Origin of the sequence: Tessaracoccus caeni (assembly GCF_029211185.1) — a bacterium.
GTDB classification, from domain to species: domain Bacteria; phylum Actinomycetota; class Actinomycetes; order Propionibacteriales; family Propionibacteriaceae; genus Arachnia; species Arachnia caeni.
This window is the reverse complement of sequence record NZ_JARGDO010000021.1, coordinates 1-57,671: the sequence shown is the minus strand read 5'-3', so window position 1 is coordinate 57,671 and position 57,671 is coordinate 1. Positions and strand designations below refer to the sequence as shown.

Genomic DNA, 57,671 nt, shown 5'->3' with positions numbered 1-57,671 from the left:
TGCGATGTCTCCTGTGTCGAGGTCGATGCTGATGTAGGTTCGGGAGTCGCCGGTGCGTTCGTTGCGCAGTGCGCGCCCGGCGAGCCAGGTGTTGAGGGCATCGATACCGCAGTCGAATGCCGCGACGGGGTCTCCCGGAAGGACTGGGCGCGGTCGGGCCGGCCTCACGGCCGGGGCTCGTCCCACGACGGTCGGTGTTCGCGCAGGGCCGTCAACTCCGGGTTGTCGGGCCGATCGAGGATGTCGAGGAAGTCGTCCCAAGCGCTCTTGGATACGCGGATGGTCTTCGATTCAATGACGTCGCGACGGGCGGCCGGAACAACAACGCTGAGCACGTAGTCGGTCAGGCTGGTCCCGGTGAGAGAGGCTGCTTCAGCGATCAGGGCCCGGCTGTCCTGGGATAGCCGCAAGTCGAGGCGGGCGTCCTTGGGGGACTCGGTGGGTGCGCTCATGAGTAAAGTGTACGGAGTTGGTCCGTACGGCGCAATCGGGGCCGTCCCTCTTCGGTCTGTCTGCGACCCGCCCCACCCAGGTTTAGCACTGGCCCGAAGCAGGAGCAGATAGTCCGAGTCCAGAGAGAAGGCATCCCCGCGTACGGGAACTCCTTATTCATGCGAAGGAGCGTGAACTGCAATGTTGCCGAAGAACAGCGAGGGGTATCTCCTGATCCGAACGGACTTTCAGCATCCCGACGAATGGCAGGACTTGATACGTGTCATCCAGACGCCGTCCGAGGACGGGTTCCTTTCGGATCTGTATCCCGTGTCGGATAGAGATCACGACGGGGCGATGCCCGAGCAGCTAAGCGCACTGATCTCCTCTGAGTTCACGCTTGTGGCGATCGCCGATTCGACCACTCTGCTCGGCGATGGTTATCCGGTGCTGATCGTCAGTGTTTCCGAGCCGGACTTGGAGCCGTTTCGGTGCGCTGCTGCAAATCTCTGGAGCCCGGTATGCAACCTCCAGGATCGAGGCTTAGGTGCTCGTTGTTCCACCGAAGTTGGTGGAACAACGAGCACTCAAGACGCGGTGACTTCGAACCGGATGAGCGACGTGTTGCCCGTTTGCCGCGAGGTGTTGTCCGTCTGGCTGGGAACCTTCATGTCTGGCGACAGTCGCTCCAGGCTGGGGGTATGCCTCTTCAGTACCCGTTACCGCGAGAAGTCGGGCGACTACTCAGGGATCAGAGCGGTGTCATCACCGTCTCGCAGCTTCTCGACGCCGGCCTCACGCGGCGCGTGTGTGAGCGTGTGACCTCGGCGTGGGCCAGGGTGACCCCCGGGCTATACCTGTCGACGCCACCGACATTTGAATCCGCGATCTGGGCTGCGTCGCTCTATAGCGGGCCGAACGGGGTGATCGGCTCGTCGGCTGCCGCCTACCTGGCCGGCGCGCTGCGCGACCCTCCCTCGGAGATCGTTGTGTGGGACCACACCCGCCACCAACCGATCCAGGTGGGGCGATGGGCGACGCGCTACCGACGGGGAGCCCGGAGCGGTCGTGGGGCACCCGCTCGGCTGCCTGTCGAACAGAGTCTGATCGATGTCGCCCGCGACAGTGGTCTCGTCGACACCATGGACGCCGTTTCCAGAGCACTCGCGCGCAGGATCACGACGCCCGAACGGCTGCTTGCCGAGTTGGAGCGACACCAACGCGTGCGGCACAGCACGCACATCCGGGCTATGTGCTCCGTAGGGAAAGCCGGAATCGAGAGCGCGCTGGAATGGCTCTTCGACGAAAGCGTGATCATCGCGCACCAGTTGCCGACTCCCCGCCGGCAGGCTATGTCCGAAGAAGGCCGCATCGACTGTCACTTCGACGCATTCCGCGTGATCGCCGAGCTCGACGGGATGCGCGACCACTGCGAGTGGTCCAAGGACATGCTGCGAGACAACGCCCACGCCCTCCGTCTCGACGCGACCACGCTGCGCTACGGCTGGCATGCGGTGCTGCGGCAGCCATGCCTCGTCGCCAGCCAACTCGCCGAAGCGCTCGTCCGTCGCGGGTGGCAAGGAGATCCCGGCCGCTGCCGTCGATGCCCGTAGTGCTTAGGTGCTCGTTGTTCCACCGTCTTCGGTGGAACAACGAGCACCTAAGCGAAGGTGGCGGCCCATTCGGCGACGCGGCGCGCGCTCTCTTCCTCGGTGATGTCCTCCACACGGGACATCACCGACCAGCGCACGCCGAACGGGTCGCGGATAGACGCGTAGCGGTCGCCGGAGACGAAGGTGCTCACCGGCTCGCGGATGGTGGCACCCGCCTCCACGGCGCGTGCGACGGTGCCGTCGACGTCGGCGCAGTAGAGCCCGATCGAGTAGCAGTCGTTCTCGCCCTCCGGGGCGGGAATCAGACCGTAGTCGGGGTTGGGCTCGCCGAGTTGCAGCTGGCCGTTGCCGAAGTCCAGGTCCGCGTGCCAGACGATGCCGCCCGTCTCGGTGACGTCGACCACCCGCGCGCCGAACACGGATCGATAGAATTCGATAGCGCCGGCGGCATCCGGGATGGCCAGGAACGGGGTCAGACTGGTGGAGCCGTGCGGGACGCCGTCGGTGGTGTGGGCGCCGGTGACGCCCAGCTGGGGTTCGTTGTCAGTGCTCATGGCAGCAACCTACGGGCGCCCCGCCCCGGACGGCTTGAAGATTCGCGACGGATCCACGAAGGAGGTTGACCGTGGCCGAACTCGGCGACCCACGAGGTGTGCTCTACCCCGCCAGGCTTCCGACCTTTCACCGGATTCTCGCGCCCGCCGAGCTGGCCGACCTGATCCGCTGGTTCTGGATCCCACGCTGGAGGCTTGCACCTGGCCGCACCTCTCGGCAGAGCCTGCTGCCCTTTCCCGCATCCAATCTGGTCGTCGAGCGGGCGGGCGTGACGCTCTCCGGCCCGAGCACGGGCGCCTCCTTCCGCGACCTCAGCGGCACGGGCTGGGCGGTCGGCGCGCTGCTTCGCCCGGCCGGCATCGCCTCGCTGCGTTCCGATCCCGGCGCGATCCGCGACCAGGAGGTGCCGTTCGACGCACCCGATCTGCATCGAGCGATCTGCTCTGCCATGGAGGACGACGACGAGGCAGCGGCCAGGGAGGCTGCGGCCGACGCCTACGCGCAGTGGGCGACGCGCACCCTGGCGGCCCCCGATGAGGGCGGATTGCTGGCCAACGCGATGGAGGATCTGATCTCCTCGGACCGCACGATCGTGCGCGTCGATCAGGTGGCCGAACGCCTGCATCTCAGCGTGCGCGCGGTGCAGCGGCTCGCCCAGCGCTACGTCGGCGTCGCCCCGCTGGCGATGATCCGGCGCTATCGGCTCCAGGAGGCGGCGCAGCGGCTGAGGGACGATCCGACGCTGACCGTCGCCCGTGTGGCCGTGGATCTCGGCTATGCGGATCACGCCCACCTGACCAGCGATTTCCGGAGGGTTCTCGGCTTGGCGCCGACGTCGTACCGCCGGGGATCGGCCGAGGACCGACCGGAGGCGACGCCGTCGTCGCAGTGAGCCGAGCGGCGACGTAGGGTCGCGGTATGTGCCGCAACATCCGTACCCTTCACAACTTCGAGCCCACCGCCACCTCCGACGAGGTGCATGCGGCGGCTTTGCAGTACGTCCGCAAGATCGCCGGAACCACCAAGCCGTCGAAGGCCAACCAGGAGGCGTTCGACCGCGCCGTCGAGGCGATCGCCCACGCCACCCAGCACCTGCTGGAAGACCTGGTGACGACAATGCCGCCCAAGAATCGCGACGAAGAGGCCGCCAAGGCCCGCGCTCGCGCCGAGCGTTCTGGTCGCTACGCGACGAAGTCAGCCTGATTCCTCAGCGACCGCCGTCCAGGAAGTACTCGAGGTTATCGAGCACCTTCTCTGCCGTGTGCTGCTTGATGAGTCCTTCGAAGGCGTGGACGGTCAGGTGCACGCCGTTCTCATGCCAGATCGCCTGAACCAGCGCGGGGTTCATCGCCATGGCGCCACCTCGCACCAAGCCGACCATCTGTTCACCGCCCGGCGACGTCGCGAGAATCTGCTGGATCGAGTCTCGGACCAGGTCGTACGACCACTGGGTGAGCGGGACTTCGATGAAGCGGCTCGCGCCTCGGATCGGAGTGATCTTGGCACCCAACCGGGCGCCGCTTCCCCCTCCGGTGACCGCCGCCAGGGCTTTGGTCAGAACATCTCTCACGTCGTCGTCGGGAAGGATCGGCGACGGTGGGTCGAGCGGCTTCGGCGACATCATGGGTTCAGTATCGCCGCCGGAAGGTTCATCGGCTGATCAGAAGAGCTGGAGGTGCTCCAGGAGGATCCGCACGCCGATCGCGACGAGCATCAATCCGCCGATCGCCTCTGCCGGGGCGCGGAAGCGTACGCCGACGCGATGGCCGATCAGCACGGCGAGGAACGACAAGGTCAGAGTGATGTAGCCGATGATGAGCATGGCCTGCACTATCGACACCGCCATCACGGCCAGCGAGACGCCGACCGCGGCGGCGTCGATGCTCGTCGCGACGCCCAGCAGCAGGAGTCGGCGCACGTTCAGCTTGTCGTCGTGGGCCTCCTCGTCCTCGTCTGGGGTGAACGCATCCCAGACCATCTTGGCGCCGATGGCGGTGAGGATGCCGAATGCGATCCAATGATCGACGGGGCCGAGCACCTGGGCGAACTGCGACGCGAGCAGCCAGCCGAGCAGCGGCATCAGGGCCTGGAACACCGCAAAGGTCACCGCGATGACCACGGCGTGCCGGTAGTTCAGCCGGCGCATCTTCAGCCCGCTGGTCAGCGCCACCGCGAAGGCGTCGGCGGAGACCCCGAACCCGATCAGCACCACGGCCCACACAGACATCGATTTCGCCTTTCCTGGCGCCCGGTCGGCGCCTGCACTTCGTCTTCCGCGTCCCAGCCTTGGTGCCGACCAGTGGGTGTGTCTACGCATAACTGGATGTGTGACGAGCCACACAATCGACTGTGAAGCGCGACGCGCGGAGCGACGGCTGGGAAGTGCCCGCCGGCTAGGCGTGTGTCCTGAACAGGCGCGCGCTGACAAGGCACAACGGCGTTCAAAGTTCGTCCCGCGGAACATTCGGATGACGGATGGACACACCCGATGGCAGCGCGGAAAGCTGGCGTGGTGAAGCATCGAAGGACGGTCGAAGATGGGGTGATCCGGTGCCGGTGAACCCCGATGTCACGCGCGTCACCGAGGACTACCTCACCCTGATCTGGAAGGCGAGCGAGTGGCCCGAGGAGGGTCGGCGCCCGCGAACCAGCGACCTGGCGGCGGCGCTGGGCGTCACCCTGTCGACGGTGTCGGCGAACCTGAAGAAGCTGGCGCGGGATAACCTGATCCGCTACGAGCCCTATGGGGCGATCGAGCTCACCGACGAAGGCGAGCGCATCGCGATCGACGTGGTGCGGCGGCATCGGATCATCGAGAGCTTCCTCGTCGAGCAGATGGGCATCCCGTGGGACGAGGTGCACGACGAGGCCGATCTGCTCGAGCACGCGGCCTCCGACCGTCTGATCGAGCGGATGGACGAGATGCTGGGCCACCCGGACGTGGATCCGCACGGCGATCCGATACCTCGCCCGGGCGCCCGACGCGACGCGAACGCCGTCGTCCTTGCGAGTTGCCAGGTCGCTCAGGTGGTGCGTGTGGTACGCGTCTCAGACACCAACCCGGACATCCTGAGGTTCCTCGCGGACCACGGCGTCGGCATCGGATCTGAGCTGCGCGTCGAACGGGAACTCGCGACGACGGGCCTGATGGGAGTGCGCCACGGTGACGAAGCGCTGGAGCTGAGCGCGCCGATTGCCGCAGCGGTGCACGTCGTAGTGGTCAGTCTGTAAGCCTCGCGATGAGGGCGCCGGGACCGGGGAGGTCGAAGGTACCGGGGCCGGTCGGGCGCGGCTCGTCCCAGGCGGCCAGCACGTCCGCGTCGGCGCGGAAGTCGACGGGAACCAACCGCTCGGTCGCCCGCGTGATAGCCACCGCGATCCGTCCGCACCGCAGGATCAGGGAGTCGTCGTCGAGGATCTCGACGAGGGCGGATCCCAGATGCGGGTCGCGGATGCCTGGATGGGTGCGCCGGATCTCGATGAGCCGGCGGTACCAGGCGAGCATCCGTGCGTGCTCCCCGGTGGCGGCCTCGTCCCAGTGGAGGACGGCACTGCGGAAGGTGGCTTCGGCCTGTGGGTCGGGCGTCGGCTCGTCCCAGCCCATGGCCGCGAACTCCCTCGCGCGGCCCTCGGTGATGAGCGGCCCGAGGTCGGGTCCGAGGTCGGAGAAGTAGGGGAACGGCGTGGAGGCGGCCCACTCCTCGCCCATGAAGAGCAGGGGCGCGTAGGCGCTGAGCAGCAGGAGAGCCGCTCCGGCTGCCTGTCGACCGGGTGCCATGTCGCGTCCGATCCGGTCGCCGGTGGCCCGATTGCCCACCTGGTCGTGGTTCTGCAGCGATGCGACGAAGGAGTGCCCGTCGTACAGCGGTGACGTGGGATCGACGGGGGCACCCCAGTCGCGGCCGCGGAAGGTGGAGAAGCAGCCGTCGTGGACGAAAACCCTGGTCAGCGCCTTCTGGAGCACCTCGACGGGACCGAAGTCGACGTAGTAGCCCTGGGTCTCGCCGGTGAGGAAGCTGTGCAGCGCGTGGTGCACGTCGTCGGCCCACTGCGCGTCCATACCCCGCGCCTCAGGGGAGGATCCAGTGGGGGAGACCATCGACGGCTGGTTCAGGTCGGACTCCGCGACGAGCAGCAGCGGCCGCCCGGTCTCCCGTTCGATCCCGGCGACGACGTCGGACAGCTCGGCGAGGAAGTGGCGCGGCGAGTCGTCCATCAGCGCGTGCACGGCGTCGAGGCGCAGTCCATCGAGCTGGAAGTCGACCAGCCATTGGCGCACGCTGCCCAGCAGAAACGCCCGCACCTCGTGACTGCCGTCGCCGTCGAGATTGACGGCGTCGCCCCAGGGCGTGTGGTGACGGTCGGTGAAGTACGGCCCGAACTGGCCCAGATAGTTGCCCTCGGGGCCCAGATGATTGTGCACGACGTCGAGCACCACGCCCAGCCCTCGCGCGTGGGCCGCGTCGATGAACCGGCCGAAGGCCTCCGGCCCGCCGTAGGCCTCGTGCACCGAGTACAGTCCGACGCCGTCGTAGCCCCACCCGCGATCGCCGGGGAAGGTGGCCACGGGCATCACCTCGACGTAGTCGACGCCGAGCGCCGCGAGGTGATCGAGCCGTTCGATGGTGGTGTCGAAGGTGCCGCCGGGCGTGAAAGTGCCGACATGCAGCTCGTAGCCGACGCCACCCCGCAGGTTCTTTCCCACCCACGCGGGGCGGTCGCAGAACAGGGCCGAATCGACGACGGCGCTGGCCGCATGCACGCCGTCGGGCTGCCGGAGGCTGCGAGGATCGGGCAGCGGCGCACCGCCGTCGAGGCTGAACGCGTAGCGCGTGCCTGGGGGAAGCCTGCGCCCGGCGCCCCACCAGCCGGGCCGGCCGTCGAGGGGCGCCATCGGCTCACGGACGCCGTCGACGATCAACTCGACGGAGGCGGCGCGGGGCGCCCATACCTCCGGGACCACGAGATTCCGGGAAACCATCACTCGGTGTAGGGGACGAGGAGGGCGACGGGCATGTCGGTGAGGATCTCCGCCAAAGGCGTCTCTCCTCCGGGCACGATGCAGCCGGTGAGCAGGTCGCGGAAGTCGCCGTCGGGCAGCAGCAGGCGATGTTCGGTCCAGCCGTCGTGCAGCCTGGAGACCAGCCGGCTGACCACCGTGATCGCCGTGGGCAGTTCGGCTCCGACGATGCCTCTCGCGAAGGCGACGGCGTGGCCGGTGGTGGTGGCGACCGGCCGGTAGTCGGCATCCGGACCGCGGAAGGCCCCCGCGTGGTCGCGGCGCAGGCGCAGCGCTCGGCTCATCACCAACAGCAGCTCATGGTCGAGCGACGAGACCACGCCGGCGTCCACCTCGCCGAGCTGCCAGCGTCGCAGATCGTGGTCGACGGGACGGCGGTTGTCCGGATCGACCAAGGACAGGTCGACGATCTCGCAGCCCTGATAGGTGTCAGGCACCCCCGGCATGGTGAGTTGCAACAGCTTCTGGCCCAGTAGATTGGCCCGCACCGCCTCCGCCGTGACGGTCGTGAACTCGTCGAGTGCCTCCGCGCAGGCCGGATCAGCCAGGGCGGCGCAGGCCAGCGCGATGACCGCCTCCTCGTAGCCGGCGTTGGGTTCGGTCCAGGTGGTGTGCGTCTTCGCCTCGCGCATCGCCTTGGTGAGGTAACCGCGCAGGCGTTCCTCCGTGATGGGCTCGGCGCTGGCACCGGGCAGCCGCCACGTGCCGGCGAGGGTCTGCCAGACGAACAGCTCGGTAGCGCCGTCGACGGCGTCGGTGCGCAGGTCGGCGGTGGCGGCCCGCAGGTCGTTGACGCAGGCCTCCCACTCCTTCGGGAACTCGGTCAGCGCCGACAGCCGCGCCCGCACGGCCTCGGAGCGTTTGGTGTCATGTGTGGAGAGCGTCGTCATGGTGGTGGGCCAATCGCGGCTCAGCTGCTCGGAGAACGCGTGGAAGGCGTCCGGATCGATGCCGACGATGGTGGGCTCGCTGCCCACCTCGTTGACGCCGATGAAGCGGTTCCACCGGTAGAAGGCGGTGTCCTCCTTGGACTTGGCCATCACCGGACCGCAGGTCTGGGCGAAGCGCACCATGAACTCGGCGCGCAGCTCCGGGATGGACTGCTGCTTGCCGGGCAGCTCGGTGGTGACCTGGCCGGAGCCGGGCTCGGGTAGCGTCTCGGCGCCGCGGCCCTCATCGCCGGTGCCGGGATCGCCGCATGCCAGGGCGACGATCAGGTCCAGGGTGTCCAGTTCGTCGGGGGCCAGCGTGGGCCGGGCGCGGTCGGCGGCCTCGACGATCACGTGCCGCTCGGCGTCGTCGGCCAGCAGCCCCGGCTCGACGTAGGCGCGGTAACGATCCATCTGCACCAGCAGGTTGCGGATGGCGTTGCGGAGCTGGCGACGGGTGTGGTCGCGCAGCCGGATGTCCCCGTCGCAGATGGCCACGGCGATGGAGGTGAGCCGGTCCACCTCGGCGAGCTGGGTGGAGCGCACCACCTCCTGCTTGGCTTGGGCCAGCGTCGAGGCGAACCACTCGACCGACCCAGAAACCCGCTCCCACAAGGCATTCAACCGGGGCAGCCCGGCCGAGTCCTGGAACAATCCGCAGATCCTGAGCAGCGCGTCGTAGCCGGTGGTGCCCGCGCACTGGACGGCCGTGGGCAGGGTCTCCTCGGCCTCGAGGATCTTCTCCACCACCACCCAGCAGCCTCCGGTGAGCTCCTGCAGGTCGGCGATGTACTGGCGCGGGTTGGCCAGGCCGTCGGGGTGGTCGATGCGGAAGCCGTCGATCAGGCCCTCAGCGTGCAGGTCGGCGAGCAGCCGGTGCGTGGCCTCGAACACCTCGTCGTCCTCGACGCGCACCGCGGCCAGCGTGTCGACGTCGAAGAAGCGACGATAGTTCAGCTCCTCGCTGCCCACTTTCCAATGCGCCAGCCGGTAGTACTGGCGCTCCAGCAGCTCGGGCAAGGGGAGATGGTCGGTGCCGGGACGCACGGGGAAGACGTGGTCGTAGTGCACCACCACGGGCTCCTTGACCAGCGACCCGTCGGGCCGGGGGATCTCGCGTTCCTCCAGCACGATGGTGCCGGCCTCCAGCTCCTGGCCGATCCGGTTGCCCAGCACCGGCATCAGGATCTCGCGGGAGCCGGTGAGGTCGATGTCGAACCAGCGCCCGTAGCGCGACTCGGGTCCGAGTTTCAGCACCTCCCACAACGCATGGTTGTGCAGCAGCGGGGTGGGCACGGCCATGTGGTTGGGCACCACGTCGACGATGATCCCCAGACCGCGGGAATGCGCCGCGTCGGCGAGCCGTCGGAAGGCATCGACGCCGCCAAGATCCTCGGAGATCCGGGAGTGATCCACCACGTCGTAGCCGTGCATGGAGCCCGGCGCCGCCTGCAGGATGGGCGAGCAGAAGAGGTGGGTGATGCCGAGGTCGGCGAGGTAGTCGACCAGCGCCGCCGCGTCGTCGAAGGTGAACCCGGCGTGCAGCTGCAGCCGATAGGTGGATGCCGGAAGCTTGCGTTCGTTCATCACCCATCACCCTACGCGACGCCGTCATGGGCACGACGGGTATCACGGCCGAGCGCACCGTCTCTTTCCAGTAAAGCCGCCTGCGATCCTGCGGGCGCTATCCCAGGAGGTGCACACCCATGTCCGATCTCTCAGCCCACCAGACCCGTTGCCCGGACGCCGAGCTGTCGCCGGGCGTCGTCACCGTCGCCCCACACCGCATGGAGGACATCTGCCTCGTGGCGCCTTCCCCGGAGCTGCGCGACGAGCTGCGCGACCAGTTCGAGAAGTTGAAGGCGGGCGCGTCCCAGCTGGTCCGGGAGAGCCTGACGATGCGGGAAACCACCCACGTCGGCCTGAACGACGGTCTGATCTATCCCGGAACCTACTACCCGGTGGGTACGACGGCGTCCGTGGCGCAGCGTGGCGCGCTGGAGCGGGCGCCACTGCGCGGCACTGTGCGCGTGGCGGTGGTCCTGGTGGACTTCAACGACAAGCGGATGCCGGCAGGCTCCGTCGAACGCTTCGAGGATCTGTTCTTCTCGACGGGCAAACTGACGCATGGCAGCGTCAAGGAGTACTTCGCCGAGGTCTCTGGCGGCCTGATCGACATTCAGGGCAGCGTCGTCGGACCGTATCGGATGCCGCGCAACGTGGCGACCTATGCGGGGACGGAAAACGGCATGCAGGTCGCCGCGCCGAACGCCCGCACGATGGCCAACGACGCCGTGAGTGCGGCGGATCCTGACATCGACTTCGGGCCGTACGACAACGACGGCGACGGCTTCGTGGACGCCTTCATCGTCGTGCACGCTGGTCGCGGCGCCGAGCAGACGGGCGCGGCCAGCGACATCTGGTCGCACAAGTGGGTGCTGCCCTCGCAGCGCTCGGTCGACGGCACCAAGATCTACGCCTACCTGACCATTCCGGAGGACGCCCAGATCGGCGTCAGCGCCCACGAGCTGGGCCACCTGCTGTTCGGCTGGCCAGACCTCTATGACTCCGACCGTAGCTCTGAGGGCATCGGCAACTGGTGCCTGATGGCGGGCGGTTCGTGGGGCCTCGGCGGCCAGCGGCCGGTGCATCCGTCGGCGTGGTGCAAGGCCAACCAGGGATGGATCAACGTGATCACCCAGACCACCAACGCGGACGTCACGATCACCGACGTGAAGTCGAGTCGCAGGGCCTACCGGCTGTGGAAGGACGGCGCAGGCGGCAATGAGTACTTCCTGGTGGAGAACCGTCAGCAGACCGGCTACGACGCGTCGATGCCGGGCCAGGGCCTGTTGATCTGGCATATCGACGACGCGATCTCGACCAACACCAACGAGGCCCACTACAAGGTGGCGCTCGAGCAGGCGGACGGGCTGCGGCACCTGGAGGCCGGGACGAACCGCGGCGACGCGGGCGATCCTTTCCCTGGCTCGGCTGGCAACGCATCGTTCAGCAACGGCTCGACGCCCAACAGCAAGTCCTATGCGGGGGCCAACACCGAAGTGTCCGTGACCTCGATCCCTCCGTCGGCGCCGTCGATGCCCGTCCGGCTCACCGTGCGCGCCACCGTCCCGAAGCCGCTGAAGGAGTCGGTCAAGGACACCGTCAAGGACATCAAGGATCTGCGCAAGGAGAGCGGTAAGGAACTGGTCAAGGAGCACATCAAGGAACACTTCAAGGAACTGCGTAAAGAGACCGTCAAGGACATCAAGGATCTGCGCGAGGTGAAGCTGCCCGACCACAAGTTCCGCGACCTGAGCGCACTTCCTGCTGCATCTTCGGGCGGTGCGGGTGCTGCGGGCGGCGACCTGGAGATCCGACTCAGCGCGGTCGAACAGACCTTGAGCGCACTGGCCGGCGCGATGCTCGGCCAGGACGAACAGTGGGGCTACGCAGGCGAGCCGTTCATCGGGAGCGACGAGCGTCCGGCGCTGGGCGAAGACCTTGGTCGACCGGATCTGGGCGAGTTGAGGGCCCAGATGGAGCGCGGCTCGGCTCAGGCCAAGGCGGCCTACGACAGCCTCCCGCCGAGCTGAGCAGAGAGCCCGGATCATGTTCACCGGACGCGGCACCGGTCGCCGTATCGTCGTGGTCGCGAGCCACGACGATGCGGTGGCCGCCACCACCGCGGATCTGCTTCGCACCCATGCCTCGCAACCCGCGCTGCTCGTCGACGAGTCGACGCTCAGCCGGGCCCGCGTGGTGCATCGTCCCGCCAGCGGGCCGGCCGCGTCGAAAGGCGATGTGCGAGCGGTCGCGGGGGATGCACTGACGCTGCCCGACGGAACCGTGCTGGATGCGGCCTCCTGCCTCATCTGGTGGCGCCTTCCGGGCTACCCGGCTCCGCTGGTGGCGGCCGATCATCGTGACTACGCTGCCGCCGAAACGCACGCGCTGGGCCTCAGCTGGCTGGCCGGATTGGGGCAGGCCGTCGTCAATGCGCCGCATCCGACCTGCCTCGCGGGGCTTCAGCCGTCGCTGCTCCAACTCGGCATGTTCGCCCGCCAGGCGGGTCTGCGGATGGCGAGGTTCGCGCTGGCGTCGAGCGCCACTCACTACCGTCGTGGGCCTGGCCTGGCCGCCGCGTGCTGGGATGGCCTGGTGGTGCCGACCGGCGTCGGTCATGCCGACAAGCCGCGCGGCGGGCCGCCGCTGCCGCAACCGCTGTTCCTCGTCGAGGAACTGGAATGGCGCACGACGATGCTCGTGGTCGGCAACGAGGTGGCGGGTCCGCGGCTCGACCTTCGTGAGCAGCTCGTTCAGTTGGCCCGCCTGGCCGACCTCGCCTGCGCGGAGGTCTCGCTGGGGGAGGATCCCGGGACGGGGGAGGCTGTCGTCACCGGCCTCTCACCGATCCCCGAGCTCACCCAGGTCAGTCAGCTCACTGCGATGGTTCGCTACCTCGAGCGCCGCGCCGAGGCTCCGGCCATGGGGGTGGTGGCGTCATGATCGTTATCGCGGGGACGCCGTCGGAGCCGCCGGTCCGTCTGGTGCGCGAGGCGGCGGAGGCCGCCGGCACGCCGGTGCTGATGCTCGATGAGACCGCGGCGGAGTCGTGGCACCTCGCCACGTGGGGCGACGCCGACGGGGTGCATGCGACCGTGCACGGGCCGGAGGGGACGGTCGATCTGGCCTCGGCCACGGGGATCTATGTGCGGCTCACCGCTCCGCGCCAACATGGCCGGGTGATCGACGCTCTCGAGAGCGCTCGCGCGGCTGCGGCGGTGGGATTGCTGGCCGCGTGGGCCGACGTGGCCGAGATCCGCGTCGCCAACCGGCCGGCGTCCATGGCGTCGAACCTGTCCAAGCCGTACCAAGCCGGCCTCATCCGAGCGCATGGCTTCCACGTGCCGCACACCCTGGTGAGCAACGATCCGGACGCAGTGCGTACGTTCTGGCGTCAGCACGGCAGGGTGATCTTCAAGTCGACCAGCGGAGTGCGTTCGATCGTCCACGAACTGACCCCGGAGCGCGCCAAGACACTCGACCGGGTGCGGCACCTTCCCACCCAGTTCCAGCAGCTGCTGGAGGGGACCAACGTGAGGGTGCATGTGATCGGAGACGAGGTGTTCCCCGTCGAGATCACCTCGGACAACATCGACTACCGGTACCGGGAGGGTGGCGAGGCGTCCGGGATGACCCCCACCGAGTTGCCCGACGAGCTGCGGCAACGCTGCCTGGAGCTGTCCCGTGCACTGGACCTGCCGCTGGCCGGCATCGACCTGTTTCGCGATCAGGACGGGCTGTGGTGGTGCTTCGAGGTGAATCCCTCGCCCGCCTACTCGTGCTTCGAGGAGCCGACGGGTCTGCCGATGTCGGCAGCCCTGGCGCGGTGGCTGGCCGGAGAGGCAGACTGAGGTCATGTCGCAGGTGATGGAGAACCGAGCCGAGGTGACGGTGGTGCCTCGGACAGAGCCGGTCGACGGCCCCGGCGAGCGCTGGTGTTCGTGCCGGGTGGAGGTACTGGAGTCGGTGGACGTCGAGGGCTACCCGAACCTGCTCGGAGCAGACCTGCCCCGCGAGTTCGACGCGCTGATACCAGCGGAACTCCGCGATGCCTTCGCGCTGGGCGCCCCGCCGCTGCGGGTGACCGCATCTCTCGCCGGCCCCGGAACCCTCCGAGTGCAACCCCACGCTCTTTGAGGTGCGACGAGCTCTGCGAGGAGCCTCGAAAAGGGCGTGCTGGGGCCTAGCTTCAACGGGCGTCGGTGGGCAGGCTCTCGGAGGAGCGAGCTAAATAGCGACCCGCTGTGTCTCCAGCTCGATGTTTAACGTAACGTATGCATTGCGTATATAGGCGCTGTCCTTGTCGGGGTGTACAACCCGGGTCGGCGCACGGAGAGTGAGACGAGCGATGACTGCAGCGGGAGAGCAAGCAACCGTCCTCGACAGGCCGGGTGCCACGTCGTCCGGGCCGACTCCGTCGCAGGCGTTGGCCAGGCTGATAGCCCCCATCAAGGCGAGATTGGTGCTGTCGGTGCTGCTCGGCAGCCTCGGCGCGGTGCTGCGGGTGACCGCCCTCGTGCTGAGCGGGCTCCTCGTCACGCGGCTGATCCAGGGCAGCAGCGCCCCGGAAGCGACCGGATGGGTGGCGGCGATCATCGGCGCGATGGTCGGCTCGGCCGTCTTGTCGACGCTGGGCAGCGTCGTCTCGCACCAAGCGGCGTTCGACCACGAGTCGATGATGCGGCGCGACATCACGACGCACCTCGGCCGACTGCCACTCGGCACCGTCCAGCGGCTCGGCGCGGGCGGAGTGAAGAAGATCGTGCACGGCGACGTGCGCGGCATGCACTCGGCGATCGCGGACTCGCCGTCGATGCTCGGCGGCGCTCTCGGCGGGATGCTCGCGGCGCTCCTGGCCATCGGACTCATCGAGTGGCGGCTTCTGCTGGTGGTGCTCGCGATCCTGCCGCTGTTCGCCATCACCATGGGCCTGTCTATGCGTGACTACGCGTCCGAACGCGAGGCCTATGACCGTTCCCTCGAGGCCATCGACGCCGCCAGCGTCGAATACGTGCAGGGCATGCAGGAGGTGCGCACCTTCGACGGCGGGTCAGAGTCGTTCAGCCGGTTCGCAGAGCGGGTGCAGGCGTTCACCGCGCACATGAGGGCCTGGAACGACCGCACTCGGGGGGCGGCCCTGGCGTCACGGATCCTGATCGCCCCGCTGCCCGTGACCATCCTCCTGGCCATCGCGGGCTACGCCATGGCCGGCGCGGGCTGGATCCAGCCGATGTCCGTGGTGGTGGTTCTCCTGCTCGCCTCGCTGCCGGTGGACGCGTTCTCACCGCTGATGTTCCTCACCGATCACAACATGCGCGCCATGGCCGCCGCGCTGCGGATCACCCAGGTGCTCGACCTGCCGGCGCTCCCGGAGGCAGCCCAGCCTCAGCGCCCCGCCGACGGCTCCGTCCGGCTGGACCGCGTCTGCTTCTCCTACGACGCCGACCGCGCCCCCGCACTGACCGACGTCTCGATCGACATCCCCGCCGGCTCCGTCTGCGCGTTGGTGGGGCCCTCTGGCTCGGGCAAGTCCACCGTCGCCCGGCTCGTGCCGCGGTTCTTCGACGTCACCGCCGGCAGCATCCAGGTGGGTGGTGTGGACGTGCGCGAAATCGCGCCCGACGAGCTGCTCCGGCACATCGCGCTGGTGTTCCAGGACCCGTTCCTGCTGCACGCCAGCATCCGCGAGAACCTCACACTGGGGGTGCCGGGGGCCACCGACGAGCAGATCCAGCGCGCCTGCCGCGCGGCCCGGATCCACGACGAGATCCTGGCCCTGCCCGCCGGCTATGACACCGTCGTCGGGGAGCGCGGCGCCTCGCTCTCGGGCGGGCAGCGGCAGCGGGTCACCGTGGCCCGAGCTCTGCTGTCCGACGCTCAGGTGGTGATCCTCGACGAGGCCACTGCCTTCGCCGACCCGGAGAACGAAGCGGCCATCCAGGACGCCGTCGCCGAACTCACCAAGGGCCGCACCGTGATCGTGATCGCGCATCGGCTCAGCACCATCGTCGACGCCGACCAGATCGTGGTGCTCGACCACGGCCGTGTCGTCGAGACCGGCACCCACGAGCAGCTGGCGACGGCGGGCGGCCGGTACGCGCGGCTATGGGACCGACATCTGCGCGCCCAGGGCTGGGGCCTACGGCGCGAGGCAGAGGAGGCACTGTCATGAGGCGGATCCTGCAGCTGATGCACGCTGCGGCCGGCCCATACCTTCCGCAGTGGCAGCGGTCGTTGCGGCTGACGGAGCTCGGGGCCGTGGCCAACGGTATCGCGGTGGTGCTGCTCCTGCCGCTCGTCGTGACCCTGCTGGAGGGCAACCACCAGACCGGTCTCGTGGTGCTCATCGCTCTCGGCGTACTGCTGGTGGTGGAGTCGTTGCTCCGCGTCGGCGAGCTGAACTTCTCCTACACCCTGTTCCCGGAGCTGATGTCCGATATCCGGCTGCGGCTGGGCGAGAAGCTCCGCCGCATCCCTGCGGAAGAGCTGGCGCGGCGACGCTCCGGCGGGCTCTCGACGGTGATCAACCAGGACGTCACGATGAGCCTGCTCTCGGTCAGCGAGGTCGCCTCGCTGATGCTGCGTCTCATCGTGATCCCGCTCGCCTTCGTCGTCTCGCTCGCGGCCATCGACATGCGCCTCCTGCTCGGGGCGCTCGTCGGCGCCGCCGTGGCCGCGTTCTTCATCGCCCGAACCAACGCCGCTCAGGCGCGCGCTCAGCGCGTGGTGGGCGAGGCCGACGCGGAGACGGCCGACCGCATCGTCGAGTACGTGCAGGGGTTGCCCGTGCTCAAGGCCTCCGGGCAGGCGGGCGAGCGCTCCGAGCGGCTGGTTGCGGCCCTTCGGCACCAGGGCGCCGCGCTGCGCAGCTCCATCGACCAGAGCATCTTCGGCCTCACCGGCGGTGCCATCGGGGCCAACCTCGCCGTCGCCGGCGTCGTGGCGATGGGTGCCGCGCTGGTCCTGCGCGGCGAGCTATCCGCCGTCATGGCCGCCGCGGTGGTCGTCGCCGCCGCCGGGCTCGCCGAGCCGCTGGCGCGCGCCGCGACCATGACCTCGGTGTTCGAGGTGGCGGAGGGCGCCATGACCAGGATCGACGAGGTGCTGAGCATCCCGGCGCTGCCCGAGCCCGACGAGCCGGCCGTCATCGAGGGCCATGACATCGCCTTCGACGACGTCACCTTCACCTACCGCGACGCCGCCGCGCCTGCCGTGCAGGGCGTCACGCTCGAACTCCGGGCGGGTACGCTCACCGCTTTCGTCGGGCCTTCGGGCAGCGGCAAGACCACCATGACGCGGCTCATCTCCCGGTTCGCGGACCCGCAGCAGGGGCGCGTGCTGATCGGCGGCACGGACATCCGCGAGGTCACCGGGCGCGAGCTGATGCGCCACATCGCCGTCGTCTTCCAGGACGTGCACCTGTTCGACACCACGATCTTCGACAACGTCGCCATGGCTCGGCCGGAGGCCACCAAAGACGAGGTGCATGCCGCGCTGGAAGCCGCCAACTGCGGCGAACTGATCGCCCGCCTGCCCAATGGCGCCGCCACGCGCGTCGGCGAGATCGGCAACCAGCTGTCCGGGGGAGAGCGCCAGCGCGTCGCGATCGCCCGCGCACTGCTGAAGGACGCCCCCATCGTGCTGCTCGACGAGCCCACTTCGGCGCTGGACACCGAGTCGGAGGTGATGGTGCAGGAGGCCATCGACCGCCTGGTGGCGAACAAGACCGTCGTCGTGATCGCCCACCGGCTCTCCACCGTCGTCGCGGCCGACCAGATCGTGGTGCTGGAGGACGGCGAGGTGCGTGAGGTCGGCGACCACACGTCGCTGCTCGCCGCTGACGGCCGCTACTCCCGCATGTGGGCCGCCCAGACCCGAGCCCGCGGCTGGACCCTGACCTGACGACCCACCCGACGCTCCGTCATCGCACCTCGAAGACCCTGGAGGAGCCTCGAAGAGAAATCAGCGTGACCTTTGGCTGGGACTGCTTTTCGGCCGTCGGCTGGCTCTTTTCGAGGCTCGGCCGCGGGCGGCCTCGCACCTCAAAGAGCGTGGGGGATTCCCACCCACACGGGCTTCTGGTTTCGGATGACGAAGGTGCCATGCCGCGAGGCTCGGTCGGCCAGGGACTGCGCAGATGCCGTGGGTGGGGTCCACGTCTCGGAGATGCCGAAGGCGGATGCGATGTCACGTGAAGCGACCGGCGGAACCTGCGCCACGGCGCCTTGACCCAACGCGTCCCCGACGACGATCGCCCGCTTGGCCCTCCAGATGGCGCCGACGGCGTGGGACGGCTCCACCCGACCGCCGTCGTCGACGAACACCCACCCGAGCGCCTCCGGCCCGGCCTTGCCGAACAGGCTCCTCACGCACCCGAAGGTGGTCGAGATCACCGGCACGGCGAGGAAGAGCAGCTGCCAGGCGGCCGTGAGCTTGTCGGCCGGGACAGCGGGCGGCTGCGCGCCGGTGACGATGTCGCCGGCGGCGCGGAGCCCGTCGAGCATGGTGCCGGCGGTGTTGGCGAGGAAATCCTCATGCAGCTGCAGCGCGGCGAAGAACAGTTCGGAGCGGGCCTCCTCCAACTCGGCGTCCAGCCAAGGTGAATGCTGCTCCCGGCGTTCGCCCACCCAGTCCTCGTCGGGATAGCCGTCGCCGTAACGCGTCTTGTCGAGCGCGGCTTGGGCCTGGAGCGCGGCGAGCGTGGCTTGCGCATCGGAAAGATCTGCCGCCGCGGCGTCGGTGTCCGCTCGCAGCTTGTCGAGGCCCGCCCTCAGCTGACGATCATTCTCCGCGGCCTCACTCTGCCGTTGCTCGGCGCTCCGGAGATCGGCGGTTCGGGCGTCGAGGCCGTTCTGCCAGTCACGGGTAGCCCGACCGAAGCTGAGAAGCGCATCCATCCCACCCGGTCGCGCGGCGAGCTGCTGCTCGTGTCGGACCTTCGCCTCGGCCACCTTGGCATCGGCGCGCTCGACGACGGCGCGATGTTCGGCAACCTCGTGCTCGGCCGTGCCGAGCGTCTCTTCGAGATGAGCCGTGAACTCCTGCAACTGCTCCACCTTGCGAGCCGACTGCGGGATGCTCAGCAGGCGCCGGTGGGCGCGTCGTCGCTCGTCGAGGAGATCATCGACGCGCTGTTCGGCCCGCATGAAGTCGTCGCGGGCCTGATGCCAGTCTTTGACCGGGGCTTCACCGCTGCTCCGCCGCTCGAGACGCGACGCCATTCCCGGCTGGCCGAGGGGTTCGTCGTCGCCCCAGAACCGGTGCCAGAACGACTCCCGGTGGCGCTTGTCGCCCAACGTCGCGGCGACCAACACCCACGGCTGGTCGACCGCGGAGGCGTCCTGCCGAGCGCGACCGCTCACGGCTGCGGCGATATCCGGGAGGTAGCCACAGCCGTCGCGCCACCGCTCGTCGATCTGTTCCGAGTCCACGAGCTGGGCGGCCGTATGGCGAGCGTCGCGGTCGGTGGCCGAGACGGCCAGCATCTCGAAACCCGTGAGTTCCGGTCGCAGCGCGCGCACCACATGCTGCCGTCCGTCCCGAGCGTTCCAGCGGTGAACGGTGGAGGTGAACGCGTCGTCGGGAACAAGAAGCGAGGCCAGGCGCCGTGCGCGTTCGACGATGTTGCCGGCCAGGATGTCGCGCAGCAGGGCGGTTCCGCCGGCCGGTTCGGAAGTGTGCACGCCGATCAGTCCGGGCAGCTCATCCAGGTGGTCCAGCGCCTTGTTGACGACGAACTGCTCGCTCAGCACTGCCGCGCAGGTGGGATCGGAGGGCCAGCGACCCTTGGGCAGCCGTTCGATGGTGACCCCCGCGTCCACGGTTCGCGGCGATGCGACGACATCCACCCGGTCATGAGCCTCGAGCGCGGCATCGTCGACGAGATAGGCGCCGAGTGCCGCACCGGGCGCGCCACGCACCACGATGTGGCGCCGGACGGCGGACAGGTCGTCGAGGTAGGGGCTGTTGAGAAAGTCGGTGGCGGGCACGTCGGCCTGAAGCGCCGGGATCGCGACCGACTTGATAACGATCCGGGTGGTGGCGAGCGTCGCCATTCCCGCGACGCCGGCGCTCTCATGCGCGATGCGCACCAGCTCGCGCATCGACACCGGATCTTGAGCGGGCTGCCGAGGCTGAGCCGTGCCCGCCACCGCGCGGCGAAACCCCTGATACCGGTCGACGGCGTCGGCGAAGTCTTGCGTCGCCCGCGGGAAGGCCTCTTGCCACCGGGGATCGGGCTGCGTGGGATGGGTGATGCGAGTGAGCGCCCACAGCTCGGAGGACAACACGGCCGATCCGGCCACCAACCGGCCTTCGTGATCGACCAGCACGCCGGCGCACGCGCTCTCGCCACCGCGACGCCCATCGCGCGCGTCGGCGCCGAAGATCTCGCGCAGCCGTCGGCGGGCATCGTCTTGTCGGTAGGCCCCGAGGTAGACGGTGTGCCGCCACACCCGACGCGCCCCACCCAGGGGCTTGGGCGCGGCCAGCGACTGCCACGGCAAGAGCTGCCCAGGCCGCCATTCGATGATCCGCTCGTCCGCTGACGACGAGCCCTCCTTCGTCCGCGGGGGCAAGGGCTGCGGGTTGAGCAGTTCCAGCATCCACCAGAACCTCAGCACTCGCTGCTGTTCGAGCCCACCCCGCGATTCACTCATGCCTATATTCTGCCGGTCCTCACCGACAAGCGCTCACCACGTCCCAAGCTCCGCGTAGAGGAGGCCCGTCTCTAGATCTGGCGCGTCGGCAGTGGAGACGAGGGACTCCAGCGGGAGATGTTCCACCGTCTGAGGTGGAACATCTCCCACTGGAGCGCAAAGCCTGACCCGGGTATGCGCGCAGGCGCCCTCAGATGAGGCCGTCGCTCAGGTGGTTCGGGGTGCCGAAACGGTGAGCGGTGATCGCGACGGCCTGCTCGCGCAGGTGCGGGAGCATCTCGACGCGGCCCGCCGAGACCACCTCGCCGCCGTACACCGCTACATCGGGCTTGCCGTCCGTCGCCTCGTAGACCGCGGCGACGACGCGCTCCCGCGACTCCCCGGCCACGACGCGCACCCGCGCGCCGGCGTTGGGGCCTTGCTTGGCGGCGAGCCGGCCGAGCTTTGCCCGCCAGGCCGCATCGTCGTCGTAGCGGACGGTGACGCCGGCCGCCTCCATCGCCTTGACGATGGGGGAGGGCAGCGCGATCGGCGTGCTCAGGCGCGGCTGAGCCCCCGCGGCAATACCCGCCGCGACTGCCCTCACCACGTGTGTCAGGGCGGCGTCGGGGGTGATGCGGATGTGCACGCGCACGGGCAGGTAGCGCAGCAGGTTGCGCTCGATGCCGAGCTGGGAGACGTCGCGGGCGATGCCGAACTCGTCCTCCCACGCGGCTGCGTCCGTCTGCGCGGCGGCAGTCAGCCACTCGACCTCGGAGGCCGCCATGCCGGCCTGGCCCGCTGCGGTAAGCAGCCGCTCGATCGACGGGCGAAGCGTGCGTCCACTGGCGGCCACCGGAGCGTCCTTCCAGCCGACCAGCCCGTGCAGGTAGCTGGGGCCGCCGGCCTTGGTGCCCGCGCCGATCGCCGACTTCTTCCACCCGCCGAACGGCTGGCGACGCACGATGGCGCCGGTGATGCCGCGGTTGACGTAGAGGTTGCCGGCCTCGATGCGGCTGAGCCAGAGCGCAAGCTCGTCGTGGTCGAGGGAGTGGAGGCCGCTGGTGAGGCCATAGTCGATCTCGTTGACCATGTCGATCGCCTCGTCGAGGGTCTTGGCGGTCATGATGCCGAGGATGGGGCCGAAGTACTCCGTCAGGTGGTATTCGCTGCCGCGGGCGACGCCGTCGCGCACGCCGGGGCTCCACAGCTTGTTCTCGCCGCTCTTGTCCAGGGCCAGCGGGCTGCTGCTGGCGAGCGGGCGCGGCTCGAGCAGCCACTTCTCGCCCTCGCCCAGCGTGGTGAGGCCGCGCAGCAGCTTGCCCGACGGCGCGGCGATGACGGTGCCCATCTGGGTCTCGAGGTGCTCCGGGGTGCCCACGCTGAGCGAGCGGACCGCGTCGAGCAGCTGGTTGCGGAAGCGCTGGGAGGTGGCCACCGAGCCGACGAGGATCACCAGCGACGCGGCTGAGCACTTCTGGCCGGCATGCCCGAAGGCCGACTGCGCGACGTCCTTGGCCGCGAGGTCGTAGTCGGCGTGGGGAGTGACGATGATGGCGTTCTTTCCGCTGGTCTCGGCCAGGATCGGCAGGTCGCGGCGCAGCTCGCGGAAGGCCTGGGCGGTCTCGTAGGCGCCGGTGAGGATGAGGCGGTCGATGCGTCGGTCGGCCACCAGCGCGGAGCCGAGCGAGCGGTCCCGGAACTGCACCGTCTGCAGCACGTCGCGCGGCACGCCGGCGTCCCACAGCGCCTCCACCATGACGGCGCCCGAGCGGGCCGACGCGGTGGCGGGCTTGATGATCACCGACGAGCCGGCGGCCAGCGCGGCCAGTGCACCGCCGGCGGGGATGGCGACGGGGAAGTTCCACGGCGGGATGACGGCGGTGAGCTTCTGCCGCACGAACTCGGCCCCGTCGGTCTTCTCCAGCTCTTGGCCGAGGGTGGCGTAGAAGTGGGCGAAGTCGATGGCCTCGCTCACCTCCGGGTCGCCCTGATCGAGCGTCTTGCCGGTCTCGCTGCCCATCACCTCGAGCAACTGGGCGCGTCGTGCCTCCAGGCGTTCGGCAGCGCGGTGCAGGATGCGGGCGCGCTCGTCGGCGCCCAAGGCGTGCCAGCCGTCGGCGGCCGCGACGCCGCGCGCGATGGCGGCGTCCAACGTCTCCTGGTCGGTGATCAGCGACGCGGCGACGGTGTCGTTGCCCAGCGTCGAATCGACCATCCGGTTTGCGATCTCGCGACCCCATGCCCGGTTGCCGGGCAGGTCGGGATCGGTGTCGGGGCAGTTCGCGAAGCCGTCGTAGCCCGCCGCGACCAGCGCCTCCACGCGAGCCTCGGCACCAGCCTCGTCGTAGTGGCGACGGTCCTGGCGACGGTTGGGCTTGGGCACGTCGTAGGAGGCGACGTCGCCGTGCGCGGTGATCGTGGCCAGGGCGTCGAGGGAGGCCAGGAAGCGCTTCTTCTCACGCTCGAATAGCGTGGCGTCGTCGTTGAGCTCGAAGACGGCCGACATGAAGTTCTCGTGGCTGGCGCCCTCTTCGAGGCGACGGATCAGGTAGGCGATCGCGACGTCGAACTCCTCGGGATGCACGACGGGGGTGTAGAGCAGCAGCGAGCCCACCTCGCGCTTGACCGCCTCGGCCTGACCGGTGGCCATGCCGAGCAGCATCTCGACGTCGATGCCGGCTTCAGCGCCACGGGCCTTGGCCAGCAGCCAGGCGAGAGCCACGTCGAAGAGATTGTGGCCGGCGATGCCGATCCGTACGTTCTTGGTACGTTCGGGGGTGAGGGCGTAGTCGAGGACGGCCTTGTAGCTGGTGTCGCTGGCCTGCTTGGTGCCCCAGGTGGCGGCGGGCCAGCCGTGGATCGCGGCGTCGACCAGCTCCATCGGCAGGTTGGCGCCCTTGACGACGCGCACCTTGATGGGCGCGCCACCGTTGGCGACGCGGGTGGCGGCCCACTCCTGCAGACCGATCATGGCGCCGAGCGCGTCGGGCAGGTAGGCCTGCAGCACGATGCCGGCGGACAGGTTGGTGAACTCGGGGCGCTCGAGGATGCGCTGGAAGACCGCGATCGTCAGGTTGAGATCCTTGTACTCCTCCATGTCGAGGTTGATGAACTTGTTGGGCGTTGCCGCAGCGGCGCGCGCGAAGAGCGGCACCAGCTTCTCCTCGACGTGCCCGACGGCCTCGTCGAATGACCAGTGGTTGTGCGGCGCGACGGTGGAGGACACCTTGATCGAGACGTAGTCGACGTCGTCGCGGGCCAGCAGCGTGTGGGTGCCGGCCAGGCGACGGGCGGCCTCGCCCTCGCCGAGGATGGCCTCGCCGAGCAGGTTGACGTTGAGCCGTACACCGTCGCGCTTGATCTTGGCGATCGCCTTGCCGAGCCGGGCCTCGCTGGCGTCGATGATGAGGTGGCTCACCATCTGGCGCAGCACCGTGCGGGCGATCGGCACGACGACGCGGGGGAGCGGGGTGGCGAGCGCGCCGCCCAGGCCGATGGCGCCGCGCATGGCCGGCGGCAGGAACTTCGGGCTGATCTGGGTGAGCTGCTGGAGCTTGTGGGCAGCGACGCCCAAGTCTTCGGGGCGCACCACGCCGTCGACGAATCCGACGGTGAAGTCGAGGCCGTTCGGGTCGCGCAGCACGTCGGCGAGTAGCGCGGCGGAGGCGTCCACCTTGTATCCGGAGGCTTCGGCCAACCATCGGCGCACCAACGCGATGGCCTCGTCGGCGAGTTCCTGCGGGCGGACAAGGGGTGATGCGGTGGACATCGTGGTGCCTCTCGACGTAGTGCGCTCTACGACTTCCAGTCTCCGCCGCCCAAAGAGTGAAGTAAAGCGATTCTTTCTGCGCTATATAGTTAAGAGATTCTGATGGAAAGGGTGGCGTTGTGCTCGAGATGAAACGCTTGCGTCTGCTGTGGGAGTTGAATGCCCGCGGCACTGTCGCGGCCGTCGCCGAGGCCCTCAATTACAGCCCCTCCGCGGTGTCCCAGCAGCTGGCTCTGCTGGAGCGCGAGGCCGGCGTCGACCTGCTGCGCAAGGTGGGTCGGACGCTTGAGCTGACCCCTGCCGCCGACGCGTTGGTGGCCGCTGCCGAGGAGCTGCTCGCTGGCTTGGAGCGAGCCGAGGCCGAGCTTCACCGCGGCCTCCCCGAGGTGAGCGGCACCGTGCGGTTGGCCGTCTTCCAGACCGCACTGCTCGCGATCCTGCCGCAGACGCTGCGCCGGCTGCGTGCCGAGTACCCGAAGCTCCGGGTGGAGATCGTGCAGCACGAGCCGGAGGACGCGCTGAAGGAGACGTCGACGCGTGGCTTCGACCTGGTGATCGCCGAGCAGTACCCCGGCCACTCCGCCGCCCACTTCGCCGGCCTCGACCGCGAGCAACTGGTCACCGATCCTGTCCGCCTGGCCCTTCCCCCTTTGGGACATGGCGACGAGGCCTTCGACGGTGCCCGCCGGCTGGCCGACGCGGCCGAACTGCCCTGGGTGATGGAACCTCACGGGGCGGCCTCCAGGCACTGGGCGGAACAGGCCTGTCGCAGCGCCGGCTTCGAGCCGGACGTCCGTTACGAGACCGCCGACCTTCAGGCCCACGTGCGTCTGGTGGAGTCGGGCAATGCCGTCGCTCTGCTGCCCGGTTTGGTGCATATCGGGGCGGCTCACCGCCTGCGCCTCGTCGACCTGGCAGGAAACCCGCACCGCACCGTCTTCACCGCCGCCCGTCGCTCGAGTACGGAACACCCCGCCGTGATCGCGGTCCGGGCTGCCTTGCGTGAAGAAGCCGCCGCATTGTCAGAGGCCATCGGTAGCGTTGGGAGCGCAAGGCCAGATGGCGCGGCGCGTGGAAAGGAAGCCTCTGATGGCAATGCAGAGCGATAGGTCACCGCAGCGAGCGGCGCGGTCGTCGGCAGCGGAGTACCTCACCTTTGTCGCGTCCACCGGAGATGGTGGAGTGGACGCGATCTACGCCGAGGAGAACGTGTGGCTCAGCCAGAAGATGATGGCGACGCTGTACGACGTCTCGGTTCCAACCATCAACTACCACCTCAAGACGATCTTCGAGGACTCGGAGTTGCTGGCGGATTCAGTTATTAGAGATTTTCGAACAACTGCCACCGACGGCAAGCAGTACCGCACCCAGCACTACAGCCTGGCGGCGGTGATCGCGGTCGGCTACAAGGTGAACTCGGAGCGAGCGGTGCAGTTCCGCAAGTGGGCAACGGCCATCGTGGAGGAGTACTCCATCAAGGGTTTCGCCATGGACGACGAGCGGCTCAAGGCCGGCGGCACCGTCCTCAACGAGCGGTACTTCGAGGAGCAACTGCAGCGCGTCCGCGAGATCCGCATGTCGGAGCGGCGCTTCTACCAGAAGATCACCGACATCTACTCCACCGCCATTGACTACGACTCCACCGCAGCGGCCACCAAGCGATTCTTCGCCACCGTGCAAAACAAGCTGCACTGGGCGATCCACGGGCAGACCGCTGCCGAGACCATCGTGACTCGCGCCGATGCTGAACGCGAACACATGGGCCTGACCACCTGGAAGGCCGCACCCGAGGGCAAGATCCAGCAGTACGACGTGGTGGTGGCGAAGAACTACCTGACCGCCGATGAGATGGCGCAGCTCTCCCGCCTGGTGTCCGCATATCTGGATGTGGCGGAGAGCATGGCGCTGCGCAAGATCCCGATGACCATGGCGGACTGGGAGACACGTCTCAACAGGTTCCTTGAGGCCACTGATCGAGAGGTGCTGCAGGACGCGGGCAGGGTCACGGCCGAGATCGCGCGGGCACATGCGCTCTCCGAGTTCGAGAGGTACAGGGTCACCCAAGACCGCGCCTTCGTCAGCGACTTCGATCGCTTCCTGGCGCTTCCCGAGGCCCCGGCAAGCTCGGAGCCGCCTCAGTGAGTGGCAGGAGCGGCGTGGCTACGACGGGCAAGATTCAGCTACACCTCAGCGGTGCAGGAGTAGCCGACGCGCTCCGACACGACCGGCGCGACTCGGATGGGATGGCGTAGCCTTCGGTGTGCCCACGCCTGGCCACTGACATGGGGAAGCACATGAGCAACGAAGACAACGTGATCCCGTTTCCGGGGATTCAGACGCCGTCTGGTGGTCGGGCCGGTTTCAGCCCGCCAGATTTGGCATCGTTCCTCGACTCCATCGACTTCAGTGCCTTCAGGCCGGAGATGCCGAAGCTGTTGCGCAAGCGTTCGAAGAAGGTGGCCTACGTCGCCAGGCTCGACTTGGACGACACCAAGCCGCCCATCTGGCGCCGGTTGCGTCTGGCCAGCGATCTCACGCTCGACGCGCTCCACGACATCATTCAGCTCGCGATGGGCTGGCAAGACTGCCATCTTCACCACTTCGTGATGGGTCCCGACACCCGGGACATTCGCCGGCCGCACTTCCTGGCTCCGTTCGACGTCGAAGAGGGCGACGAGGGAATCGCGGAGAGCGAGGTTCGGCTCGACCAGGTGCTCTCGAAGCCCGGGCACCGGCTGTTCTACGAGTACGACTTCGGCGACGGCTGGTGGCACACCATCAAACTGGAGAAGGTCGAGCCTTGGGTCGACGGCGACCCCGATGCGCACTGCCTAGCCGGGCGACGCGCCTGCCCTCCGGAGGATCTCGGCGGGGTGGGCATGGTGGGTGCGCTCAACGATTGGCTCGCGGGTAACACGGAGGGGTACGACCAGGAGTGGGTGGAGCAAGTGCTCGGCTGGCTTCCTCCTGGCTACGATCCCGTCGCGTTCTCCGTCGACGAGGTCAACGAGGCATTGGCCGCCGGGCCACTGCCTGAGTTCTCGGACCTCCCGCCACTTCTCATGCAGCTCGTCGTGAGGGCGGGGCCGTTCGCGGGCACGAGGCTGCTCAACCTGGTCAAGGACGTGGCGTTCGACGAGCCGTTGCCGAGTGCGGACGCCGATGCGGCCGTGCGTCCCTACCGGTTCTTGCTGGACCTGTTGCGCGATGGGCTCACCCTCACCAAGGCCGGCTACCTGCCGCCGCGCGTCGTCGAGGCGCTGTGGGCTGGTCTCGACTTCGATGACGAGTGGATCGGCAAGGGCAACCGCGAGGATATGACGTTACCGGTGCTGGAACTGCGGGAATCCGCGACGGCGCTGGGCCTGCTTCGGAAGGCGCGCGGCCAGCTCACCCTGACGGCGAACGGTCGCAAACTCGTCGACGCGCCGTCGTCGGAGATCCTCGCGTACATCGCTTCTCGCCTCCCGCTGGGCAAAGACCACCAGAAGGACGCCGGCGCGCTCTTGTTGCTGTTTGCCGCAGCAGGCAGAGACTGGTTCCGCAGCAGTGGCGAGGCCGGAGAGCTGATGGCCGAGATCGGCTGGGCGCTGCGCGACGGGAGTGCGCTGAACCGCGCGGTGCTCGAATGGGCCAGGCCGACCGATACGGTCCTGGACCGGCTCTGCGGCCGACGCTCTGGCCCGGAGACGCGTGCCGCAGTGGCGCGGGAACTGCTCCGCCTCGCCCAGTAGCTGCCCGGAGCGAGCGACTCAGAGAGCGTCGATCAGGTCGCGCATGAGTTGGGACGCGGTGATGTGTCGCTCCTTCGCCACGTCGTCGAGCTTGCTGCGGCGCGCCGCGTCCAGCCGAAGCGTGAACGGGCGTGCTTGCGCACCGACGCTCACCGGGCGTCCGGTAACGGCGGGACCAAGGTGCGCGCCGGTGTAGCCCTGCGCGGACTCGGCTTCGGCGGCCCAGCGCTCGATGTCGTCGTCGGTGAATCTGGTGCCATTAACTGCGGTGTAGTCGCTCATCTCAGTTACCTCCTCAGCCCTATCTCTTTGAGTACTTTGTTCGTCGCGGCCATCGCGTGAAATACCAGCCATTCATCAGGGCCTTGTTCCACTGCGATGAACTCGAGCAGTCGCCCGCTGGTATCCATCCCCACGCCAACCCACTGCACCGGGTCGGTGCTCCTGGGTCTCGACCTCAGCGCTCCGCAGACAGCGGCCTCCACATCGGCAGGCGCAATCTCGGGACGTTTGTTTGCGATCCTTGGATGCACGTGGATTTGCACGACACACCTCGCTCCAACTTTCGTACCGCGTTACCAGTGTAGTACAAAACCGCTGCCCTTCGACGACGCTCGCGGGACCAGCACGGATACACGGTTCTTCTTCGCGGTCTACTACCATGGTGGCCACGGCCACCCTGAGACCGCGTGCGATATCTAGGAGATATCATGGGGGCATGACGAACCTACAGATCGCGGAGCGCCTTGTCGCGATCCGCACGGCCGCAGGCTTGTCTCAGCGTGAGCTGGCCGCGCGATCGGGCGTCCCTCAGCCGAATATCGCCGCATATGAAAGCGGACGACGACGGCCCACGTCGGCCACCATCGAGAGGCTTGAGTCGGCGACACGCGTGCCGACGCTCGATCGGCTGCGGCGACACCGAGACGCAATTGCGGCATTGGCGGCTGCGCGACGGTTGACCGACGTGCGCGTCTTCGGATCCGTTGCGAGGGGCGAGGCCGAAGAGGGCTCGGATCTCGACCTGCTGGTTCACCCGACTGACCAGGCATCGATCTTCGACCTCGCCGGCTTCATGGCCGAGGCTGAGGGGCTTCTGGGGGTTCCGGTCGACGTGGTGTCTGATCGGGGGTCCGGCCCGACGATGGATCACATCCGTAAGGAAGCGGTCCCGCTGTGAGTGGTGATCGAGGTGATCGTGTGCCCGCGATCCTGGCGGACATCGCCCGCTTCGGCGTGACCGCTCAACGGGTAGCAAACCGCGGTTACGAGCGCTTCATTGATCCGGACGACGACGATCAGCGTCGCATCGCCCGGTCCCTGATCGTCGACTTGTCTGCTGCCGCCGACAGGCTCCCCGAGGAGTTCCGCGCCCAGCATCCCGAGATCGACTGGCGTGGCATTCGAGCGGTCCGCAACTTCATCGCGCACGACTACGACGGCACGGATCCCCACATCCTGTGGCAGGCAGTGGTCACCGAGTTTCCCCGCATCCTCGACGCCTTGATATCGGCCGAGTAGGCACCCGGTGTTGAGGCGCGCTACAAGGACGAGACGTCGCTCTTGCTCAGAAGATGATGGCCCGAGCTGTATGGGGTCTCGGTTGCGACCGTCAACTGCCGTCTGCGGGTGCTCCGGCCAGATGGCGAGATCGGTGAGTCAACTATGAGAGATTTTCGAATAGTTCAGCGTGCGGGCAGCCCGGTGGGGAAGCCGTCGATGCTGACTCGATTGTTTTCCTGCTGGTAGGCGACGATCTTTTCGTCGCCCTTCTTGGCGGCCCACTGCGCCATGGTTTCGCGTTCGGCCTGGAAGTCCATGAGGGGAACGCCGAAGCCGCAGGAGGTCTGCACCAGGTCGACGTCGAGGTCGAAGATGTTGCGCGCACCTTGCATCGGAGGGAATAAGGGGAGTAACTCGTCCCATTCCGGGTCGCCGAAATGGAGGGCGCGGGCGGTGCCGTAGAGGCGCAGGATCAGGGGCTTGGTGTCGAAGGAACAGAACATGATGGTCATCCGGGGCACGTCTAGAAGGTGAGCGGCGGTCTCGTTGCCGCTGCCGGTTCCGTTGAGCCAGACGACCCGGTTGGGGCCGAGGATGCGCAGGGAGTCGAGGCCTTTCGGCGAGACGTTCACCCGGCCGTCGCGGGCGGCGGTGCCGACGAAGAAGACGTGCTGCGCGTCGACGAACGTCTGCAAGCGAGGGATGATCTCCGGAAACTGCTGCGCCATGGACCCATCCTGCCGTGCCGTGACGAAACTCTACCTAAGAACTCCCGCGCGCCCCATTTTCGACGGGCGCGGACGATTGCCTCAGGCTATATCTGCCAGTCATCAACAACTTCGTGGGTGATACGAGCTCCCACTGCGAGCGCGTATCGGCGCACTGTCGCTAGCTTGGGGTTCGAGTCGTACCTCTCGAACTGAGACACTGCCGCCTGGGTGACTCCCATGCGTTCCGCCACCGTCTCTTGGGTGAGGTTGTGGCTCTTCCTGATCCTGATGAGATCCTGAATCAGATCCTCATGGAAGTGGATGAGACTCGCCGCGCGTGCATCGATGGTCTCCAGCGACTCGTTCATAAGTTTAACCTTATGTCGAAGGCGATTGGGAATCAAGTTGCAGCTCGGGGACGCCCCAGTGGTCTGCGAGTCGCTGGGCGTAGACACCCACAGCACTCGCGATCTCAGAGTCCTGCTTACGCCGCCGATCGCGGCCAGTGTCCTTCTCGTGCGCATGGAGTCCAATGATCGCGACGCGATCGCCCAGCTCGACGTAGTACAAGCGAATCTGGACTTTGAGGGATCGGATGGTGCCATCGGCGCACCTCTCACGCACCATCAGATCCTTCCATCGGATCTCAAACATGTCGACGGCGCTTCCGGCTTGAATAATCTCCTTCACGTGGTCGCTCGGAACGAGCCTGCCCTGAGCCGCCCTCTGCAACCGGATGCGGAAGCTATTGCGCAGGTCGGCCTCTCGATAGTGGTCGCGACAGCGAGCCGGCGGATCGAAGATGATCCCCATCAAGATGCGGACTGCGGCGTCGATGTGTTTACCATCGCGACAGTCGATCCAGAAGAAGTCAACTGGCAGACCATTGCTGCATAGAGATTCCTTCACGTCTGCAACCTCTGCTTCCAGACGTAGAGCCACGGCTCTACCTGGTCGAGGTGACGAAATCGCGGGCCGGGGTTCATGGCATGGAACCTACTGGTCGCGTCTGACAGTTGCGTTCAGGGCGTGACAAGCGACTCCTGTGACCTTGGCTCGCGGCGGAGGGCGACCCGGGGAGCTGGGCCCAACTAGGCTTTGCTCGCCGGAGGGGCCTCATCCAGCGCTCGCACCATCCTTTGCAGAATCTCTCGGAGTTCGGAACGCGCCGGCTCCGCGAGATCCGTGGTGTATTCCACTCCCGCCGGAACCCACGACATGCCGTACATCGTCTCGCGGAAGTCCGTCCCGCCGACGGTCCAGCGCGTCTTGTCGTCGCCGATCGGCTCCGCACTCTGCCCCCACTGGCCGAAGTGGCTGCGCATCTCGTCGATCGGCATCTCCATCACGATGGTCGCCTCGACGGCCTGCCGCACCCACGAACGCGCCACCAGGATAAACTCCTCGACCTCCTCGGAGGTGAGCGGTCGGGGAGCGAAGGTGACCTGGGTGTGGTGGACGTTCTCCAGCCGGTCGACGCGGAAGGTGCGCCAGTCGCTCTTGTCGAGGTCCCAGCACAGCAGGTACCAGTGCCTCTCGGCGGGGGCGAGGGCGTGCGGCTCCACCCACCGCTGCGTCACGGCGCCGGAGGCTGCGGTGTAGGTGAAGCGCACGCGTTCGTTGTCGCGGCAGGCCAGGGCGAGCTCGGTCAGCACCTCGCTGGAGACCGCGGCACCGGAGCGGACGCCCGCCGGCTGCATCGCCTCCGCGATCGCCGAGACCCTCCGTCGCAGCGGCGCGGGCAGGATCTTCTCCAGCTTCGCGAGCGCGGTGACCGTCGTCTCGGGACCGGATACCAGGCGCTGCGACGCCGCCACCCGCAGCCCGACGGCGATGGCGACGGCCTCGTCGTCGGTGAGCAGTAGGGGAGGGAGCGCGCTGCCGGCCTCCAGTCGATACCCGCCGGCCAAGCCGGGAACCGACGCGATTCGGTAGCCCAGCTCGCGCAGCCGCTCCACGTCGCGACGAACCGTGCGCTCGGTGACGCCGAGCCGATCGGCCAGCTCGGAGCCGGCCCAGTGACGGTGGGTCTGCAGCAGGTTGAGCAGGGAGAGCGCTCGGGAGGTGGTGTCAGCCATGGATCCAGCATGCCAGGAATAGAGGACAGGATCTGTCCGCAACTGGTTTTACGGTGGTTTTCATGACGAACGAACCCATCATCGAGGTGCGCGGGCTCACCAAGCACTTCACCGTCGGAAAGAACACCGTCGAGGCCGTCAACGACCTCTCCTTCGAGGTACAGCCCGGCGAGCTCGTCGCCTGCCTGGGCCCCAACGGTGCAGGAAAGTCGACCACCCTGCGCATGCTCACCACCCTCATCCCGCCGACCGCCGGAACCGCCCGGGTGGTGGGCCACGACATCCACACGCAGAGCGCCGACGTGCGGCGCCGCATCGGCTACGTCGGCCAGCTCACCAGCGGCAGTTTCGCCCAGCGGGTGCGCGACGAGCTGATCAGCCAGGGCGCGTTCTACGGCATCGCGAAGGACGTGGCTTGGCGGCGTGCGGATGAGCTGATCGAGTCGCTCGACCTGGCCCCCTTCGCCACCCGCACCGTCCAGCAACTATCGGGCGGCCAGAAGCGACGCCTCGACGTGGCGCTCGGCCTGATGCACGCTCCGCCGCTGATTTTCCTCGACGAGCCGTCGACGGGCTTGGACCCGCAGAGCCGGGCCAACCTGTGGCAGCACATCATCGACCTGCGCGAGAAGCACGGCACCACCGTCTTCCTCACCACCCACTACCTGGAGGAGGCCGACCGCTACGCCGAGCGCGTCATGGTGATCGACCAGGGCCGGGTGATTGCCGACGACACCGCCGAGAAGCTCAAAGCCAACCTGGCCGGCGACGTCATCACCCTCACCTTCACCAGTGCGGATGACGCCAACCGTGCCACCCCGATCGTGGAGCGCCTGGCCCAGCGAGAGGTCCGCCTCTCCGGCGAAACCTCCACGACGACGCTGCCCGACGGCAAAGCTGCATTGGCAATGAAGGCTCGGGATGGCGATACAGCATCGAAGTCGAGGGTTCCGGATAGCCGGTCGGCGTTGAAGTTGACGACCCGGGAAAGCGAGAGGGCATTGACGCTGACGGTCCCGGACGGTGCCCGCCTCCTCCCGTACGCGATCCGCGAGTTGGATGCGGTGGGCATCCGCGTCGAACGAGCAACCGGCGTCCCGCCAACCCTCGACGACGTCTTCTTGGCTTTGACCGGCCGCACCCTCCGCGAAGCCGACGCAAACTCTCCCGACGCTCCTTGAGGTGCGAGACCACGCGCGAGGAACGAGCGCGGTGGGCGAGCCTCGAAAGGCCGCAACCATCCGCAGCAAACCCAACCACCGAGAACGGAAACACGATGACCACCACCAACACCACCCGATCCACCGTCGCCCGTGACACCTGGCACGTCCTGATCCGCGAACTCAAACCAGTAGCCCGCGACCCGTTCACCCTCATCTTCAGCCTCGTCCAGCCCCTGGTCTTCCTCGGCCTGTTCGCCCCACTGCTAGTAGCCCAGTCCGGCGCGCCAACGGGGGAGACCCTGCGCTGGTTCGTCCCTGGCGTGATCGTGATGATCGTCCTGTTCGGCACTGGGGCAGTGGGCTCCAACCTGCAGTACGAGATGATGACCGGCTCCCATGAGCGCACTCTGGTCGCTCCGCTCTCCCGCTCATCTCTCCTCATCGGCCGTGCACTCAAAGAGATCGTCCCGATCCTCGTCCAGGCTCTCCTGATTGTCCTGCTCTCAATGATCTTCGGCTTCCGCTTCAACCCCCTCGGCCTCCTGATTGGCCTGGCCATGCTGGCCGTCGTCAGCGTCGGACTCGGCTCGCTCTCCTACGCCCTTGCTCTGGCGACGAGGGACCGTGAATGGCTGTTCTGGGGTGTCCAGCAGACTCTCCTCTTCCCGTTGCTGATCCTCTCCGGAATGCTCCTGCCCCTCGACGGCGGCCCCGCCTGGATGCGCGCCGTCTCGACGGTCAACCCCGTCAACTGGGTGGTCCAGGCCGAACGCGCCCTCATCGCCGGCGACTTCACCAACACCGCAGTTCTCTGGGGATGGGTGGCTGCGGCCTTGCTCGCAGCACTCGGCCTGGCGGTCGGCGTCCGAGGCATGCGTCGGAGTAGCTGACCTGGTCTTGAGAGAGCTACAACGGACTCTCGACAACAATCTGCTCACCGGCGCTTCGAATTGGAAGCAATGCTGCTACGTCTGCATACGCGAAGACGGCGTGGACCGGGCCGCAGTCCTCGAGATGGATCTCCGACGGACCTCAGCGTGCGTGGAGCCGGTCCGACCGTCACGCGTTTCGCCTACTGGGTGATGGGCAGACCTCCGCATGCGCGGAGCCGGTGTCCTCACCGTCTGCACATCCCGGACCGAAACGGGCAGACCTCCGCATGCGCGGAGCCGGTGCTCCGGCCACGTCGGGGACTCCGGGCGGGGCGGCAGACCTCCGCTTGCGCGGAGCCGGTTGCCTGGCCCATGGTGATGCCTAGCTGTTTCGCGGCAGACCTCCGCGTGCGCGGAGCCAGTCCTTTCGGGGGAGTCGTTGCTCCTTGGCCTTTGGGCCGACCTCCGCATGCGCGGAGCCAGTGTGAAGACCGCGACGGCGCGGGACGCAGCGCGGGGCCGACCTCCGCATGCGCGGAGCCAGTGATCTGGTGAGCGAGGAGCAGATCCGGGGCTGGGGCAGACCTCCGCATGCGCGGAGCCAGTGATGAGGGTGCCGTATTCGGTGGGGAGGGGGCGGGCAGACCTCCGCATGCGCGGAGCCAGTTCCAACACCACGAGATGATCGACGGGCAGCGTGGGCAGACCTCCGCATGCGCGGAGCCAGTCGTACGTACCAGTCGTTGTACTCGATGTCGTTGGGCAGACCTCCGCATGCGCGGAGCCAGTACCCACGCGATCTGACCCAGCGTGTCTCCACTGGGCAGACCTCCGCATGCGCGGAGCCAGTCCCCTGGTGGTGAGCCGAAGCGGGCGGCCGCCGGGCAGACCTCCGCATGCGCGGAGCCAGTCCGGTGATCAGGGTTTCGGTGCCGCCGAGGACGGGCAGACCTCCGCATGCGCGGAGCCAGTATGAACCTGAACCTCAATCCCCGCTGCGAGCAGGGCAGACCTCCGCATGCGCGGAGCCAGTATGTCGTGCGGTCGGCGTGTGGTGGGCGCAAGGGGCAGACCTCCGCATGCGCGGAGCCAGTTCTCGGACCCGACACAGGTGGCGACCGCCCGCGGGCAGACCTCCGCATGCGCGGAGCCAGTCTGACACACCATCCCCGACAGCCCCGTGATGGGGGCAGACCTCCGCATGCGCGGAGCCAGTCAGGTGATGCTGCTAATGGTGAGACTGATTGGGGGCAGACCTCCGCATGCGCGGAGCCAGTCCTGGCTTCCGAGTGGTGACCGATCTTGATCGGGGCAGACCTCCGCATGCGCGGAGCCAGTGTGCGGCATGACGATCCGACGACCAATCGACCAGGGCAGACCTCCGCATGCGCGGAGCCAGTGGGGTGGTGGGCCGGATCGTGAGTGTCTCGATGGGCAGACCTCCGCATGCGCGGAGCCAGTGATTCGCAGCCGATCCGACGACCAATCGACCAGGGCAGACCTCCGCATGCGCGGAGCCAGTTCTATGAGTACCAGCGGGGCGAGCCGATGGGCAGGCAGACCTCCGCATGCGCGGAGCCAGTTTTCCAAGGAAAAAGTACGCGCCGCGTATGCGGGCAGACCTCCGCATGCGCGGAGCCAGTACCGCGCAAGCGGCGGACAAGGCCGCCCGCGGGGGCAGACCTCCGCATGCGCGGAGCCAGTCCCTCGCCGGTATCCGCAACACCGTCTATCTTGGGCAGACCTCCGCATGCGCGGAGCCAGTGTGGATGAGACCTGCTCCACGGGCGGGGTGGGGGGCAGACCTCCGCATGCGCGGAGCCAGTGGCGCCCCGAACGAGGAAGTGACCGGCCGCACGGGCAGACCTCCGCATGCGCGGAGCCAGTGCGATCGCCGCCGCGCGTGACGCTGCGGACGAGGGCAGACCTCCGCATGCGCGGAGCCAGTATCGAAGAGGGCTTCAACACGGTCCGGGAGTGGGGCAGACCTCCGCATGCGCGGAGCCAGTCTCCCTGGCTTTGCGGGCGTGGGTTGCTTCTTGGGCAGACCTCCGCATGCGCGGAGCCAGTGATCAGGCCGCCGCCGCTGATGCTGGAACCGCCGGCAGACCTCCGCATGCGCGGAGCCAGTGGCGGCGGGGCGTTCAGGTTCGAGGGGGAGGAGGGCAGACCTCCGCATGCGCGGAGCCAGTAAGCTGGCCGACGCCATCGCGGACCGCGCCAGCGGCAGACCTCCGCATGCGCGGAGCCAGTGCGAGTTCGGCCTGCGGGAAGATCACTTGCTGGGGCAGACCTCCGCATGCGCGGAGCCAGTCGACAACGGTGCGGCGCGATGCCGGGGGAGGGGGGCAGACCTCCGCATGCGCGGAGCCAGTGCTGGCGGGGTCGGGGCCCGGGATCGGGGCCGGGGCAGACCTCCGCATGCGCGGAGCCAGTGTCCTCACCCAGCTCGCCCACCGCCCCCGTCGCCGGCAGACCTCCGCATGCGCGGAGCCAGTTTCCTCGGCCTGGAGGAGGGATGCTTGGGCTGCCGGCAGACCTCCGCATGCGCGGAGCCAGTCTGTTCTTGATCGCCGACAAGATGCTGGAGATCGGCAGACCTCCGCATGCGCGGAGCCAGTATCAGCATCGCGCGGGACCTGCTCGCCCTTGCGGGCAGACCTCCGCATGCGCGGAGCCAGTCCGGCCTTATTGCCGTACTCCGACAGCCATACGGGCAGACCTCCGCATGCGCGGAGCCAGTTCGAGGACGGCACCGACTGGGCCACCGACATCAGGCAGACCTCCGCATGCGCGGAGCCAGTCCCATCGAGGAGATACCGACGATCAGTTCGCCGGGCAGACCTCCGCATGCGCGGAGCCAGTACTTGTTGACTACGGTCGATTGATGCCATGTCGCTGAATCTCTTTTAGTTCGGCTCTCGGAATGATCCGCCCGGACCAAACGATGTCAACGTCCTTCCGGTCAGACAGATACTCCCGCGAGGCGCAATAGACCCATTCGGCGCCAATCTCAGACCAAGCCCACGAACTTGGGGATCTCACTCCGATCGTCATCGAGCGCAGCATCTCAAAGCTGACTGATGTCGTCGGTATCGGGAGAACCAGAAGCAGGCGCCGACCAGATCTGGAGACGCCCAATGCCCCGGCGCCTGTGTTTCCTAGCCGAGCCATCGCGTAGAGTGCCAGCGGGGCAAGTGCTGTTTTAACCATGCGTTCGTCTCCAGGCGCACCCAGGCCATTGACCAGTGGTGCGGCACCTCGGGGTCTATCGAGGCCGCCATCACACGCCGTCGCCGAGTAACCCGAGTTGATGTCCTGCAAGGCACTGAGGCATTCATCAACCGCTTCTCTTCGCTCGGTGAATGCTAGAGCTACGCCCGGATAGGACGAGTTGTTCGCGAACGGAACAATTGGCAGCTCTACCTGATTGCCGGCGTCCGCCCTGCTTGCATCTCCGATTAGGCCGAGTACAAGCGACGCCGTGCTGTCGACTTCTGCACACCTCAATACGCTTCTCAATCGGTCGGCTGGCTTCAGCTTCTGGTTCTTCCTCCTGAGGCTCGCCCCCTTGACCAACAGTGTCTTGCTTACAAGTTCATCGCCTACTGCCCAACGCTCGCGATCTAGGGCATGCTCCACCAAGTCACGTAAGGGGAGCGCTGACTTCAGGATCGGAAATTGAGGGGCCGACCCATGAACCGCCCAGCGTAGGGCGGCTCCCTCGTCACCCAAGTCGACGGCAGCTGCCAGAAGCCCGACGGAGGCGAGCCAGCCGGTCAATGGGTGTGTGACTAGTCCCGGCAAGGCATGCTCAATGCCACCTTCCCGGCGTGACGATAACTCGTCTGGTCGCTCCCAGAAGTCAGGGTCCAAGGAGGAGAGAGTGCTCTTGGAGGGCAGTGCGATACTTTGAGCTTCTTGGATGGGGCTAGCTGAGGCTCTCCAATCGGCAAGCCGCAATACTGCCTCCAGGTATGCCAGCCCCCACGGTCCGAATCGAGCGTTGAGTTCGGCAAAGTCATCCGCATGCGAGTAGCCCTCGAGGTGGGTCGCCTGAAGAGGTGGCATTAAGGGGCGACACAGGCCATGGTGTGATCCGATCAAGTGGATTGCCAGCTTGCTCAACCGGTGTTGTCGAGCCACTTCAATGCTCTTCGCCTCATGGCGGAAACCTCTAGGGAGGCTCGAGGCCGCGCGTGCGATCCAATCGTCGTTGCGCAACGAGTTGCTGTCTTCAGAGACATTCGCGAGAGGCTTCGCAAGCAAGGGCAGACGTATCCCGCTAGGCATCCTCAGGTCTTCGGCAGTCACCTCGGCGGAGGATGTCCCTGCTAGGTAGCGCTGAAAGGGCGGGTACGCCTTGCCGATGTCATGAAAGCGGCCGGCAACACCCACGTCGGCGGCGAGGTCTTCGCGCAGACCAGCCGCTCGTCCGTCAGTCTCCGCCCAAGAGCCCACCTGTTCTTGGTGGGCGTCCAGGCTGATGAGGCTCGCAGGCACGTTGTATCCCGTGGTAGCGACAGTCACCGTGCACATCACCGCGCGGAGGTCCGGCGGACCGTCGAGGCCAATGGGGCGATCGACCAGAACCGTCACCTCAGTTCCGCTGGGCACTAGATCGAGAACGAAGCGCTGAAGTGCGGTACCAAGGGTTGTGGTGATTCGATCGAGTACGAAGTCAAGTGAGTCCTCGTCAGCGTCAGCGAGTGCGACAAGAAGGTCATCAATACCCTCGCGGTGGGCTCCCTGCCCTTCCAGATGGTCACATGCCTGTGTAAACAGTGATGCGCTGAGACACATGCTCAGCCGGATTCGCCTCCATCGGGCATAGCCCTTTTGCAACCCTTGAAGGGCCAAGGTGAGGTGTATGTCCTCAACGCTGCCTGGCGCTCCGGTCCAGCCGAGGTCGGGATCATAGCCCCCAGCTGAGCAAGGAAGGGTGACGCGCTCCGCAGCCAGCACTTGCCTGATTGATCGGGGAGTCCAGGCGCGTTCGTTTCGGCCACTCCACACTTTTAGTTCACGGAGATCGAGAGCGGCAGGCCTTTGCGACGAAACCTCATCAGCAGCTAGATCTGGGAGATCTGAGATGGGCTCCTTGTCGGAAGGTGCTTCTCCGCGAAGGAGACGAGCAAGGGCAGAACGGGGAATCGAGACAATCTCCTCCGCTGCGACTGCTCCGATCTTGGCTTCCGCAAGGCCATCCACTTGCGCCCGCCATGCCACCTCGATCTCTCGGTTCACCGGCCGATCGGGGCCAGTCACGAAAGCCTCAACCGGGAGATCGGGTGAAGGAGACGGCCGGGTATGTGTCATGAGAGGCAGTAGACCCGCATGTAGAGTCGCCGCGCGCGGGATCTGCCTATCAAGTCGTTGATCTTCATGCTGCCATCCCAGTTCAGACAATGCAGCCGGTGAAACGTCGATGCCGCCAGGCTGCTCGCTCTCAGCCTGTTCAAGCAACTCAACAGCACCCAGCACCGCGTCCTCCCCGTAGACCGCTTTTGTCCCGGAGCGCACGGAGCCGGTTGCCGCCATGATGAGGTAGGCCTCGGCGGTCTGCGGTTCCGCGCGACGGTTGAGGCGCCCGAGTCGTTGCACCAACGCGCTCCAAGAGGCAGCCTCAGTGACGAGTGCATCGAAACTCAGGTCTACGCCGACCTCCAGGCACTGGGTCGTGACGGTAATGGCGGTGAGGTCAGCTTCTTGCGTTCGATCGAAGCGCCGGAACCGTGACGTAATGAGTTGGGTTTGATCTGCCCATCTGTGATTTTTCTGCAGGAGCCTATACACGTCTTGTGCAAGCCCCACGGTATTGGCGAATACCACCACCGAGCGGTCGTCGGCCGCCAAGCTCGTCGCCCGTGTCACCATGGCCCTAGCGGTATCGATATCGGATCCGCTTTTCGTTCGCTCGAGATGAAGGCGCTTCGGGGCACGGAAAAGCCGTTCGGCAGATGTCTCACTACCCCCGAGGTTATCGACACCTAGCGTGAGTACTGAGCCGTTGTCCAGCCCGTCTACTGCTGTGGGGGGAAGCGTTGCGCCCATCAAGACCGTATGACCGAGTGGGATGCCAAGGGCTTCAGCAGCCCGAGCCTGGAGCCGTTCGGCGTCGAGGATTGTCTGGACTGCGGGAGTCGCCAGGTGAGGCTCATCAAAGAGAACGAGACGGTCCACTCCAACTAGCCCCGCATCGATCGGGCGACGAGATGGCGAGACGGCGAACGCACGCATGAGGAGGCGTGACACGTACTGGTGTGGCGTCAGCGTCACGATGCTGCAGCCGGTGGCGCGCAACCAGGCGGTGTCGCGCGCGCTCTCGCCGTGTATCGAGCCCACGACGATGGGGATGTCATCGCCAGGCCCGAGGAGGTGGCAGAGAGCTGCCCGGATAGGGCCAATCACGGGGTGGTCTACGCCTCCGTTGATTGTCTCAGCGAACTTTCCGACGAGCCCGTGGGTATCGTGCACCAAGGTCCGTCGGTTCACGACGTGGAAAATCCGCTGCGGCGCCGTTCGCGGTCGACCGTGGTGGAGCTGCGATGCCAAGTGGTAGATCGCGATCAGGATGGTTGCGGTCTTGCCCAGACCCGTTGGTATCTCGACGCGGGATGGTATGTCGTCGTCCTGCATTCTCCGGGCGAGTTCGCTCTGCCATCGGTGGGGTACGTGACCGGTGGCAGCGAGAAAGAAATCCGGGAAGGGGGGAAACGGTGTTGTCATCTCTTCTCCCTGGGACGGAATGTACCGAAGCCGTAGTCGGTTGCGGCGCCGAGCAGCAGCGGGCCCTCGATTGGCTTGGAGAGGACAACCTCTGCCCACCACTGGTCCAGCCCATCTGCGAGGTGGGCGTTCGACCATCTACCGTCGCGTCGGATACGCGGAGTGCGGTGCAGTTGGAGATCGACGACCTCAGCGTCGTAAAGCTCACCGAGTTCAGCGGCCAGTTGGTAGGCCACGACGCGTCGGTCGGGGAACGCCCGGAGCGGAGTGACGGAATACCAGGCCTCCGTCGGTCCCATCCAAGTCCCTGACTCAAGTGCGTTCGAGTCACGCACGACAAGCCCCCTTTCCTGTGCTGGGAGCAACGCGACAGTCTGAACCAGAATGCGCTCAGCCACAGCTGCCTCTTCGGATGACGGAGCGTCGCGGCCGGCCGGCCTAAGGCCGAACCCGACACACCTACCGTCACCATTCATCCTTGGGTCGTCTGTCTCGTGGCTGATTGTGAGAGGGAACAGCCGCCACCCGGGGGTCTTTTCTGCTAGCTGAGCTTGCAGCACGGGCATGAGTTTGGGAATCCGATTGTTCGGTACGGCGCGGGTCAACTGAGCGGTAGGCAGTTGGGCCCGGCTCTCCGGTTTTCGATAGTCGTAGGTTAGTGGCCAGACGAATCCCGTCGCTGGAATGGGCGGCAGCCGCGTGACTGCAGGGTCATCACCGAAGATCCTCTGATAGTTGTTCTCAAACCAGTCGACGGTGTTTGGCTGCCAGCCGTGTGTCGGGCCTCCGGCGTGGGGGTACCAGCGGACCACAGAGGCAGGGCGCGGCGTCGGTGGACCGGATGCCGTGATGGAGACGTCGGCAGGGCTTTTCGAGGTGCCGAAATAGGGCACCTGTGCGGCAGCGGCGTCGAGAGCCATGAGTTCGGCATTGTCGCAGTCAAGATCGACGTAGAAGTGGATGTCCTTGCCTGCGAGTACCACGCCGTCCTGAGGTTTGAGGGTGCGCGAAACAGAGTCCATGTTCATCACGGAGAGGTCGAGGAACTTGCTGATGCCACCTGCGGCCTTCTCTTCAGGAAGCCATGTTCTCGGGGCGTAGGTGGGGGGAAGGCCGAGAACTCGGTGACTAGGCGTGTCGATGACAGGCGGAGGAGTCGCGGCGACTCGTTGAAGGGCCTCGAGTGCGCGCCTTCGACGGGGATCACTCTCTCTGAGGGCATAGGCTCCCGCGATGAGAGCGCCAAGGACACGACGGGGTGACGGCGGCCAGTCAGGAACTCCTGTGTCCCGAAGCCCGTGGTAGGTGTCGCGATACAACGCGACCTTGATGGTGATCACAGCTCACTCTTCGGAAATGAGGGTCTTCGCATCGGAGGCCACGCGCTGCCCGATGATCTCCAGCTCCGGGCCAGAGAACTGGAGGGTGATCGGTTCAGCGAAGCTCAGACCGACACCCTCAGCTTCGAGGATCGCCTCATGTAACGCCTCTGCGATCTCTGCCAGCGTCGCAACCGGCAGTGCTTCAGGCGTGCGCTGGCCACGACGACGCCATCCCCATCTCTCGTCCACCGGAACCAGCGCGCAGCCTGAGCGAAGGAACCCGTCTTCCGTGGCCAGAGCATGTCCAGCAAGGGAGAGCAACGTGAGCACGGTGGTGGCGGTTACCGACTGCTCTTGGTTCGGGTAGCGCAGGCTACGCAAGAGCTGGAGCGACACGCTGCCTTGCTCAAGAATGAACTCGCAGAGGAAAGATCTCGTCCCAGGCTGTGCGGGGATCTGGCCAAAGCCGGCCAGAGACGGCCTGGTCTGTTTGGTTGACGTTGCTTTGACAGTGAGGGAGTTGTCGGAGTTGACGGTGACGCCTGTGGTGTTGATTGCGCCGCCTGTTGGATCGAGCTTGGTTGCACCACTTGCAACAGGGTGCGCCCCAAGTCCGACAATCTCGGAAGAGAAGGCTCGTGCGAGTCGGTGACGGGCCGCGACACCTGAGGAGACCCAGAAACCAAAGATGGCAGCGTTGGGGAAGTAGCGGTAGAGCAGATCGGCCCGTTCTGCGGATGCTGCGGCGATAAGTGACTTCACCCGGGACGCATCAGCCGTGCCTTCAATGGTCCCGACGTCCTGTTGCCAAACGAGGCGCTTGTCATCGGTAGTCGCAAACTTGATCCATGCGTCGTTCTGACGGTGGGCAAGTTCCCATGTGCTGAAGGAGCGCCGCAGGGCATCCGCGAGTTGAGGATCCTTGGCAGTCTCGGCAGCAGGTCGTCCGTCGACGATGATGCCGGGCAACCGGAGTCCAAGGCGATCCTGGCACCGCCAGGCAGCCAGTTCCGCTCGTCCGGCCTGGGCTTGGACGCTGTTGAGCACGATCCGAGAGGCGAGCCGTGGTGTGGAGTCTTGGTTTCGTTGAAGGCCGCTGTACCAGCCGCCGTCGGCAGGTTCAGGCACAAACGCCTCCGGTGTGAACGCGTGCTGCGCTGGGCCGCCCTTTTCTTTCGGTGCGTAGGTGGGCGGAGCGACCGGGGTGGCGGGACCGCTGAGGGGCTCATAGTCAACCTCAAATACGAGGCCGGAAATGGACTCGTCGGAGACATGTGCCTTGATGTTGTCGAGAAGTGACATGGTGTTGCCTTTCAGTTGTTTGGGTATTAGGCCGGCACTGTCGTCGGTCTTGGTGATCGGCGAGAAGTCAGGAGGCAGGCTGGAGACGGATGAGGCCGAGCCCATAGTTGCGACCCTTGCCCGTTCCTTGGCGGAGCGCATCCGCGAACAAGTTGGGGTCAATCACTCGAGCACGAGCGCGAATCTCGACGTATGGGATGCCCGTCTTCCTGCCGCCCAGCGCGGCGTAGCTAAGTTTCCCCACCTCGACAGCGTCAGGTAGAGGCTCAAGGCCGATGGCCTGGAGGCGGCCGATGGCCCATGTGGTCCGTTCCTCCTCGGGCACGATGACGAGTCGTGAGCGGTATGCCTTGCCGAGCAGCTTCTTGCCGTCTGGGCCTTTGCGCTCGAGCTCAGCGCGTAGCGGCTCTGGTGTGCGGGAGGGAGGAGTCTTCTGGCAACTGCGGTGGACAACCAGCTGGACAAGTTCTCCCGCTGCTGGTGCATTCACGGTGGTGCTCTTCTGCGCCTCGCCGAGTTTTCCAGGCCAGACGGGAGCATCTCTGGCCTGCACTGTCAAGAGGGCGGCTGCGGCGTCGATGTGCCAGAGGAGATTCAGTTCGTGCCGCGGAGTTGCCCCCAGACCTCTGCGGTAGGCCGAGAGCACATGAACATGCCCCCGCTCACGATTTCGGGCTAGCAACTGCAGCACGGGTGGACTCAGAAGATAGGTGGTGGACTGTGAGGTCTCGTGCTGTCTCATGCGTGTACTCGCTTCTAACAGGATATTTTTGTGTCCTTGTAGCCTGGCGCCGGTCATCTGTATGGCGACGCGGTGGCTCCTAGGGTACGCTGAAGGGGACACTTGGGGTGTCGTCCACGCGAGATATCTCGCGGTGTGCCGAGGATCTTCTTCGGTCCTTGTTTGAGGATATGTGCTTCGCGCATGCGGAGGTGGCGGACGCGCCAAGGTGGCGTCGGTTGCTCGTTGTATCCTGGTCGACTGCCTTGATGTAGAAGGGGGGCTCCGTGGCTGATTCAACGTTGACGCTCGCGACGCTGCGCGCGGGCCAGCGCCTCCGAGGGCTGGCGCCGGGCCAGACCGTCACGCTGATCGCGATCGACCCCATCGACGCGGGACTGTTCGAGGTCTTCTACCGTGACGATTCCGGTCGCAGCGGTGCCCGCGCGATTACCGATGCTGACGCGGCGCGCTTCGAGATCGCGGGCGACTTCGACTCTGCTCCGGCTTACGACGCAGACCCGGACGAGTTCCGGCTCGCGGCCGAGGCCCTGCGGATCAAGTATGCGGCACTGTATGACCCGATGGTCGCCGTCAACAGCTCCGACGTTGACCCGCTGCCGCACCAGATTCGCGCGGTCTACGAAGAGCTGTTGCCGCGCATCCCGTTGCGGTTCCTGCTCGCCGACGATCCCGGTGCGGGCAAGACGATCATGGCCGGCCTGTACCTGAAGGAGCTGATCCTGCGCTCGGACTGCGAGCGGGCGATCATCGTTGCCCCTGGTGGTCTGGTTGAGCAGTGGCGTGAGGAGCTGTCGAGCAAGTTCGATCTGCGTTTCGAGGTGTTCAGCCGCCAGATGGTCGATGACGCCCAGGGCCGTAACGTCTTCGCGGAGCACCCGTTCCTGATCGCTCGCATGGACCAGCTCTCGCGGAGCGTTGACCTGATCGAGCAGCTCGGTGAGGTCACCTGGGATGCCGCCGTCGTGGACGAGGCGCATCGTATGTCGGCGCACTACTCGTCGTGGGCGGGCGAGGTCGATGAGACCAAGCGGTTCAAGCTCGGACGCCTGCTGGCCGAGACTGCGCACAACTTCCTGTTGATGACCGCGACCCCGCACGCGGGCAAGGAAGAGGACTTCCAGCTGTTCATGTCGCTGCTGGACCGCGACCGCTTCGAGGGCCAGTACCGCCAAGGCGTGCACCGCACAGACACCCACGGCCTGATGCGCCGCATGGTGAAGGAAGACCTACTCACGTTCGAGGGCAAGCCACTGTTCCCCGAACGCAAGGCCTACACCGTCGAGTACGAGCTCAGCCCCGCCGAGCGGGAACTCTACGAGCTGGTCACCGACTACGTCCGCACCGAAATGGGACGAGCCGAACGGATCGCGCAGGCAGGCGACAAGAAGCGCGGCAACAACGTCGGCTTCGCGCTCACCGTGCTCCAGCGACGCCTGGCCTCCAGCCCGGAAGCGATCCTGCGATCGCTGGAACGACGCCAGCAACGCCTCGACACGAAGCTGCGCGACATGCAACGTGTCACCGAGACAGCCCGCCTGACCGGTGCCGTCGCCCAGCTACCGATCGACGATGCTGCGCTCCCGGCGTTCTCGATTGACGACTTCGAGGACTTCGACGAGGAGACCACCGACGACGAACGCGCCCAGTTCGAGGAACAAGCCGACCAAGTGGTCGATCTCGCGACCGCGGCGCAGACGATCCCCGAGCTACGGGCCGAGATCGCGATCCTCGAAGACCTCATCAAGGTCGCCCGCCGCGTCAGGCTGCAAGACGACGACAAGAAGTGGGTGCAGCTGCGCACCATCCTCGACGAGCAGCTCCTGACCCACGACGGTTCCGGCGACGCGCGCAAGATCATCATCTTCACCGAGCACCGCGACACGCTCGACTACCTGCACGCCAAGATCACCGCGCAGTTCGGGCGCGCGGACTCGGTCATCACGATCCACGGCGGCACCCGCCGCGAGGATCGCAAGCTCGCCCGTGAACGCTTCACCCACAACCCCGACACCGTGGTCCTGCTCGCCACCGACGCCGCCGGTGAAGGGTTGAACCTTCAGCGCGCGCACCTGATGGTGAACTACGACCTGCCGTGGAACCCGAACCGCATCGAGCAGCGCTTCGGACGCATCCACCGCATCGGCCAGCGCGAGGTCTGCCACCTGTGGAACATGGTCGCCCGAGACACCCGCGAGGGCGACGTGTTCACCCGGCTGCTGGCGAAGATCGACCAGATGTCGATCGCCTACAACGGCAACCTGTTCAACGTGCTCGGCGACGCCGACGCCTTCCAAGAACGCTCACTGCGCGACCTGCTGATCGAGGCGATCCGCTACGGCGACCAACCCCAGGTCAAGGCCAAGCTCGACCGCATCATCGACGCCGGAGTCTCCCACGGCCTCGATGAGATGCTCGCCGAACGAGCACTCCACCCTGAGATGTTCAGCGCGCTCAACCTTGATGAGGTCCGGGCGCGGATGGAGAAGGCCCGCGAGCGTCGTCTCCAGCCCGGCTACATCGCCGCGTTCTTCATTCCTGCGCTCGCTCGCCTCGGCGGGCGCATCCGCAAGCGTGAGAAGGGCCGCTACGAGATCACCCGCGTCCCGGCACGAGTGATCGACACCGCGCGTCGCCTCAACCGGTGGGCACCCGTTGCCGAGCAGTACGAGCGCATCACCTTCGAGCTCGCGCGAATGCACCCCGACGGACTCGCCGACGCCGCCCTCATCGCACCCGGGCACCCACTGCTGCACGCAGTGATCGAAGCCACCATCGACGACCTCGGCCCCACGCTCAAGCAAGGCACCGTGCTCGTTGACCGCCGCACCAAGCAGACCGACGCCCCGATGCTGATGTTCAGCGTCGAGCAGCGCATCGAGAACACCGCGGCCGATGCCGACACCGTCTCCCACCACTTCAACTACCCGCTCCTCGAACAAGATGGCACCGTCACCGTCTCCGCAGCCCCGCCGTACCTCGACTACGACCGCCCCGAACCCGGCGAAGCCGAAGCCATCACCGAGATCGTCAGCAGTGACTGGGCGCGGCAGAACCACGAGAAACTCGTGCGCGCCTGGGCCTACCGTGAAGGGCTCCAGCCCCGCATGGACGAGATCAAGACCCGCCTCGACATCGAAACCGCGCGAACCCGGGCGCAGGTGAAAGATCGGCTGTTGGCCGAGATCAACCACTGGGACCGCGAGCACAACCGCCTCGAAGCACTCGAACGCGCAGGAACCGTCGGCCGACTCCGCGCTGAGACCGCACTCGTCCGCGCCCGCCAGCTCGACGAACGCCTCAACCACAGGCTCGAACAACTCAACGAAGCCACCAACCTCGTCGCCGTACCCGCCGTCATCCGAGGCGCAGCACTCGTCATCCCCAGCGACATCCTCACCACCGACGAAGCACCCGCGCCGCAGACCTTCGCCCGCCAGACCGAGGAAGTCGAACGCCGAGCCGTTGACGCCGTGCTCGCCACTGAGCGCGCGCTCAGACGCGAGCCGGTCGAGATGCCTCGCAACAACCCCGGCTACGACATCCAGTCCACCGACACTCAAGGCTTCGTCCACTACATCGAGGTCAAGGGCCGGATCGAGGGCTCGGACACCTTCACGATCACCACGAACGAGATCACCTTCGCTCAGACCCAGGGAGACCGGCACCGGCTCGCACTGGTCGAAGTATCGACCAGCGGCCAGGAGCAGGATCAACTGCGCTACGTGAGCGATGCCTTCGCCCACCTCGAACCATCCGCGACCACCCATTCCTACAACGAGGTCTGGCGCGACTACTGGGAACGCGGAGGACCACCGCGATGACCCACACCACCGACAACCAGACCAACGCCAGCGAGAGAAGCACCGTGACCGACGCACCCAAGAAGAAGCTCATCGAAGTCTCGCTTCCACTCGAAGCGATCAACGCTGAAGCATCTCGGGAGAAGTCGATCCGGCATGGCCACCCATCGACCCTGCACCTGTACTGGGCGCGCCGACCACTCGCAGCTGCACGAGCGGTCCTGTTCGCACAGCTCGTCGATGATCCCTCGTCACGACCCGACGAGTTCCCCACGGTGGAAGCGCAAGACGCCGAACGCGCCCGACTCCATGCGCTGATCGAGAAGCTCGTCGTGTGGGAAAACAGCAACGACGAGACGATCCTCCGACAGGCTCGCGATGAGATTCGCAAGAGCAACGACGGCGAGTTGCCTGCTGTGCTCGACCCCTTCGCTGGAGGCGGTGCAATCCCGCTGGAAGCACAGCGTCTCGGCCTTGAAGCCCACGCCAGTGACTTGAACCCGTTAGCTGTGCTCATCAACAAGGCGCTCATTGAGATACCGTCGAAGTTCGCCGACTGGATTCCCGTGTTTCCGGGGACCGAGGGAACCCGCAACAGTTGGTCACGCGCTGAGGGTCTTGCTGAGGACGTGCGCAAGTACGGTGGGTGGATACATGCCGAGGCACAGTCGCGCATCGGCCATCTCTACCCCACGGTAAACGTGCCCGGAAACGGCGAGTGTCCCGTGATCGCCTGGATATGGGCGCGTACGATCATGAGCCCCAACCCTGCGAATCCGATCGAGGTCCCGCTCGTACGCTCTTGGTGGCTCAGCAAGAAGAAGGGGAAGGAGACCTGGGTCGAGGCAACCGTCGTGGACGATCGCGTCCGCTACGAAGTCCGTCACACCAAGGATGGCCCAATTGGGCCTGAAGACGGTACCGTGATTCGGGGAAACGGTCGCGCAATTGGTGACTCGACTGTCATCCCGAATGCCTACATCCGCGCTGAAGCCAAGGCGAAGCGAATGGGGGCACACCTCATCGGAATCGTCGCAGAAAGTGGAGGCGGACGAGTTTACGTTTCGCCTGAGGCCCGGCACGCTGATTCGGCCAATGTGGAACGGCCTCTCGAAGTACCCACGCAAGAGGTTCCCACGCGCAACCATGATGTGGACCGGTTGCCCATGTACGGGATGCCTACCTGGGCTGACGCCTTCACGAACCGGCAGCTTGTTACGCTGTCAACCCTGAGCGACCTCGTGATTGAAGTGCGCGAACGTGTTCTTGAGGATGCGCGCGCCGCTGGCGTGGAGAGCGGAGATAGGCTCGAAAGAGGTGGACTGGGAGCCGAAGCGTATGCCGATGCAGTGGCAACCTATCTTGCGCTCGCCGTGAGCCGCACCGCCGACCTGAACAATAGCCTTGTGTCCTGGTCCAACGGTCGTGATCAAGCCCGCAACCTATTCGCGCGGCAGGCGATACCAATGACCTGGGACTATGTGGAAGTTAACCCGTTCGCTGGTGCGGCCGGAGACCTCGGAGTCTCGGTTGAGACGGCTGCGAAAGCCATAGAGCGTCTACCTTGTGGAGTCGAGGGAACTGCGGAACAGGCAAATGCGATGGCACGTGACTACGCACATGTAGCCGTATCTACGGACCCTCCGTACTACGACAACATCGGCTACTCTGACCTGTCGGATTTCTTCTACGTCTGGTTGCGCAGGTCACTCCGCGACATACAAGCCGGCACAGTCGGGACCATGCTCACTCCCAAGACCGATGAGTTGGTCGCGAACCCTAACCGTCACAATGGGCGAGTTGGCGCTGAGGAATTCTTTGTCGAAGGCTTCAACACTGTATTCAAGCGCGTGCGTGCTGGTGCAACTGAATCTATTCCGCTGACTGTTTACTACGCCTACAAGCAACAAGACACGCGAGATGCCGGAACATCCTCGACTGGCTGGCACACTCTGCTCAGCGGCCTTATCGACGCAGGGTGGGAGATCACGGCAACTTGGCCCATGCGCAGTGAGCGCGGAGGGAGGATGATCAGTGTCGGAACAAACGCGCTGGCATCTTCTATCGTCCTTTCGTGCAGGCCCAGACCCGAGAATGCGCCAGCGACGACGCGTCGCGCGTTTGTCGCGGCACTGAAGTCGGAACTTCCTGAGGCGCTGCGCAAGCTCATCCAGGGTTCGATTGCGCCGGTTGACTTGGCGCAGGCCGCGATTGGTCCGGGTATCTCGGTGTTCTCTCGATACTCACGCGTGCGTGAGGCCGATGGATCGGACATGAGCGTGAAGGATGCGCTACTGCTCATCAACTCAACGCTTGACGAGGTGATCGGTGAGCAGGAGTCCGACTTTGACCCGGACACGCGTTTCGCCGTGAAGTGGTACCGACAGTACGGCTGGGGCCAGGAGAATTCAGGCATCGCCGACCAGCTCGCCCGTTCCTCCGACACATCAGTCGGTGCTCTGGAGCGCGGCGGCATTTTCGAGGCAAAAGGCGGCAAGGCCCAACTCCTACCCCCGGCACAGCTTGACGGCACCTGGGACGCCACAGCCGACGAGCGCGTCAGCGTGTGGGAGGCGACCGTCCGGCTCGCTGCGGTGATGGCCAAGGAGGGTGCCGACAAGGTGGCTGAGCTGCTGCCGTCGGTGCAGACGCGCGTGAACCTGGATGCGGTGAAGGAGTTGGGCTTCCTGCTGTTCCACGAGGCGGAGAAGAAGAAGGACACGAAGGACGCGATCCTCTTCAACGGTCTGGTGAGTGCTTGGGGCGACGTGAACGAGCAGGCGCGCAAGTTCGCCTCGACTCCGCGTTCGCCGCAGCAGGCATTCGACTTCGATGAGGACGAGGATTAGGTCATGGCTCGGAACCCGGACGAAGCTCAGATTGGTGCCACCGTGAGGCACCAATCTGACGACGGTCTCTCTCCGTTCCGGGCCCTCGCAGAGTCCGCCAGCACCGAAGGCGGCGAACTCGTTGATCGCGTCTCGCTGCTGATCGAGCAGACTCGCGCTGTGGTGGCTTCGCAGGCCAACGCAGCGCTGACGCTGATGAACTGGCGGATTGGCCGCATGGTCGATGTCGAGTTGCTCAAGGAGAGCCGTGCAGGTTATGGCCAGGAGATTGTTGCCTCGCTGGGGCAACAATTGGGCGAGCGTTTCGGTCGGGGATTTGATCGCACCAACCTGACGCGGATGGTCAGGTTCGCCCAGCAGTTTCCCGACCCCGAGATTGTTGCCCCGCTGGCGCAACAATTGAGTTGGACACACTTCAAGGCGATCTTGCCTGTCAAGACACCCGAGGCACGGGCCTTCTACATCGATGAGGCGATTGCCCGAAGACTCAGCGTGCGCGAACTCCGCCACGTGATCGAGCGGAAGGCATTCGAGCGCCGCGAGATCGCTGACTCTCAGATCCCAGAGGGGTCAGCTATACCGCTTGACGCGTTCCGCGACCCGATGCTGCTAGACATGCTCGGACTGCATGACTCCTTCCGAGAGAGCGAACTCGAGGAGGCGATCGTGAGGGCGCTGGAGCCTGTGCTGCTCGAGGTTGGCCGAGGCTGGGCCTTCATCGAGCGCCAGAAGCGCATGACTTTCGATGGCGACGACTACCACCTTGACCTGCTGTTCTTTTCCCGCCCGCTGCGCCGGCTGATCGCCGTTGAGCTCAAGATCGGGAAGTTCAAGCCGAGCTACAAGGGGCAGATGGACTTCTACCTGAAGTGGCTGAATCGGTACGAGCGTCAAGAAGACGAGCACGCGCCCATCGGTCTCATCTTGTGCACCGAGGCCAGTCGAGAGCAGATCGAGCTGCTGGAGATGCACAAGGATGGGATCGTGGTCGCCGAGTATTGGACAACACTCCCACCGAAAGCGGAACTCCAAGCGCGAATCCAGGCGATCTATCGGGAGGCGCAGGAGCGGATCACTCGGAGGCAGCTCATCGCCGCCTCCGAGGAGGACATCGATGAGTAGGCATTGGCAAGGGCTGCACGCGGCCTCGTCGGCAGCAAGTAGTGGGTTCTAGGAGGAAACGATGGCGTTGAACAACCGGGATCGAGTGGGCAAGGCGTTCGACCTTCTCTCCGAAGGACTCGTCGATGAGGTCGATGAAGTGATGACGCGCGCCTACAAGACCGCTGACTGGCCTACGGCGTGGGCGAAGGAAGACGCCCAGCGCCGGGGTGGTCCGCTGCGCACGATGACGAAGCATGACGTTCAGGTGCAGCTTCGCGCCGTCACGGAGCAGGGCTACCACTTCAAGGATGTGTTGTCCCGCGCCCAGCAGGGCTTTGCGTCCGAGCTGCGAGAGACCCGGAACCTGTGGGCTCACAACGAGCCCTTCAGTTCCGACGACGCCGCCCGCGCGCTGGACACGATTGAGCGTCTGCTCCACGCCGTCGGCGCGGTGGATTCCGCCGAGGACGTTCGGAAGCTCCGTGTCGATCTGCAGCGCACGGTGTTCGAGGATCAGACCCGTAAGCAAGTCAAGCGCACCAAGGTGTCCCTCGATCCCGGTTCCGGGCTTCGTCCGTGGCGCGAGGTGATCCGCCCCCACGATGACGTGGCCCGTGGCGCGTTCACCGCCTCAGAGTTCGCGGCCGATCTGCACGTGGTCCACACCGGGCAGGCAACGAGCCCGGAGTACGGCGACCCGGTTGAGTTCTTCACCCGCACCTATCTCACCGAGGGTCTGCGTGATCTGCTGTCGCGTGCGCTGCGGCGGGTGAACGGTGAGGCCGGGGCGAGCCCGGTGGTGAACCTTCAGACCAACTTCGGTGGCGGCAAGACCCACTCGATGCTCGCCTTGTACCACCTGTTCAGCGGCACACCGGCCAAGAGCTTTCCGCAGGAACTCCAAGAACTCATCGCCGCGAACGGCAACCCCGACCTCGGTGCGCTCGACGTCAAGCGTGTCGCGCTGGTCGGTACCTACCTGCAGGCCGGCGCTCGGATCCTCAAGGAGGATGGCACTGAGGTCCGTACCCTGTGGGGCGAACTTGCCTGGCAGTTGGGTGGGCGCGAAGCCTACGACCTGATCGCCGAGGACGACCGTGCTGGCACCAACCCTGGCGAGGCGCTACGCACCCTGATCGTGCGGTACTCGCCGTCGCTGATCCTGATCGATGAATGGGTCGCCTATGCGCGACAGCTCGTCACCGACAAAGAACTCCCGTCCGGTTCGTTCGAGACGCAGTTCACCTTTGCTCAGTCCCTGACTGAGATCGTGCGTTCCGTGCCGGGTGTGATGCTCGTGGTATCGATCCCGGCATCCGATACGGGCACCGAGGGACACGGGAGCGACATCGAGATCGGTGGCACAAACGGTCAGCTTGCACTGGAGCGCCTTCAGAACGTGATCCGTCGCGTCGCGGACCAGTGGCGTCCGTCGAGCAAGGACGAGTCCTTTGAGATCGTGCGCCGTCGCCTGTTCCAGGCGCCGAACGCCGAGGGGCTCACCACCATCTCTGCTGTGGCGCGCAGCTTCGCGAGTCTCTATTTGAGCAATGGTGCGCTTTTCCCGAGGGAGACGGTGGCATCGAACGCCGACTACGAGATGCGCATCCGCGCCTCCTATCCGTTGCATCCCGAGCTGCTCGATCGGCTGTATGAGGACTGGTCGACGCTGGAGCGGTTCCAGCGTACGCGAGGTGTGCTGAAGCTGGTCTCGTCGATCGTGCACGAGCTGTGGGCATCCAACGACACCTCGCCTCTGATCCTGCCCGGCAACGTGCCCCTGGATGCGACGACCGTGAACACGGACCTGACGCAGTACCTCGAAGACCAGTGGAAGCCGATCATCGACTCCGACATCGACGGCCCCGGATCAACTGCACAGCGGATCGACCTCGACCGCCCCAACCTCGGCCAACGGTTCGTCACCCAGCGCATCGCCCGCACGATCTTCATGGGTGCCGCCCCGCGAAGCAAGAGCGCACGGAAGGGACTCGACAAGCAGTACCTCTGGCTCGGCACCGCGATCCCCGGCGACACGCTCGGCAACTTCGGCAGCGCCGTCGAACTGCTAGCGCAGCGCTCGACGTACTTCTACGAGGAACAGGGCCACTACTGGTTCGACACGCAACCCTCGGTCACGAAGACCGCGAACGACTACGCCGAGCGACTCCGTGAGGATGTCGAGACTGTCTGGAACGAGATCAGCCGACGCCTACGGGCTGAAGAGCGCTCACGGGGCCTCTTTGATCGAGTTCATGTTGCGCCCGCATCCTCTGCAGATATTCCGGATCTCGAGGACACACGACTCGTCGTCGCTCATCCAAGGCACGCCCGGCGCAAGCAAGATGGTACCGACTCACCGGCGCATGCCTGGGTTCGCGACGCTATCGAGAGCAAGGGTGCCAGCCAGCGTATCCATCGCAACACCTTGATCTTCCTGCTCGCGGACAAGAGCCAGCTGGAAAGCCTCGAAGCGGCCACTCGCAGCTACTTGGGGTGGCAGAAAGTCCAGTCCACTAGCGACAGCCTCAACCTATCGACACAGCAGCGTAAGCAGACCGATGACTGGGTGGCTCGGCTCGATCAGACGGTTTTTGACCGCATCCGCGACACCTTTATCTGGGCCATTTACCCTGAGCAGTTCGACCCCACCAAGCCCTTCGAGCTTGTCGCCGACCGCGTGCCCGATTCTGGCGGACGCTCGCTCGCGGAGCGCGTCAGCACAAAGCTCGCCCGCGAGGACCAACTCGTCACCGACTTCGGCGCTGCGATTTTGGGGACTACGCTGCACAACGAACTAGGAGCGGTCTGGCAAGAGAGGGGCGAGCTGTCGACTGGTCAGCTGTGGGGATACTTCACCCGCTATACCTACATGCCGAGACTCGTGCGCCGCGAAGTTCTCGACGACGCGATCGACAAATCGTTGTCTACCGCGCTGCTGGACAACGAGCAGTTCGCTATCGCAACAGGCAAGGACCATGCGACAGACCGGTACCTCGGCCTCATGCTGCCTGGCGAGACACCGGTGCACTCAGTCCAGATCACCGACAGCACATTGCTTGTCTCCGCCGGCCGTGCCCGTACTCAGATCGTCAAAGACAAGTTGGCTTCGCTTGCGCAACAGGAGACACATACTCCCGATGACGGCCCGCTCACGCCTGTGCCTGGTGACCTCAGCTGGGGAACGCCAGTCGGCCGCATCGAGCAGCAGTCTGAGGCCGCTGAAGAGCCGGAACCAGCCGTATCAAGGTTCTTTGGCTCAGTGACAATTGACCCCGAACGGTACTCCCGCGATATCGGCAACGTGACCCGTGAGATCATTGATCGACTGGCCGGCACGGGAGCAAAGCTCGAGATCACGATCGACATCCAGGCCACCAAGCCGGAGGGCTTCGACGAGTCTGAGATCCGCACCATCGGAGAGAACGCCCGGGTTCTCAAGTTCGACCCCAGCTCCGGTTTCGAGAAGAGCTGAGCAGCGCGTGTATCTGAAACGAATTGAGGTCCAGGGGTATCGGGCGTCGGCAAACTCGCCGATTACCTGCGAGCTGGGTGGGCGCTTTTCCCTGATTCTCGGCGCAAACGGCTCGGGGAAGACGACCATTAACGAAGCGATCGCCCTAGCCCATCCCCGTAGCTTTCCTCGGCTCGCACCGATCGATGCCACAGCGCTGGGCGACAGGCCACGTATGGTTCGCGTGGAGTACGAGTTTGAGACCGATTCTTCTCACGAGGGCGCGCTGGGACAGTTTCGAAGGCGGCGGAGCCTCGATGCGCCGAGTTGGGCGCGCCCGCTGGAACGCTCACTTGGGCAGGTCCGCGCCGGGCGACCGCTCGAGTCGTCCGACGAGTACGACAGCATCAGGCTGGTGCATTTACCGGCGTTGCGCAATCCAGTGGATGATCTGTCTCGGCGAGATGCTCGAATTCTTCTCGAACTACTGCGTGCCGATGAGCGAAGACATCCAGAGACCGGCGGTCTTCGATCGCTCCGCGCACAGGCGGAGGCAATGCTCAGTTCGCTCGCAACACACCCACTTGTCGAGAACGTTGAGGACCGCATCGCTGACAATCTCACGATCATCAGTGGTGGGCTACAAGGGCACCATGCGTTCGTCGGTACTCAAACCGTCGATGACACCTATCTTGCACGAGTGTTCGAGATGCTCCTGGCGCTGCTACCGGATCGAGGGGCAGCTCGTCGCCTGCAAGTGTCCAGTTTGGGCTACGTTAACCTTCTGCATATTGCAGTGACACTTGCAGGCATTCCAGATCCCGGAAGCACGCCGCTACAGGGCGGGGGAGGCGAAGGGGCAGTGACGGAGGAGAGTCAAGTCAAGGACGCGCTGGAAAGGCTCGCCCAAGCAACAGAGGCTGCCGATGCGGATGCAGACTCCTTCTATCCTGAACTCTTTCACGCGACGGTCTTGATTGAGGAGCCAGAAGCACACCTTCACCCGCAGCTCCAGTACGGCCTCATCCGCTATCTTCGCCGACTGGTTGAAGACCGCCCCGACATCCAGGTGATCGTGACGACTCACTCGGCGGATCTCGCGGCAGCCTGCGATCCCGAAGAACTTGTCATCATCCGAAAGAACGCCGAGAACCAAACACTCTCACGCCGTGTGGCGGATTTGCCACTGAGCGAGAGGCTCACGGGCGAGCTGTTCCAACAAACTCGGCTGCACCTCGACGCAACCCGATCCGCCGCACTGTTCGCTGACAGAGTCCTTATCGTCGAGGGCGTCACCGAGGCCAGCATCCTCAGACTTCTTGGCCGGGCCTGGGCGGGTAAAGACGTGACACGCGTCGGATTTATCGACTCACTTGCGATTCTGCCAGTCGGCCACAAGGTCGGGCAGTGGCCGATCCGCCTACTTGCGACGCCTGATCACGAACTCGTGACCCGAGCCGCTGCCGTTGCCGATACAGACCTGCGCGGTACGCCTCTGCCCGATCCACAGCCACCGGCGTGGCACTCGGAACTAGACAAACGTTCAGCGCGCTTCTTCTGGTCGAGGCCGACACTGGAGCCCTCGCTTGTCGAAGGTAACGAGGAGCTCATCAAGCAAGCCTTCGTGGCTTGCGGACTCGATATACAAGATCCAGTGAGCCTTATTCAGGCGGTGGCCCAGTGGTGTAGAGCGACCACGGTGGAGATCGTGTTTTTGAATGTTCGGTATGGGCGTCGGTAGTCGGTATGCAGGATGCCCCAGTTCTTGAAGTGAGCGATCAC

Annotated in this window: 41 protein-coding genes and 1 CRISPR repeat array (1 of these 42 running past the window's edge); of the genes, 24 read left to right on the top strand and 17 right to left on the bottom strand. The window is 66.0% G+C overall.

What is annotated here, in order from left to right; genetic code table 11:
* Together P0D62_RS16205 and P0D62_RS16200 are read right to left on the bottom strand one after the other, a co-directional pair.
* A protein-coding gene (locus tag P0D62_RS16205) for a GNAT family N-acetyltransferase (protein ID WP_275703586.1) crosses the window boundary here: on the bottom strand, positions 1–168 show its beginning. 318 nt of this gene lie to the left of the window's left edge; only the first 168 of its 486 coding nucleotides appear in the window; its start codon is at positions 166–168; its stop codon lies off the left edge, out of view.
* Complete coding sequence (locus P0D62_RS16200; RefSeq protein WP_275703585.1) at positions 165–452, bottom strand: type II toxin-antitoxin system TacA family antitoxin; 288 nt, start codon at positions 450–452, stop codon at positions 165–167. The genes P0D62_RS16205 and P0D62_RS16200 overlap by 4 nt, the downstream gene beginning before the upstream one ends.
* 181 nt (positions 453–633) lie before the next feature.
* Here P0D62_RS16200 and P0D62_RS16195 point away from each other — a divergent pair, with 181 nt between their 5' ends.
* Both P0D62_RS16195 and P0D62_RS16190 read left to right on the top strand, forming a co-directional pair.
* Entirely contained in the window at positions 634–1,254 is a 621-nt protein-coding gene (locus tag P0D62_RS16195) for a DUF6924 domain-containing protein (protein WP_275703584.1), read from the top strand.
* Positions 1,239–2,045 (top strand): hypothetical protein, encoded by an 807-nt coding sequence (locus P0D62_RS16190; RefSeq protein WP_275703583.1) that lies wholly within the window; start codon positions 1,239–1,241, stop codon positions 2,043–2,045. Before P0D62_RS16195 ends, P0D62_RS16190 begins: the two co-directional genes overlap by 16 nt.
* Before the next feature lie 47 nt (positions 2,046–2,092).
* Here P0D62_RS16190 and P0D62_RS16185 read toward each other — a convergent pair whose 3' ends face one another.
* On the bottom strand, positions 2,093–2,599 hold the full coding sequence (locus P0D62_RS16185) for a VOC family protein (RefSeq protein WP_275703582.1): 507 nt from the start codon (positions 2,597–2,599) through the stop codon (positions 2,093–2,095).
* Positions 2,600–2,670: 71 nt separating this feature from the next.
* On the opposite strand from P0D62_RS16185, the gene P0D62_RS16180 reads away from it, so the two are divergent.
* Both P0D62_RS16180 and P0D62_RS16175 read left to right on the top strand, forming a co-directional pair.
* Positions 2,671–3,492 carry a helix-turn-helix domain-containing protein gene (locus P0D62_RS16180; protein WP_275703581.1) on the top strand — a complete coding sequence of 274 codons (822 nt, stop codon included), beginning with the start codon at positions 2,671–2,673 and terminating at the stop codon, positions 3,490–3,492.
* A gap of 26 nt (positions 3,493–3,518) precedes the next feature.
* On the top strand, positions 3,519–3,803 hold the full coding sequence (locus P0D62_RS16175) for a DUF2277 domain-containing protein (protein WP_275703580.1): 285 nt from the start codon (positions 3,519–3,521) through the stop codon (positions 3,801–3,803).
* A gap of 4 nt (positions 3,804–3,807) precedes the next feature.
* On the opposite strand, the gene P0D62_RS16170 is transcribed toward P0D62_RS16175, so the two are convergent.
* Both P0D62_RS16170 and P0D62_RS16165 read right to left on the bottom strand, forming a co-directional pair.
* Positions 3,808–4,224 (bottom strand): hypothetical protein, encoded by a 417-nt coding sequence (locus tag P0D62_RS16170; protein ID WP_275703579.1) that lies wholly within the window; start codon positions 4,222–4,224, stop codon positions 3,808–3,810.
* A gap of 36 nt (positions 4,225–4,260) precedes the next feature.
* Positions 4,261–4,827: a manganese efflux pump MntP gene (locus tag P0D62_RS16165; RefSeq protein ID WP_275703578.1), complete on the bottom strand. Its 567-nt coding sequence runs from the start codon at positions 4,825–4,827 to the stop codon at positions 4,261–4,263.
* Positions 4,828–5,075: 248 nt separating this feature from the next.
* Here P0D62_RS16165 and P0D62_RS16160 point away from each other — a divergent pair, with 248 nt between their 5' ends.
* Positions 5,076–5,831: a metal-dependent transcriptional regulator gene (locus P0D62_RS16160; protein ID WP_275703577.1), complete on the top strand. Its 756-nt coding sequence runs from the start codon at positions 5,076–5,078 to the stop codon at positions 5,829–5,831.
* Here P0D62_RS16160 and treZ read toward each other — a convergent pair.
* Together treZ and treY are read right to left on the bottom strand one after the other, a co-directional pair.
* Positions 5,821–7,581 carry a malto-oligosyltrehalose trehalohydrolase gene (gene treZ, locus P0D62_RS16155; RefSeq protein WP_275703599.1) on the bottom strand — a complete coding sequence of 587 codons (1,761 nt, stop codon included), beginning with the start codon at positions 7,579–7,581 and terminating at the stop codon, positions 5,821–5,823. The genes P0D62_RS16160 and treZ overlap by 11 nt on opposite strands.
* A complete protein-coding gene (gene treY / locus P0D62_RS16150; protein ID WP_275703576.1) occupies positions 7,581–10,136 on the bottom strand; it encodes a malto-oligosyltrehalose synthase in 2,556 nt (851 codons plus the stop codon). The genes treZ and treY overlap by 1 nt, the downstream gene beginning before the upstream one ends.
* A gap of 119 nt (positions 10,137–10,255) precedes the next feature.
* On the opposite strand from treY, the gene P0D62_RS16145 reads away from it, so the two are divergent.
* The 6 genes from P0D62_RS16145 to P0D62_RS16120 all read left to right on the top strand — a co-directional run bounded on the left by P0D62_RS16145 (position 10,256) and on the right by P0D62_RS16120 (position 18,017).
* Positions 10,256–12,145 (top strand): M6 family metalloprotease domain-containing protein, encoded by a 1,890-nt coding sequence (locus P0D62_RS16145; RefSeq protein WP_275703575.1) that lies wholly within the window; start codon positions 10,256–10,258, stop codon positions 12,143–12,145.
* 16 nt (positions 12,146–12,161) lie between these two features.
* On the top strand, positions 12,162–13,058 hold the full coding sequence (locus tag P0D62_RS16140) for a hypothetical protein (RefSeq protein WP_275703574.1): 897 nt from the start codon (positions 12,162–12,164) through the stop codon (positions 13,056–13,058).
* A complete protein-coding gene (locus tag P0D62_RS16135; protein WP_275703573.1) occupies positions 13,055–13,966 on the top strand; it encodes an ATP-grasp domain-containing protein in 912 nt (303 codons plus the stop codon). The genes P0D62_RS16140 and P0D62_RS16135 overlap by 4 nt, the downstream gene beginning before the upstream one ends.
* A gap of 4 nt (positions 13,967–13,970) precedes the next feature.
* The gene (locus tag P0D62_RS16130; RefSeq protein WP_275703572.1) at positions 13,971–14,252 is read left to right on the top strand and encodes a hypothetical protein; all 282 of its coding nucleotides are present in this window, start codon (positions 13,971–13,973) and stop codon (positions 14,250–14,252) included.
* Between the two features lie 211 nt (positions 14,253–14,463).
* Entirely contained in the window at positions 14,464–16,287 is a 1,824-nt protein-coding gene (locus P0D62_RS16125; RefSeq protein WP_275703571.1) for an ABC transporter ATP-binding protein, read from the top strand.
* Entirely contained in the window at positions 16,284–18,017 is a 1,734-nt protein-coding gene (locus P0D62_RS16120) for an ABC transporter ATP-binding protein (protein ID WP_275703570.1), read from the top strand. Before P0D62_RS16125 ends, P0D62_RS16120 begins: the two co-directional genes overlap by 4 nt.
* A gap of 140 nt (positions 18,018–18,157) precedes the next feature.
* Here P0D62_RS16120 and P0D62_RS16115 read toward each other — a convergent pair whose 3' ends face one another.
* Both P0D62_RS16115 and P0D62_RS16110 read right to left on the bottom strand, forming a co-directional pair.
* Positions 18,158–20,773 (bottom strand): hypothetical protein, encoded by a 2,616-nt coding sequence (locus P0D62_RS16115; protein WP_275703569.1) that lies wholly within the window; start codon positions 20,771–20,773, stop codon positions 18,158–18,160.
* A 190-nt stretch (positions 20,774–20,963) separates the two neighbouring features.
* Entirely contained in the window at positions 20,964–24,524 is a 3,561-nt protein-coding gene (locus P0D62_RS16110; RefSeq protein WP_275703568.1) for a bifunctional proline dehydrogenase/L-glutamate gamma-semialdehyde dehydrogenase, read from the bottom strand.
* Between the two features lie 128 nt (positions 24,525–24,652).
* Here P0D62_RS16110 and P0D62_RS16105 point away from each other — a divergent pair, with 128 nt between their 5' ends.
* The 3 genes from P0D62_RS16105 to P0D62_RS16095 all read left to right on the top strand — a co-directional run bounded on the left by P0D62_RS16105 (position 24,653) and on the right by P0D62_RS16095 (position 28,258).
* The gene (locus tag P0D62_RS16105) at positions 24,653–25,633 is read left to right on the top strand and encodes a LysR family transcriptional regulator (RefSeq protein WP_275703598.1); all 981 of its coding nucleotides are present in this window, start codon (positions 24,653–24,655) and stop codon (positions 25,631–25,633) included.
* Positions 25,614–26,666, top strand: a complete 1,053-nt coding sequence (locus P0D62_RS16100) for a virulence RhuM family protein (protein ID WP_275703567.1) — start codon at positions 25,614–25,616, stop codon at positions 26,664–26,666. Before P0D62_RS16105 ends, P0D62_RS16100 begins: the two co-directional genes overlap by 20 nt.
* Before the next feature lie 152 nt (positions 26,667–26,818).
* Positions 26,819–28,258, top strand: a complete 1,440-nt coding sequence (locus tag P0D62_RS16095) for a plasmid pRiA4b ORF-3 family protein (RefSeq protein WP_275703566.1) — start codon at positions 26,819–26,821, stop codon at positions 28,256–28,258.
* 18 nt (positions 28,259–28,276) lie between these two features.
* Here P0D62_RS16095 and P0D62_RS16090 read toward each other — a convergent pair whose 3' ends face one another.
* Positions 28,277–28,540, bottom strand: a complete 264-nt coding sequence (locus P0D62_RS16090) for a hypothetical protein (protein WP_275703565.1) — start codon at positions 28,538–28,540, stop codon at positions 28,277–28,279.
* 436 nt (positions 28,541–28,976) lie between these two features.
* On the opposite strand from P0D62_RS16090, the gene P0D62_RS16085 reads away from it, so the two are divergent.
* Together P0D62_RS16085 and P0D62_RS16080 are read left to right on the top strand one after the other, a co-directional pair.
* Positions 28,977–29,438 (top strand): XRE family transcriptional regulator, encoded by a 462-nt coding sequence (locus tag P0D62_RS16085; protein ID WP_275703564.1) that lies wholly within the window; start codon positions 28,977–28,979, stop codon positions 29,436–29,438.
* A complete protein-coding gene (locus tag P0D62_RS16080; protein WP_275703563.1) occupies positions 29,435–29,779 on the top strand; it encodes a HepT-like ribonuclease domain-containing protein in 345 nt (114 codons plus the stop codon). Before P0D62_RS16085 ends, P0D62_RS16080 begins: the two co-directional genes overlap by 4 nt.
* A 164-nt stretch (positions 29,780–29,943) precedes the next feature.
* On the opposite strand, the gene P0D62_RS16075 is transcribed toward P0D62_RS16080, so the two are convergent.
* A complete protein-coding gene (locus P0D62_RS16075) occupies positions 29,944–30,489 on the bottom strand; it encodes a pyridoxamine 5'-phosphate oxidase family protein (protein WP_275703562.1) in 546 nt (181 codons plus the stop codon).
* A gap of 86 nt (positions 30,490–30,575) precedes the next feature.
* Positions 30,576–30,839, bottom strand: coding sequence for a helix-turn-helix domain-containing protein (locus P0D62_RS16070; protein ID WP_275703561.1), 264 nt, complete (start codon positions 30,837–30,839; stop codon positions 30,576–30,578).
* A gap of 154 nt (positions 30,840–30,993) precedes the next feature.
* Between P0D62_RS16070 and P0D62_RS16065 the strand changes: the two genes are divergently transcribed.
* Entirely contained in the window at positions 30,994–31,368 is a 375-nt protein-coding gene (locus P0D62_RS16065; protein ID WP_275703560.1) for a hypothetical protein, read from the top strand.
* A 194-nt stretch (positions 31,369–31,562) separates the two neighbouring features.
* Here P0D62_RS16065 and P0D62_RS16060 read toward each other — a convergent pair whose 3' ends face one another.
* Positions 31,563–32,549: a helix-turn-helix transcriptional regulator gene (locus P0D62_RS16060; protein ID WP_275703559.1), complete on the bottom strand. Its 987-nt coding sequence runs from the start codon at positions 32,547–32,549 to the stop codon at positions 31,563–31,565.
* Between the two features lie 62 nt (positions 32,550–32,611).
* On the opposite strand from P0D62_RS16060, the gene P0D62_RS16055 reads away from it, so the two are divergent.
* Positions 32,612–33,730 carry an ABC transporter ATP-binding protein gene (locus P0D62_RS16055; protein ID WP_275703558.1) on the top strand — a complete coding sequence of 373 codons (1,119 nt, stop codon included), beginning with the start codon at positions 32,612–32,614 and terminating at the stop codon, positions 33,728–33,730.
* 95 nt (positions 33,731–33,825) lie between these two features.
* The gene (locus P0D62_RS16050; protein WP_275703557.1) at positions 33,826–34,602 is read left to right on the top strand and encodes an ABC transporter permease; all 777 of its coding nucleotides are present in this window, start codon (positions 33,826–33,828) and stop codon (positions 34,600–34,602) included.
* 194 nt (positions 34,603–34,796) lie between these two features.
* Positions 34,797–37,449: direct repeats of the CRISPR family, unit length 29 nt; unit sequence GGGCAGACCTCCGCATGCGCGGAGCCAGT.
* Positions 37,450–37,458: 9 nt separating this feature from the next.
* On the opposite strand, the gene cas3g is transcribed toward P0D62_RS16050, so the two are convergent.
* The 4 genes from cas3g to P0D62_RS16030 are packed head-to-tail and all read right to left on the bottom strand — an operon-like array spanning position 37,459 to position 44,679.
* Entirely contained in the window at positions 37,459–41,313 is a 3,855-nt protein-coding gene (gene cas3g / locus P0D62_RS16045) for a type I-G CRISPR-associated helicase/endonuclease Cas3g (RefSeq protein ID WP_275703556.1), read from the bottom strand.
* Entirely contained in the window at positions 41,310–42,653 is a 1,344-nt protein-coding gene (gene csb2 / locus P0D62_RS16040; RefSeq protein WP_275703555.1) for a type I-G CRISPR-associated protein Csb2, read from the bottom strand. Before csb2 ends, cas3g begins: the two co-directional genes overlap by 4 nt.
* A 3-nt stretch (positions 42,654–42,656) precedes the next feature.
* Positions 42,657–44,042, bottom strand: coding sequence for a type I-G CRISPR-associated protein Cas7 (locus P0D62_RS16035; protein WP_275703554.1), 1,386 nt, complete (start codon positions 44,040–44,042; stop codon positions 42,657–42,659).
* Positions 44,005–44,679, bottom strand: a complete 675-nt coding sequence (locus tag P0D62_RS16030) for a type I-E CRISPR-associated protein Cas6/Cse3/CasE (protein WP_275703553.1) — start codon at positions 44,677–44,679, stop codon at positions 44,005–44,007. The genes P0D62_RS16035 and P0D62_RS16030 overlap by 38 nt, the downstream gene beginning before the upstream one ends.
* Before the next feature lie 266 nt (positions 44,680–44,945).
* Between P0D62_RS16030 and P0D62_RS16025 the strand changes: the two genes are divergently transcribed.
* The 5 genes from P0D62_RS16025 (at position 44,946) to P0D62_RS16005 (ending at position 57,630) form a co-directional block, all read left to right on the top strand.
* On the top strand, positions 44,946–48,503 hold the full coding sequence (locus tag P0D62_RS16025) for a helicase-related protein (protein ID WP_275703552.1): 3,558 nt from the start codon (positions 44,946–44,948) through the stop codon (positions 48,501–48,503).
* A complete protein-coding gene (locus P0D62_RS16020) occupies positions 48,500–51,331 on the top strand; it encodes a DUF1156 domain-containing protein (RefSeq protein ID WP_275703551.1) in 2,832 nt (943 codons plus the stop codon). The genes P0D62_RS16025 and P0D62_RS16020 overlap by 4 nt, the downstream gene beginning before the upstream one ends.
* Before the next feature lie 3 nt (positions 51,332–51,334).
* Entirely contained in the window at positions 51,335–52,453 is a 1,119-nt protein-coding gene (locus tag P0D62_RS16015) for a PDDEXK nuclease domain-containing protein (RefSeq protein ID WP_275703550.1), read from the top strand.
* A 61-nt stretch (positions 52,454–52,514) separates the two neighbouring features.
* Positions 52,515–55,910: a Swt1 family HEPN domain-containing protein gene (locus tag P0D62_RS16010; protein WP_275703549.1), complete on the top strand. Its 3,396-nt coding sequence runs from the start codon at positions 52,515–52,517 to the stop codon at positions 55,908–55,910.
* A gap of 7 nt (positions 55,911–55,917) precedes the next feature.
* The gene (locus P0D62_RS16005; RefSeq protein WP_275703548.1) at positions 55,918–57,630 is read left to right on the top strand and encodes an ATP-dependent nuclease; all 1,713 of its coding nucleotides are present in this window, start codon (positions 55,918–55,920) and stop codon (positions 57,628–57,630) included.
* Positions 57,631–57,671: the final 41 nt, after the last annotated feature.

Coding starts and splice junctions, on each gene's coding strand:
- P0D62_RS16020 (WP_275703551.1), top strand. CDS start 48,500: ATGACCCACACCACCGACAACCAGACCAACGCCAGCGAGAGAAGCACC.
- P0D62_RS16115 (WP_275703569.1), bottom strand. CDS start 20,773: ATGAGTGAATCGCGGGGTGGGCTCGAACAGCAGCGAGTGCTGAGGTTC.
- P0D62_RS16015 (WP_275703550.1), top strand. CDS start 51,335: ATGGCTCGGAACCCGGACGAAGCTCAGATTGGTGCCACCGTGAGGCAC.
- P0D62_RS16050 (WP_275703557.1), top strand. CDS start 33,826: ATGACCACCACCAACACCACCCGATCCACCGTCGCCCGTGACACCTGG.
- P0D62_RS16125 (WP_275703571.1), top strand. CDS start 14,464: ATGACTGCAGCGGGAGAGCAAGCAACCGTCCTCGACAGGCCGGGTGCC.
- P0D62_RS16200 (WP_275703585.1), bottom strand. CDS start 452: ATGAGCGCACCCACCGAGTCCCCCAAGGACGCCCGCCTCGACTTGCGG.
- P0D62_RS16085 (WP_275703564.1), top strand. CDS start 28,977: ATGACGAACCTACAGATCGCGGAGCGCCTTGTCGCGATCCGCACGGCC.
- P0D62_RS16055 (WP_275703558.1), top strand. CDS start 32,612: ATGACGAACGAACCCATCATCGAGGTGCGCGGGCTCACCAAGCACTTC.
- P0D62_RS16185 (WP_275703582.1), bottom strand. CDS start 2,599: ATGAGCACTGACAACGAACCCCAGCTGGGCGTCACCGGCGCCCACACC.
- P0D62_RS16105 (WP_275703598.1), top strand. CDS start 24,653: ATGAAACGCTTGCGTCTGCTGTGGGAGTTGAATGCCCGCGGCACTGTC.
- P0D62_RS16140 (WP_275703574.1), top strand. CDS start 12,162: ATGTTCACCGGACGCGGCACCGGTCGCCGTATCGTCGTGGTCGCGAGC.
- P0D62_RS16145 (WP_275703575.1), top strand. CDS start 10,256: ATGTCCGATCTCTCAGCCCACCAGACCCGTTGCCCGGACGCCGAGCTG.
- P0D62_RS16120 (WP_275703570.1), top strand. CDS start 16,284: ATGAGGCGGATCCTGCAGCTGATGCACGCTGCGGCCGGCCCATACCTT.
- P0D62_RS16135 (WP_275703573.1), top strand. CDS start 13,055: ATGATCGTTATCGCGGGGACGCCGTCGGAGCCGCCGGTCCGTCTGGTG.
- P0D62_RS16165 (WP_275703578.1), bottom strand. CDS start 4,827: ATGTCTGTGTGGGCCGTGGTGCTGATCGGGTTCGGGGTCTCCGCCGAC.
- P0D62_RS16095 (WP_275703566.1), top strand. CDS start 26,819: ATGAGCAACGAAGACAACGTGATCCCGTTTCCGGGGATTCAGACGCCG.
- P0D62_RS16065 (WP_275703560.1), top strand. CDS start 30,994: ATGGAGTCCAATGATCGCGACGCGATCGCCCAGCTCGACGTAGTACAA.
- P0D62_RS16130 (WP_275703572.1), top strand. CDS start 13,971: ATGTCGCAGGTGATGGAGAACCGAGCCGAGGTGACGGTGGTGCCTCGG.
- treY (WP_275703576.1), bottom strand. CDS start 10,136: ATGAACGAACGCAAGCTTCCGGCATCCACCTATCGGCTGCAGCTGCAC.
- P0D62_RS16160 (WP_275703577.1), top strand. CDS start 5,076: ATGGACACACCCGATGGCAGCGCGGAAAGCTGGCGTGGTGAAGCATCG.
- P0D62_RS16195 (WP_275703584.1), top strand. CDS start 634: ATGTTGCCGAAGAACAGCGAGGGGTATCTCCTGATCCGAACGGACTTT.
- P0D62_RS16075 (WP_275703562.1), bottom strand. CDS start 30,489: ATGGCGCAGCAGTTTCCGGAGATCATCCCTCGCTTGCAGACGTTCGTC.
- P0D62_RS16100 (WP_275703567.1), top strand. CDS start 25,614: ATGGCAATGCAGAGCGATAGGTCACCGCAGCGAGCGGCGCGGTCGTCG.
- P0D62_RS16110 (WP_275703568.1), bottom strand. CDS start 24,524: ATGTCCACCGCATCACCCCTTGTCCGCCCGCAGGAACTCGCCGACGAG.
- P0D62_RS16035 (WP_275703554.1), bottom strand. CDS start 44,042: ATGGGCTCGGCCTCATCCGTCTCCAGCCTGCCTCCTGACTTCTCGCCG.
- cas3g (WP_275703556.1), bottom strand. CDS start 41,313: ATGACAACACCGTTTCCCCCCTTCCCGGATTTCTTTCTCGCTGCCACC.
- P0D62_RS16090 (WP_275703565.1), bottom strand. CDS start 28,540: ATGAGCGACTACACCGCAGTTAATGGCACCAGATTCACCGACGACGAC.
- P0D62_RS16030 (WP_275703553.1), bottom strand. CDS start 44,679: ATGAGACAGCACGAGACCTCACAGTCCACCACCTATCTTCTGAGTCCA.
- P0D62_RS16070 (WP_275703561.1), bottom strand. CDS start 30,839: ATGAACGAGTCGCTGGAGACCATCGATGCACGCGCGGCGAGTCTCATC.
- P0D62_RS16175 (WP_275703580.1), top strand. CDS start 3,519: ATGTGCCGCAACATCCGTACCCTTCACAACTTCGAGCCCACCGCCACC.
- P0D62_RS16010 (WP_275703549.1), top strand. CDS start 52,515: ATGGCGTTGAACAACCGGGATCGAGTGGGCAAGGCGTTCGACCTTCTC.
- P0D62_RS16060 (WP_275703559.1), bottom strand. CDS start 32,549: ATGGCTGACACCACCTCCCGAGCGCTCTCCCTGCTCAACCTGCTGCAG.
- P0D62_RS16170 (WP_275703579.1), bottom strand. CDS start 4,224: ATGATGTCGCCGAAGCCGCTCGACCCACCGTCGCCGATCCTTCCCGAC.
- treZ (WP_275703599.1), bottom strand. CDS start 7,581: ATGGTTTCCCGGAATCTCGTGGTCCCGGAGGTATGGGCGCCCCGCGCC.